This is a genomic window from Metabacillus rhizolycopersici (assembly GCF_020075705.1).
The window spans coordinates 1-57,671 of the sequence record NZ_JAIQUM010000028.1; the positions used below are offsets into that span (position 1 = coordinate 1).

The 57,671-nt window shown below is 37.2% G+C and carries 51 protein-coding genes and 5 pseudogenes (1 of these 56 running past the window's edge); 22 read left to right on the forward strand and 34 right to left on the reverse strand.

Annotation, left to right across the window (positions count from 1 at the left end; all coding sequences use genetic code 11):
* The 4 genes and pseudogenes from K9V48_RS13315 to K9V48_RS13330 all read left to right on the forward strand — a co-directional run.
* Positions 1-327 (forward strand): annotated as a pseudogene (locus K9V48_RS13315) (RNA-guided endonuclease TnpB family protein); the annotation flags it as partial.
* Complete coding sequence (locus tag K9V48_RS13320; RefSeq protein ID WP_224139470.1) at positions 308-1,060, forward strand: RNA-guided endonuclease InsQ/TnpB family protein; 753 nt, start codon at positions 308-310, stop codon at positions 1,058-1,060. The pseudogene K9V48_RS13315 and the gene K9V48_RS13320, both read left to right, overlap by 20 nt.
* Before the next feature lie 245 nt (positions 1,061-1,305).
* Entirely contained in the window at positions 1,306-2,598 is a 1,293-nt protein-coding gene (locus K9V48_RS13325; protein ID WP_224139471.1) for a glutamate-1-semialdehyde 2,1-aminomutase, read from the forward strand.
* A 436-nt stretch (positions 2,599-3,034) separates the two neighbouring features.
* Positions 3,035-4,102 carry an FUSC family protein gene (locus K9V48_RS13330; protein WP_224139472.1) on the forward strand — a complete coding sequence of 356 codons (1,068 nt, stop codon included), beginning with the start codon at positions 3,035-3,037 and terminating at the stop codon, positions 4,100-4,102.
* 243 nt (positions 4,103-4,345) lie between these two features.
* Here K9V48_RS13330 and K9V48_RS13335 read toward each other — a convergent pair whose 3' ends face one another.
* From K9V48_RS13335 to fabL, 5 genes are all read right to left on the reverse strand, one after another.
* On the reverse strand, positions 4,346-6,088 hold the full coding sequence (locus tag K9V48_RS13335; RefSeq protein ID WP_224139473.1) for an ABC transporter ATP-binding protein: 1,743 nt from the start codon (positions 6,086-6,088) through the stop codon (positions 4,346-4,348).
* Positions 6,089-6,547: 459 nt separating this feature from the next.
* On the reverse strand, positions 6,548-7,078 hold the full coding sequence (gene ntdP, locus K9V48_RS13340; protein ID WP_111617910.1) for a nucleoside tri-diphosphate phosphatase: 531 nt from the start codon (positions 7,076-7,078) through the stop codon (positions 6,548-6,550).
* Positions 7,079-7,228: 150 nt separating this feature from the next.
* Positions 7,229-7,483 (reverse strand): YgaB family protein, encoded by a 255-nt coding sequence (locus K9V48_RS13345; protein ID WP_224139474.1) that lies wholly within the window; start codon positions 7,481-7,483, stop codon positions 7,229-7,231.
* 406 nt (positions 7,484-7,889) lie between these two features.
* Positions 7,890-8,093, reverse strand: a complete 204-nt coding sequence (locus K9V48_RS13350; RefSeq protein ID WP_224139475.1) for a gamma-type small acid-soluble spore protein — start codon at positions 8,091-8,093, stop codon at positions 7,890-7,892.
* Positions 8,094-8,169: 76 nt separating this feature from the next.
* The gene (fabL, locus tag K9V48_RS13355; protein ID WP_224139476.1) at positions 8,170-8,925 is read right to left on the reverse strand and encodes an enoyl-[acyl-carrier-protein] reductase FabL; all 756 of its coding nucleotides are present in this window, start codon (positions 8,923-8,925) and stop codon (positions 8,170-8,172) included.
* Positions 8,926-9,350: 425 nt separating this feature from the next.
* Between fabL and yfhS the strand changes: the two genes are divergently transcribed.
* Positions 9,351-9,542, forward strand: coding sequence for a mother cell protein YfhS (yfhS, locus tag K9V48_RS13360; RefSeq protein WP_224139477.1), 192 nt, complete (start codon positions 9,351-9,353; stop codon positions 9,540-9,542).
* Positions 9,543-9,590: 48 nt separating this feature from the next.
* On the opposite strand, the gene mutY is transcribed toward yfhS, so the two are convergent.
* The gene (gene mutY, locus K9V48_RS13365) at positions 9,591-10,694 is read right to left on the reverse strand and encodes an A/G-specific adenine glycosylase (RefSeq protein WP_224139478.1); all 1,104 of its coding nucleotides are present in this window, start codon (positions 10,692-10,694) and stop codon (positions 9,591-9,593) included.
* A 299-nt stretch (positions 10,695-10,993) separates the two neighbouring features.
* On the opposite strand from mutY, the gene K9V48_RS13370 reads away from it, so the two are divergent.
* Entirely contained in the window at positions 10,994-11,974 is a 981-nt protein-coding gene (locus K9V48_RS13370) for a metal-dependent hydrolase (RefSeq protein WP_224139479.1), read from the forward strand.
* Positions 11,975-12,135: 161 nt separating this feature from the next.
* Here K9V48_RS13370 and K9V48_RS13375 read toward each other — a convergent pair whose 3' ends face one another.
* The gene (locus K9V48_RS13375) at positions 12,136-12,405 is read right to left on the reverse strand and encodes a YfhJ family protein (protein WP_224139480.1); all 270 of its coding nucleotides are present in this window, start codon (positions 12,403-12,405) and stop codon (positions 12,136-12,138) included.
* A 103-nt stretch (positions 12,406-12,508) separates the two neighbouring features.
* On the opposite strand from K9V48_RS13375, the gene K9V48_RS13380 reads away from it, so the two are divergent.
* Both K9V48_RS13380 and K9V48_RS13385 read left to right on the forward strand, forming a co-directional pair.
* Positions 12,509-12,676 (forward strand): small, acid-soluble spore protein K, encoded by a 168-nt coding sequence (locus tag K9V48_RS13380; RefSeq protein ID WP_224139481.1) that lies wholly within the window; start codon positions 12,509-12,511, stop codon positions 12,674-12,676.
* Positions 12,677-12,711: 35 nt separating this feature from the next.
* Complete coding sequence (locus K9V48_RS13385) at positions 12,712-12,873, forward strand: YpzG family protein (RefSeq protein WP_224139482.1); 162 nt, start codon at positions 12,712-12,714, stop codon at positions 12,871-12,873.
* Between the two features lie 32 nt (positions 12,874-12,905).
* Here the strand turns inward: K9V48_RS13385 and K9V48_RS13390 are convergent, their stop codons facing one another.
* Positions 12,906-13,223, reverse strand: a complete 318-nt coding sequence (locus K9V48_RS13390; RefSeq protein ID WP_224139483.1) for a YfhH family protein — start codon at positions 13,221-13,223, stop codon at positions 12,906-12,908.
* A gap of 23 nt (positions 13,224-13,246) precedes the next feature.
* Positions 13,247-14,050, reverse strand: a complete 804-nt coding sequence (gene recX, locus K9V48_RS13395; RefSeq protein ID WP_224139484.1) for a recombination regulator RecX — start codon at positions 14,048-14,050, stop codon at positions 13,247-13,249.
* A 386-nt stretch (positions 14,051-14,436) separates the two neighbouring features.
* On the opposite strand from recX, the gene K9V48_RS13400 reads away from it, so the two are divergent.
* From K9V48_RS13400 to K9V48_RS13420, 5 genes are all read left to right on the forward strand, one after another.
* Complete coding sequence (locus K9V48_RS13400) at positions 14,437-15,351, forward strand: TIGR01777 family oxidoreductase (RefSeq protein WP_224139485.1); 915 nt, start codon at positions 14,437-14,439, stop codon at positions 15,349-15,351.
* Between the two features lie 226 nt (positions 15,352-15,577).
* Positions 15,578-16,702 (forward strand): amidohydrolase, encoded by a 1,125-nt coding sequence (locus K9V48_RS13405; RefSeq protein WP_224139486.1) that lies wholly within the window; start codon positions 15,578-15,580, stop codon positions 16,700-16,702.
* A gap of 452 nt (positions 16,703-17,154) precedes the next feature.
* A complete protein-coding gene (locus K9V48_RS13410) occupies positions 17,155-17,712 on the forward strand; it encodes a GNAT family N-acetyltransferase (protein WP_224139487.1) in 558 nt (185 codons plus the stop codon).
* 159 nt (positions 17,713-17,871) lie between these two features.
* Entirely contained in the window at positions 17,872-18,000 is a 129-nt protein-coding gene (locus tag K9V48_RS13415) for a YfhE family protein (RefSeq protein ID WP_224139488.1), read from the forward strand.
* A gap of 249 nt (positions 18,001-18,249) precedes the next feature.
* Complete coding sequence (locus K9V48_RS13420; RefSeq protein WP_224139489.1) at positions 18,250-18,426, forward strand: YfhD family protein; 177 nt, start codon at positions 18,250-18,252, stop codon at positions 18,424-18,426.
* A 338-nt stretch (positions 18,427-18,764) separates the two neighbouring features.
* Here K9V48_RS13420 and K9V48_RS13425 read toward each other — a convergent pair whose 3' ends face one another.
* From K9V48_RS13425 to K9V48_RS13450, 6 genes are all read right to left on the reverse strand, one after another.
* Positions 18,765-19,898 carry a DEAD/DEAH box helicase gene (locus tag K9V48_RS13425; RefSeq protein WP_224139490.1) on the reverse strand — a complete coding sequence of 378 codons (1,134 nt, stop codon included), beginning with the start codon at positions 19,896-19,898 and terminating at the stop codon, positions 18,765-18,767.
* Between the two features lie 654 nt (positions 19,899-20,552).
* Entirely contained in the window at positions 20,553-21,272 is a 720-nt protein-coding gene (locus K9V48_RS13430; RefSeq protein WP_224139491.1) for a YebC/PmpR family DNA-binding transcriptional regulator, read from the reverse strand.
* A gap of 233 nt (positions 21,273-21,505) precedes the next feature.
* On the reverse strand, positions 21,506-22,702 hold the full coding sequence (locus tag K9V48_RS13435; RefSeq protein ID WP_224139492.1) for a class I SAM-dependent rRNA methyltransferase: 1,197 nt from the start codon (positions 22,700-22,702) through the stop codon (positions 21,506-21,508).
* A 245-nt stretch (positions 22,703-22,947) separates the two neighbouring features.
* Positions 22,948-23,916, reverse strand: coding sequence for a sugar phosphate isomerase/epimerase family protein (locus K9V48_RS13440; RefSeq protein ID WP_224139493.1), 969 nt, complete (start codon positions 23,914-23,916; stop codon positions 22,948-22,950).
* A 22-nt stretch (positions 23,917-23,938) separates the two neighbouring features.
* On the reverse strand, positions 23,939-24,955 hold the full coding sequence (locus K9V48_RS13445; RefSeq protein ID WP_224139494.1) for a Gfo/Idh/MocA family protein: 1,017 nt from the start codon (positions 24,953-24,955) through the stop codon (positions 23,939-23,941).
* 2 nt (positions 24,956-24,957) lie between these two features.
* Positions 24,958-25,998, reverse strand: a complete 1,041-nt coding sequence (locus tag K9V48_RS13450) for a Gfo/Idh/MocA family protein (protein ID WP_224139495.1) — start codon at positions 25,996-25,998, stop codon at positions 24,958-24,960.
* A gap of 1,116 nt (positions 25,999-27,114) precedes the next feature.
* Between K9V48_RS13450 and K9V48_RS13455 the strand changes: the two genes are divergently transcribed.
* The gene (locus tag K9V48_RS13455) at positions 27,115-27,309 is read left to right on the forward strand and encodes a YwbE family protein (protein WP_224139496.1); all 195 of its coding nucleotides are present in this window, start codon (positions 27,115-27,117) and stop codon (positions 27,307-27,309) included.
* Positions 27,310-27,499: 190 nt separating this feature from the next.
* On the opposite strand, the gene K9V48_RS13460 is transcribed toward K9V48_RS13455, so the two are convergent.
* From K9V48_RS13460 to K9V48_RS13495, 8 genes are all read right to left on the reverse strand, one after another.
* Positions 27,500-28,618: an NAD(P)/FAD-dependent oxidoreductase gene (locus K9V48_RS13460; protein ID WP_224139497.1), complete on the reverse strand. Its 1,119-nt coding sequence runs from the start codon at positions 28,616-28,618 to the stop codon at positions 27,500-27,502.
* Positions 28,619-28,814: 196 nt separating this feature from the next.
* The gene (locus tag K9V48_RS13465; protein WP_224139498.1) at positions 28,815-29,768 is read right to left on the reverse strand and encodes a sugar ABC transporter substrate-binding protein; all 954 of its coding nucleotides are present in this window, start codon (positions 29,766-29,768) and stop codon (positions 28,815-28,817) included.
* 72 nt (positions 29,769-29,840) lie between these two features.
* Complete coding sequence (locus K9V48_RS13470; protein WP_224139499.1) at positions 29,841-31,871, reverse strand: PAS domain S-box protein; 2,031 nt, start codon at positions 31,869-31,871, stop codon at positions 29,841-29,843.
* The gene (locus K9V48_RS13475) at positions 31,837-32,655 is read right to left on the reverse strand and encodes a CheR family methyltransferase (RefSeq protein ID WP_224139517.1); all 819 of its coding nucleotides are present in this window, start codon (positions 32,653-32,655) and stop codon (positions 31,837-31,839) included. The genes K9V48_RS13470 and K9V48_RS13475 overlap by 35 nt, the downstream gene beginning before the upstream one ends.
* A 48-nt stretch (positions 32,656-32,703) precedes the next feature.
* On the reverse strand, positions 32,704-35,466 hold the full coding sequence (locus K9V48_RS13480) for a response regulator (protein WP_224139500.1): 2,763 nt from the start codon (positions 35,464-35,466) through the stop codon (positions 32,704-32,706).
* Between the two features lie 374 nt (positions 35,467-35,840).
* Entirely contained in the window at positions 35,841-36,122 is a 282-nt protein-coding gene (locus K9V48_RS13485; RefSeq protein ID WP_224139501.1) for a putative quinol monooxygenase, read from the reverse strand.
* A gap of 124 nt (positions 36,123-36,246) precedes the next feature.
* Complete coding sequence (locus tag K9V48_RS13490; RefSeq protein WP_224139502.1) at positions 36,247-37,182, reverse strand: FkbM family methyltransferase; 936 nt, start codon at positions 37,180-37,182, stop codon at positions 36,247-36,249.
* Between the two features lie 531 nt (positions 37,183-37,713).
* On the reverse strand, positions 37,714-39,234 hold the full coding sequence (locus tag K9V48_RS13495; protein ID WP_224139503.1) for a DHA2 family efflux MFS transporter permease subunit: 1,521 nt from the start codon (positions 39,232-39,234) through the stop codon (positions 37,714-37,716).
* Positions 39,235-39,420: 186 nt separating this feature from the next.
* On the opposite strand from K9V48_RS13495, the gene K9V48_RS13500 reads away from it, so the two are divergent.
* Complete coding sequence (locus K9V48_RS13500; protein ID WP_224139504.1) at positions 39,421-40,305, forward strand: TetR/AcrR family transcriptional regulator; 885 nt, start codon at positions 39,421-39,423, stop codon at positions 40,303-40,305.
* A 379-nt stretch (positions 40,306-40,684) separates the two neighbouring features.
* Here the strand turns inward: K9V48_RS13500 and K9V48_RS13505 are convergent, their stop codons facing one another.
* Positions 40,685-41,875 carry an MFS transporter gene (locus K9V48_RS13505; protein WP_224139505.1) on the reverse strand — a complete coding sequence of 397 codons (1,191 nt, stop codon included), beginning with the start codon at positions 41,873-41,875 and terminating at the stop codon, positions 40,685-40,687.
* A gap of 493 nt (positions 41,876-42,368) precedes the next feature.
* On the opposite strand from K9V48_RS13505, the pseudogene K9V48_RS13510 reads away from it, so the two are divergent.
* Together K9V48_RS13510 and K9V48_RS13515 are read left to right on the forward strand one after the other, a co-directional pair.
* Positions 42,369-42,677, forward strand: a pseudogene (locus K9V48_RS13510) (IS4 family transposase); the annotation flags it as partial.
* A 586-nt stretch (positions 42,678-43,263) separates the two neighbouring features.
* On the forward strand, positions 43,264-44,409 hold the full coding sequence (locus tag K9V48_RS13515) for a YsnF/AvaK domain-containing protein (protein WP_224139506.1): 1,146 nt from the start codon (positions 43,264-43,266) through the stop codon (positions 44,407-44,409).
* 403 nt (positions 44,410-44,812) lie between these two features.
* On the opposite strand, the pseudogene K9V48_RS29980 reads toward K9V48_RS13515, so the two are convergent.
* Together K9V48_RS29980 and K9V48_RS13520 are read right to left on the reverse strand one after the other, a co-directional pair.
* Positions 44,813-45,197 (reverse strand): annotated as a pseudogene (locus tag K9V48_RS29980) (IS110 family transposase); the annotation flags it as partial.
* A gap of 442 nt (positions 45,198-45,639) precedes the next feature.
* Positions 45,640-45,960 carry a YflT domain-containing protein gene (locus K9V48_RS13520; RefSeq protein WP_224139507.1) on the reverse strand — a complete coding sequence of 107 codons (321 nt, stop codon included), beginning with the start codon at positions 45,958-45,960 and terminating at the stop codon, positions 45,640-45,642.
* 232 nt (positions 45,961-46,192) lie between these two features.
* On the opposite strand from K9V48_RS13520, the gene K9V48_RS13525 reads away from it, so the two are divergent.
* Positions 46,193-46,546, forward strand: coding sequence for an IDEAL domain-containing protein (locus K9V48_RS13525; RefSeq protein WP_224139508.1), 354 nt, complete (start codon positions 46,193-46,195; stop codon positions 46,544-46,546).
* A gap of 84 nt (positions 46,547-46,630) precedes the next feature.
* Entirely contained in the window at positions 46,631-46,885 is a 255-nt protein-coding gene (locus K9V48_RS13530) for a GlsB/YeaQ/YmgE family stress response membrane protein (protein ID WP_224139509.1), read from the forward strand.
* Between the two features lie 392 nt (positions 46,886-47,277).
* On the opposite strand, the gene K9V48_RS13535 is transcribed toward K9V48_RS13530, so the two are convergent.
* Together K9V48_RS13535 and K9V48_RS13540 are read right to left on the reverse strand one after the other, a co-directional pair.
* Positions 47,278-48,153 (reverse strand): CheR family methyltransferase, encoded by an 876-nt coding sequence (locus tag K9V48_RS13535; RefSeq protein ID WP_438803894.1) that lies wholly within the window; start codon positions 48,151-48,153, stop codon positions 47,278-47,280.
* Positions 48,150-50,822: a CHASE3 domain-containing protein gene (locus K9V48_RS13540; RefSeq protein ID WP_224139510.1), complete on the reverse strand. Its 2,673-nt coding sequence runs from the start codon at positions 50,820-50,822 to the stop codon at positions 48,150-48,152. The genes K9V48_RS13535 and K9V48_RS13540 overlap by 4 nt, the downstream gene beginning before the upstream one ends.
* 358 nt (positions 50,823-51,180) lie before the next feature.
* Between K9V48_RS13540 and K9V48_RS13545 the strand changes: the two genes are divergently transcribed.
* Entirely contained in the window at positions 51,181-51,639 is a 459-nt protein-coding gene (locus K9V48_RS13545) for a Dps family protein (RefSeq protein ID WP_224139511.1), read from the forward strand.
* Between the two features lie 275 nt (positions 51,640-51,914).
* On the opposite strand, the gene K9V48_RS13550 is transcribed toward K9V48_RS13545, so the two are convergent.
* Complete coding sequence (locus tag K9V48_RS13550; protein ID WP_224139519.1) at positions 51,915-53,057, reverse strand: PP2C family protein-serine/threonine phosphatase; 1,143 nt, start codon at positions 53,055-53,057, stop codon at positions 51,915-51,917.
* 53 nt (positions 53,058-53,110) lie between these two features.
* Positions 53,111-53,518: pseudogene (locus K9V48_RS13555) on the reverse strand (sigma-70 family RNA polymerase sigma factor); the annotation flags it as partial.
* Positions 53,519-53,535: 17 nt separating this feature from the next.
* Here K9V48_RS13555 and K9V48_RS30180 point away from each other — a divergent pair.
* Complete coding sequence (locus tag K9V48_RS30180) at positions 53,536-53,592, forward strand: hypothetical protein (protein WP_498043125.1); 57 nt, start codon at positions 53,536-53,538, stop codon at positions 53,590-53,592.
* An 89-nt stretch (positions 53,593-53,681) separates the two neighbouring features.
* Here the strand turns inward: K9V48_RS30180 and K9V48_RS13560 are convergent, their stop codons facing one another.
* The 4 genes and pseudogenes from K9V48_RS13560 to K9V48_RS13575 all read right to left on the reverse strand — a co-directional run bounded on the left by K9V48_RS13560 (position 53,682) and on the right by K9V48_RS13575 (position 57,244).
* Positions 53,682-54,350 carry a hypothetical protein gene (locus K9V48_RS13560; protein WP_224139512.1) on the reverse strand — a complete coding sequence of 223 codons (669 nt, stop codon included), beginning with the start codon at positions 54,348-54,350 and terminating at the stop codon, positions 53,682-53,684.
* 42 nt (positions 54,351-54,392) lie between these two features.
* The gene (locus tag K9V48_RS13565) at positions 54,393-55,301 is read right to left on the reverse strand and encodes a hypothetical protein (RefSeq protein ID WP_224139513.1); all 909 of its coding nucleotides are present in this window, start codon (positions 55,299-55,301) and stop codon (positions 54,393-54,395) included.
* A 144-nt stretch (positions 55,302-55,445) separates the two neighbouring features.
* A pseudogene (locus tag K9V48_RS13570) lies at positions 55,446-55,646 on the reverse strand (CNNM domain-containing protein); the annotation flags it as partial.
* An 89-nt stretch (positions 55,647-55,735) separates the two neighbouring features.
* On the reverse strand, positions 55,736-57,244 hold the full coding sequence (locus tag K9V48_RS13575) for a mechanosensitive ion channel (RefSeq protein ID WP_224139514.1): 1,509 nt from the start codon (positions 57,242-57,244) through the stop codon (positions 55,736-55,738).
* A gap of 385 nt (positions 57,245-57,629) precedes the next feature.
* Here K9V48_RS13575 and K9V48_RS13580 point away from each other — a divergent pair, with 385 nt between their 5' ends.
* Positions 57,630-57,671: the 5' end (the start) of a hypothetical protein gene (locus K9V48_RS13580; protein ID WP_224139515.1), read on the forward strand. Its footprint extends 117 nt past the window's final position; the window shows 42 of its 159 coding nt (coding positions 1-42); its start codon is at positions 57,630-57,632; the stop codon falls past the right edge of the window.

The following is a 57,671-nucleotide window of genomic DNA, read 5'->3' on the forward strand; positions in this document are numbered from 1 at the left end:
GATCGTTGGCTGCAATATTGTCGCCAAACCTATAATTCTGCTCTTTTAGATAAACAACGTAAATATAATAGGTCAAATGAATCTTATACTCGTTACGATATGCAAACACAACTTAAATTGGATAAAAGGAAATATTCGTTCCTAAAAGAAGTACCATCTCAGCCATTGCAGGAAGTCTTTCTACGTCTAACAAAGGCTTTTGATAACTTCTTTCGAAAGGATGCAAAATATCCTAAACTGAAAAAATACAAGGACTATAATAGTATGACTTTTCCTCAGTTTGGCTTCAATCATAAAGGAAACCGATATGCTATGTCTTTTTTTTGAAAATGGAAAATTATTCAATAAGAAATTAGGGGAAATCGATATTAAGCTGCATCGTCCATTAGAAGGAACCATGAAACAACTGATTATCAAGCGTCAAGGTGAAAAGTGGTATGCTATTTTTTGTGTCGAAAGACAGGCGGTTCCACGAACAATTGATAGCCATAATGCGATTGGGATAAATGTGGGACTAAATAAGTATGCCGTTCTTTCGAATGGAATGGAATATGAAAATCCAACATTTCTATGTGAAAAAGAAAAGCAATTAAAAAAAGCACAACGCAAACTATCTAAGAGGAAAAAAGGTTCAGCCAACTACATAAAACAAGTACATCGCGTTCGTCATCTTCATGAGAAAGTGGCAAACCAACGCCGGGATTTTCTCCATAAACTAAGTTATCGTTTATCAAAAGATTATTGCGTTATCGTTGTAGAAAAATTAAACATTCGTAACATGGTGAAAAACAGAAAGTTATCTAAATCAATCTCAGATGCTGGATGGGGAATGTTTCGAAATATGCTAGATTATAAGTGCCAGAAAAATGGTGGTATACTTATCAAGGTAGAACCACACTTTACCTCGCAAGATTGTTCCTCTTGCGGAGAACGTGTAAAAAAATCACTTTCGATTCGTACTCATATCTGTACAAAGTGCGGTACAGTATTAGATCGTGATTACAATGCAAGTTTAAATATTCTGTACAAAGGATTAGAACAACTACTTGTAATGAACTAAATCACTCAAACTGTAGGGCAAGGTTATGTCCGAACAGTATAATCTACGCCTGTGGAGACTGTGTAAGACATAGTGGGACCCCTATTATGCAACGGTCTAAGAAGCAGGAAGCCCCTTCTTCAATCTAATCGCAAGGTTGATAAGAAGGGGTTATTCACGAATGGGCTAAAATGAAGGTTAACTGGAATTAGTGATAATCTCTAAATTAAAGGATTATCTTACATGATATATAGTAGGAGGCAATTATGGAATTTACAAAATCAAATGAATTACACAAAGAAGCATTAGAGCATATTGTCGGGGGAGTAAATTCTCCTTCACGATCCTATAAAGCTGTTGGTGGAGGCTCACCAGTCGTGATGGAAAAGGCAAATGGAGCTTACTTTTGGGATGTTGACGGCAATAAATATATTGATTATTTAGCTGCGTACGGTCCAATCATTACAGGACATGCACATCCACATATTACGAAGGCAATTACAAAAGCCGCTGAAACAGGAGTTCTCTACGGTACTCCCACTCCACATGAAATAACGTTCGCAAAAATGCTGAAAGAAGCAATGCCAGCTCTAGACAAGGTTCGTTTCGTCAATTCTGGAACAGAAGCTGTCATGACGACAATTCGTGTAGCACGAGCTTATACAGGACGTGACAAAATCATTAAGTTTGCTGGCTGCTATCACGGGCATTCAGACCTTGTACTTGTCGCAGCTGGCTCTGGTCCGTCAACCTTAGGCACACCAGATTCTGCCGGTGTACCTAAAAGTATTGCCCAAGAGGTCATAACTGTACCTTTTAACGAAATCGAACCATTACAAGAAGCATTAGCAAAATGGGGAGATGAAGTAGCCGCGATTTTAGTGGAGCCAATCGTTGGTAACTTTGGTATCGTTGAACCACAACCCGGATTTTTAGAAAAGGTCAATGAATTAGTCCATGCTGCAGGCGCTCTGGTTATTTATGATGAGGTCATAACTGCTTTCCGCTTTATGTATGGTGGTGCCCAGGACCTATTAGGAGTATATCCTGATCTCACTGCATTGGGTAAAATTATTGGCGGCGGACTTCCAATTGGCGCTTACGGTGGCAAAAAAGAAATAATGGAACAGGTCGCACCACTAGGACCTGCCTATCAAGCAGGGACAATGGCAGGAAACCCAGCATCAATGCTATCCGGAATTGCATGCTTAGAGGTTCTTAAACAAGAAAATGTGTATGATAACCTTGATGAGATAGGGGCCATTCTTGAAAAGGGGATATTAGAACATGCTTCTACATATAATATCCAGATAACCATAAATCGTTTAAAAGGCGCGCTAACCATTTATTTTACTAATGAAAAAATTGTTAATTATGAACAAGCTGAAAACACAGATGGGGAGATGTTCGCCAAGTTCTTTAAACTAATGCTCCATCAAGGCATTAATCTAGCTCCGTCTAAATACGAAGCTTGGTTCTTAACAACTGCCCATACAAAAGAAGATATCGCAATCACATTAAAAGCGGTTGAATATGCCTTTAGTAAATTAAAATCATAAACTTAGAAAAGCGCAAGCGCCTTGTTCAGCCTAAGGCAGGCATAAGACGCACATGAATAGAAGGCGTTCTTTGCCTTCAATTCATGTGTGGCTAGACCTTAGAGGGGCTAGGCGCTTGCGCTGGACAGTTCTCGAAGCCAAAACTTATAAATTCTGATATCATAAAAAAAGACAAGTGTACAGTAGGTACCTTGTCTTCATTTTTCTTTATTTCTAAGGAAGCTAGTGTAAGAAAACGAAAACTTTCATTATAAGTACCCGAAGACACGGAAATTTCTTCTTAAAAAAGGGCAATTGTATCTTGTATATATCATTTAAAGCATGTATAGTACGATATTGGTCTGTCAGGTAGAAACCTATTAATAGTGTTTAATAACGAAATACTACTAGACAAAATGGAAAAATGCTTTCGAGAAGGGAATGTCAATAAACGATCATGAAATTTGGTGCTCGCATCCTTAAAACGGGGATTGCCATTACATTAGCCTTATTTTTAGCTACTGCATTTCAGTTGCCTACTGCCTTTGCTGCAATTTCAGCTATTTTTGCGATTCAGCCGACAATTTACCGTTCTTATTTATCCATTATCGAACAAATACAAGCAAATGTGATTGGTGCCGTGTTTGCTATTGGAGCAGGTTTAGCTTTTGGCTACCATCCAATTATCATCGGATTAACCGCGATTATTGTAATTGCAATTAACATAAAGCTGAAAGCGGTAAGTACCATTCCAGTAGCCCTTGTTACGGTCATTGCAATACTAGATAGTCCTGGTGAAAACTTTATTGATGTAGCACTTATTCGTTTCTTTACAATTTTACTTGGTGTTTTGGCTGCTTTTATCGTAAATCTAGTGTTTCTCCCACCAAAATATGAAACAAAGCTATACATGCGAATAACGGAAAATACGGAGGAAATCACTAAGTGGATTCGAATTAATCTTCGTCAGACATCCGAACATACTATTTTAAAAGCAGAAATAGATAAACTAAAAGAGAGTATGATTAAGCTTGATCAGCTCTACTTAAATTATAAAGAGGAACGAAATTATTTTAAGCGTGAATCATTCGCTAAATCTAGAAAGCTCGTTCTCTTTAGGCAAATGATTGTGACAACGAATCATGCACTTGATACACTAAAAAAGCTTCACAGATTAGAAAATGAACTCAATCAAATGCCGGAGAACTTTCATAAGCTGTTAATTAATGAACTAGACTACTTACTTTATACTCATGAAGAGTCGTTATTAAAATTTATCGGAAAAATAAAAACACATCCAACAAACGAGCATATTCATGATGAAAAGTTTGATAAACAAAAACTTACTGAAGCACTTATGGCATACCATAATGAGCATCATTCATCATGCTTTTATCCATTGCTACCGATTATAGCAACAATCATTGATTATAATGAACAGCTAGAGCATTTAAATCTGTTAATTAACAGCTTCCATAGCTTCCATAAAGAAGACAATGAAATAAAACTTTCTGAAGACGAATAAGTCTATGCATGTTACTAAAGAACAAAAGCGCAAGCGCCTTGATCAGCCTCAGGCATAGCATAAGACGCTTTTGAATAGAAGGTGTTTTTTTACCTTCAATTCAAAAGTGGCTTAGACCCAAGAGGGGCTAGGCGCTGGAGCTGGATGCTGCGCACTTATCCACATAGTACAAGAATTTCATAGTTTTCTTATAACACAAGAAAAAAGCCACATTTTCGCAAATATCGGAAAATGTGGCTTTTTTTAGTCTAACTGTTGAATTTGAAACAATTTATGATAATGCCCCTTTTTCTCCATTAGTTCTTGGTGTGTTCCTTGTTCAACAACATTCCCATCCTCAATCAGCACGATTTTGTTAGCATGTGTAATGGTTGAAAGTCGATGTGCAACAATGAAGGTTGTACGATCCTTTGCCAGATTTTCAAGAGCTTCTTGTATGAAATGCTCGCTCTCTAAATCCAGTGCAGAAGTTGCCTCATCTAAAATAAGAATAGGTGGATTTTTCAAGAAGACCCTCGCAATTGAAACTCTTTGCTTCTGTCCCCCGGAAAGCTTTACTCCACGCTCTCCAACCTTTGTATCATAACCATTTGGTAATTTTGAAATAAAATCATGAGCGTTTGCAGCCTTTGCAGCTTGAATTACTTCTTCCTCAGTTGCATCAGGCTTACCAATTAAGATGTTTTCTCGAACTGTATTACTGAATAAAAATGTATCCTGAAGCACCATCCCAATTTGTTCACGTAAACTTTGTGCCTGGTAATCACGTATATCGATATGATCAAGTAGTATTCTACCATCTGTCACATCGTAAAATCGTGGTAGTAAGCTGACAAGTGTTGATTTCCCACCACCACTCATTCCTACGAGTGCCACTGTTTCTCCTTTTTTCACTTGAAGAGAAAGACCTTCAATAATCAGAGCTTCATTTTCTTGATAACGAAATGAGATGTTTTGAAATTCAACTTCTCCTCTTACGTCATTTGCAACTTTTGCATTTGGTTTATCTACAACCTCATATGGAACATCAATAAATTCAAATACACGATCCATCGAAGCAAATGCTTGAGTAAGTGTTGTCGACGAATTAATTAATCTTCGAAGTGGATTATAAAGTTGCTCGATATAAGCAATAAACGCAACCATTGTTCCGATTGTAAGCTGTCCTTGAATGACTTGATAGCCTGCATAGCTTATGACAATAAGTGGTGATATATCTGTCAAAGTGTTAACGATAGCGAATGTACGTGCATTCCAACTCGTATGATCTAACGCCTTATCAAGGAAATTTGAATTCTCCTTCGCAAACTGTTCCTGCTCAAATTCTTCTGTAGCAAAACTTCGAATAACAGGCATACCTTGAACACGTTCATGTAAATGACCTTGAACCTCTGCAAGCGCTTGTGAACGGACCCTAGTTAAATCTCGAAGCTTTCCATAAAAATACTTTACTGATAATCCATAGAAAGGAAAAAGAATAATTGACACAAGTGCTAGCTTAACATCCATCGTCATCATTATACATATTGCGATGATGATCGTAATAACATCAAGCCATACATTCATCAAGCCAGTTATTACAAAATTCTTCGTTTGCTCCACATCATTAATCACACGTGAGATAATTTCACCAGCACGTGTATTCGCATAATAACGTAAGCTTAATTTTTGCAAATGAGTAAACAACTGATCCCGAATATCATATAAAATTTTACTGCCTACCCATTGCGCAAAATATTGACGATAATATTCAACCGGCGGACGTACAACCAAAAATAAGGCAAACATAATCCCCATAATAATGAGTAAGCTTCGTGTCTTCTCATCGGCTGTACCTGTCCCTCCAATGATGTCATCAACTACATGCCTAATAAGTAATGGCAAAAGAAGTGGGATCGAAAATTTTATAACTCCAATGATAATTGTCCCTGCAATTTGAACCCGATAAGGCTTAACGAATGCCATATACCGCTTTACAGCTCCCAAGAAAATCCCTCGTTTCTAAAATATACCTATGCACCTTGGTTAGCCAAAAGCAAGACCATTCATGAAAAATAAGTGTTCTTTCTCTTCAACATGAGTGGTTAGACTCTAATGTCAGTTACCTGCGACATCATGTCTTCGCAACTACACTAGTACGTCAAGTGCTTCGCTGCTGGACTTAGGTGCGAAAAATGTATTACCTTACAATTTTTAAACATGATAGTAAAACAAAAGCGCAAACGCCTTGATCAGCCTCAGGCATAGCATAAGACGCTTTTGAATAGAAGGCATACATTTACCTTCAATTCAAAAGTGCCTGTAGACCCAAGAGGGGCCGGGCGCTTATCCACAGTAAAAGAATTTCATTGTTTCCTATAACACGAAAAAAAGGCTGACTCTTAATTCGTCCCCAACTATTTTGATAGTTGTAGCACCATCTGAGCCACCCGGAATTCCCTATTCTTATGTTACATATGTTAAATATTGTTCATACCATTGATCAATAAATTCAGGTGCAAATGGCCCCTTTTTTTGACGGATCCATCGGAGTAATGTTTCAAGATTCTTTTTTAAAATAAGATCTATCACTTCTGGATAATTCATTAGCTTACTATGCAGCTCGTACTCGTCTTCATCCAATATCGTATAAGTCATATCTGGATATACCTTCACATCAAGATCATAGTCGATATATTTCAGAGCCTCATCATCCCAAACGAATGGTGAACTAATATTACAGTAATAATAAACACCATCTTCTCTGAGCATACCAATAATATTAAACCAATGTCTTGCATGGAAATAGCATATAGCAGGCTCTCTTGTTACCCACGTTCTACCGTCAGATTCTGTTACAATTGTACGATCATTGCCAATAATAATACAATGCTGAGAACCCTTTAAAACGGTCGATTCCGCCCAAACTCTGTGGATAAAGCCATTATGCTTATAACTATGAATTTGGATTTTGTCTCCTTCCTTGGGAATGCCCATTATTCTCCCCTTCTTTCAAATGGTCGCTTCGCGTAGTCACTTCTCTAACAAATATCGTCTCAAAAATTAATTATTCTCTCATTATACCTTTTGTGAATAAAAAAGGAAAATAAAAGAGTCATTCCTGAATGAAATGACTCTTTGATCAAATTACGAGACAGTTTCAAAACGTTGATTTTCGTAAGAGCGAATGACCTCTTCTGTTTGTTGCTCAAATACTTGTTGAATACGATTCAATTCTAGCTTCATTTGTTCGATCTCCTCTTGGATTTCTCCAATCTCCGCTTCATCCTGTAATTCACCTAGCTGCTTTTTTACCTCCTGACATCTTTCAATTTCCGTCTGCAAATATACTAGTTTATCCATTGTTTTTAACTGCTCACCTACTAGTTGATCAAAATTCATAGCTTCCTCCCCTTTCTATTAAAACGAATCCATTAAAGTGATACTTCCCCATTCTTGGAATTCTCTTTCCCCTTAATGAGTTAGTAAGACTTACCTTAGCTCTTAAAGGCAGTTATCCCCAATCTTAGCTTCGTTTATTCTTTAAAGCCCAGAGGTTTTAGGGGATTACTATCCGTTATTGCGGAATAAAAATGTGATATTGATTAATTCTCCATATCCTAGTTCTAACCTTTGACTACTTATGTAGATGCAACAGAAGTTTTGTCGTTTACATGTTATTTTTTTAGAAAAGCGCAAGGCGCCCGTCTAGCGCTGGACAATTCTCGAAGCCAAAACTTATAAATTCTGATCTGCCGAAATAAAAAGACACCTCTCTACGATGTAAGAGAGGTGCCCTTTTATTCAATTAAGAATTTTGGTTCTTTTTAGCTTCTGCCTTTTGGTTTTGTTGTCTTACTGCTTGTGCACTAGTTTCACTACCAAATTCAGCACCAAATTCAGTACCAAATTGGCCTGCACCAGCTTGAGCTGATTGAGCGTTTTGTTGTCTTACTTCTTGAATGTTTGTACCTGCTGATGTTTTACCAGCTTGTTTGTTGAATTGTTTCATTCGATATCACCTCCACAAAATATAGAATGTCCTGAAGGTAATTTAATATCCAACAATCAAAAAAAAATTTTAAAAATTAAACGAGTAAGGAACGACCACCGTCTACTATTAACGTTTGCCCTCGTACCATGGATGCTTTCTCTGTCAATAGGAATTCAATTGCATTTACCATATCATCAATCTCCACCATTCTACCAGCAGGAGTATTCTTTCTTGCATCCTCTAACATTTCATCCCGATTAGGAAAATGCTTAAGCGCATCCGTATCAACAGCTCCACCTGAAACTGCATTGACGATAATATTTTTCGGTGACAATTCCACAGCTAAATATCTTGTAAGTGCCTCAAGCGCAGCCTTTGAAACACCAACAGACGTGTAATTTTCAAGATATCGAATAGAGCCAAGTGAGCTTGTACTAACGATAAATCCCCCACCATTTCTCTCCATAAGCTTTGCAGCTTCCTGTGCACAAAAAAGAAGTGCTTTACTGTTAATATTCATTGTCCAATCCCAATGATTTTCCTCAAGTTCCATCGCAGGTTTTTGCACACCAGATGCTGCATTATTCACAAAAACATCCAGTCTACCGAAATGTTCGTCAATTTGAGCAAAAAGCTCTTTAATTTTCTCCGGTTTTCCTACGTTTGCTTTTACAACAATTACTTTAACTCCAAGCTTTTCAACTTGTTCAGCTACTTCTAATGCTGCGGATTTACTACGTGCATAATTGATCACGATATCGTAGCCTTTCTCCGCTAATCGAATAGCCACCGCTTTCCCAATTCCACGACTACTTCCTGTAATGAGTGCAACTTTATTTTCCTGGCTCATTTTGTCAGCTCCTTTTATGTAAACAATCGAATAGATGAATTTATTGTATCAGATAATATAGTGAAACTTCTAGATGAGGGGAGTGGGGTTCTCTCCTCAGCTAGTTAGTTGAACTTAATCGGACCTTTACGGGCAGTTTTAACCTTTGCTTATCCTTATTTTCACGCAATCTGTTTACTGCCCGTTAAGGTGGGGCATAGTGAAACTTCTAGCTAAGGAGAGCGGGGTTCTCTCCTTAGCTAGTTAGTTGAACTTAATCGGACCTTTACGAGCAGTTTTAACCTTTTGCTTGTTCTTATTGCACGCACTCTGTTTACTGCCCGTTAAGGTGGGGCATAGTGAAACTTCTAGCTATGGTGAGCAGGGTTCTCTCCCAAATAGTAATTTTTAAATTAATCAAGCTTTTTCTAGATAGGAGGATTTCTATGTATTCAGGTCGTGATATGACTGAATTATCAATGATGTCAAAGGGAGCGTGGAAAGATTCTGAGTTAGCCTTTTTCCATCACTCGCTTCAGCAAGTTGTCCCTTATTTAAATGTAGAAGGACAAGCGATTCATCGAGAAATCGTTCAAGAGATTGAATCCCGTGGCGGTCTTAAGCGGGATGAAACCTAAGTTTATTCTAAGCAAGAGAATTCATCTTTATTGAACTACTGTCTAGGGTCAGACATTGAAGTCTGACTCTTTAAATATTTGATATATTTTCTGGTGGGATACCGGAAAAGCATATTTACTTAATTCAGTTTCCGTAACAGGTACTAAGTCTCCATTTGGTGTATTTTTTACCTTACCAAAATATATGGAGATGTTCCAGATTAAATGGGAAAAAATATGTTCAACAGTTCCAGCTAATTCAGACAGCTCAACTTTTACATCGTATTCATCTTGTAAGTAATCTACTAGCTGTTCACGGTATGTTTTCCCTGTTGTAACATCTAATTCAACATTTGGATACTCCCATAGCTTTGCAAGCAAGCCTGAAGAAGGCCGTTTATGAATATAAAGATTGCTATTTTGATCATACAAAACAGCTGCTGCCATTTGCAGAGGTTTTGGTTTCTTCTTTTTACTTTTAATTGGCAATTCAGTTTGAACACCTTCCTCAAAAGCGGAACAGTGTTCTCTTACCGGGCATAATAGGCAAGATGGTGAGGTTGGAGTACAAATTAATGCTCCAAGCTCCATTAGTGCTTGGTTAAATGAAGATGGATCTTCTTTCGAAATGAGCTCATAGGTTGCAGCTTCAAAAGTTTTACGAGCTTTCGGCTTGGCGATATCCTCCCAAATCGATAGTATTCTCGATAGAACCCTCATGACGTTACCATCAACTGCAGGTTCAGGAATATTGTAAGCAATACTTAAAATTGCCCCTTTCGTATATGGTCCAACCCCTTTTAACTTTGATATTTCATTGGGAGTATTAGGAACAACACCACCATAGCTTTCCTTTACCTCTTTTACAGCAGATTGAAGATTACGGACTCGAGAATAGTAACCAAGTCCTTCCCACGCTTTTAGTACTTCTTCCTCATTTGCATCTGCTAATGATTCTATCGTAGGAAACTTAGTTATAAATGAAGTAAAATAGGGTATAACTGTATCGACTCGAGTTTGCTGGAGCATGATTTCTGAAACCCATACTTTGTAAGGATCTTGATCCCTGCGCCATGGCAAATCTCTTTTTTCAGTTAAATACCAATTAATTAAATCATGTTGAAATGACTCAATTGGAAAGTTTTCGAGCTTGTTTTGTAAATCCTTATCCATGTTCGAATCCTCCAGATGTTAGTAAAAATATATAAAACGAATAATACAAGACCTCCACCAGTGATTTTTTTCTTATCCCCACTAATGGACAGCGCGAATTTCCTTAGCTATTACAGGTAGTTTTCCTCCATCTTCACTTCTTCGATTCCCCCAAAGTTTTAGAGGTGTGAGAATTACTGCCAGTTAATACGGGATAAATTTGAACACATTGGACAATATTATCTCATATAAATTCTATTGAACAGAAAAACGCTAAAAAGATTTAACTCCCTTCGAGTAAAAACAAGGAGGATTAAATATTGGATACTGGAACACATGTCGTGATGGGAATTGCTTTAGGTGGAATAGCTACACTTGATCCAGTTGTAGGTGTGGATCATTCAACTGCATATGCTGTTATGCTAGGAACAATTATTGGCTCTCAAGCACCCGATCTTGATACAATTTTAAAACTTCGGAATAATGCTAAATATATACGAAATCACCGCGGAATTACTCATTCTATACCTGCAGTGTTTATTTGGTCATTTTTAATTACTGGTCTGATTATGTTATTTGTTCCTGAAAGCAATTTGCTTCATTTATGGCTTTGGACTTTTTTTGCTATCGCTCTTCATGTATTTGTTGATATTTTTAATGCTTACGGAACTCAGGCTTTAAGGCCCTTCACAAAAAAATGGATTGCCTTAGGAATCATTAATACGTTTGACCCGTTTATCTTTATCGCTCATCTTATTGGAATTGCAATTTGGGTTTTAGGCGCCCACCCTGGCTATACGTTCTTAACTGTATACATCATCTTAATGGCCTACTACATTATTAGATTTTCTATGCAAAGAAGGATCATTCACCGTTTGCATAAATTATTACCCGATATTGAACAAGTTATTATCTCACCTACAATGAGGTTCCGCCATTGGCATATTGCGATTATGACCAACACACGTTTCCATGTAGCAAGGTCTATTAATGGAGAAATTATTCTCCAAGATGAATTTGAGCGCATACCTGTTCCACAAACAAATGTGATCAGAGCAGCAGAGGAAGATGATAACATTTCTGCATTTTTATCCTTTTCACCTGTCTATCGCTGGGAGGTCGATGAGTTTACAGACCATTATGAGGTTCGATTTATTGACTTACGATATCGAAGCAAAGGGTACTATCCTTTCGTTGCTATTGTCCAGCTTGACTATGATTTAAATATTGTTAGTTCCTATACAGGTTGGATTTTCAGCGAAGAAAAACTTCGCAAAAAGCTCGAGTTAATACCGGATTAAATATCATTCAAAAGACTGACTAATAGGATTAGTCAGTCTTTTAAGTACCATTTTGACTTAGTTTTCGTGTCTTTCTCAAGACCAGTTATTATGCTATCAACAGTCCTTTGGAATCACTTTATTATGATTATCCAATTTGGCTAAGGATTTCCTCTTATACATTAATGCAATAGGTAATCATCGCTATTTAATAAATGACTATATTTTGGATTTGTTGCAATAAATTCGTGCAATGTTTCTCCATAATTGGTAATTAATTGTCTAACGACCTGCTCAGTCACCTTTTTACCTTGATATTGTCCCCCTGCTTTCGCTTGAGTAGATTCAAAATCTTCCCAAAATAATTCTACCCATGTTCTTGCTTGTGCATATGAAAGACTTGTGTTTTTGCTTAATAATTCATTCGTTAATCGTTCAAAGTATATTTCCAATTTTCTCACCTCTAGGAAGAATTCTCTACTAATACATTTGCGTTAAATACCTATACTATTAATACGCTTCTTTTATAGAAGCTAATGATGACTTGGAGGGATTGTGTTGCGCAATAAAGCCAAGGGATTTCCCAATCTGAATAATAACAAGTTTGAAGGCGAACCAAGAGCAAAAGCAGAATATGCTTCAAAAAGGGCAAATGGTACCATTAACACTCATCCACAAGAACGGATGAGAGCTTCTGGTAATCGCGAAAATCCTTACTCTTAATACGCACTTAACCAAACTTGCGGAGGTGCTTTCGAATGGGTACAAATGAGAAGAAAAAATTCTATGATAATTTGTATTCTAATGCATTTAGTCAGCCATGGGCTAATCCCAAGCATGCGTTCGCTCAAGTAAATGGTCAAACACAACAAACTCAAAATCTCATCATCCTTGAGGCACAAACTAGGAAGCGCTCTTAATTCTACTAGGGCTGACAGCTATTTACAGCTTGTCAGTCCTTTATTAACATTGAAATGGGCAGTGCCTCTTCATTATTAGGTGTCGTTAGACGATATCCCCAAGCAAAGATTCCATTCATATAATTAATTTTAAACGACTCCCCTGGTGCGCCTTCAATTTCATATACTTCTTCAGGTTTAAAATGATCCGGATTCAATAAATAGGATCTTGCCATCGATATTTTTCGCTCTAATACTGCATATTCATTTATAATACCCAATTGCTCAGCTTTTCGAGCCTTTTCCTTCAGGGTAGCAATTTCATTTTTCAATTCAAACTCAGACATTTCACTATACCGCTTATCATTCATTTCCCTATCCCCTTGTCGTAAAGTTATTCATCCTCGTCTAAATATTGTTCAATTAATTCAATTGCAAATCCTTTTCGATATAAAAATTGTTTCATCTTCATTTTATATTGATAAGGTTCTTCATTTTGATACCGTCTTTTTACCTTGTCAGCATGCTTCCTGAGTGCTGCCCATTCTTCTGATTCATCTTGTTCAAATTTAACTTCTTCTAATGCAATTGAAATGATATCATAACTAAAACCTTTCCTCATTAAATGTTGCTCCAATTTTTGTTTTAGCAGCACGGTTGAGAGCTTATTATTTTTTTTCAGTACCTTTTCAACATGATTGATTGCCTGTTCAATTTGTGAGGAATGATCGTATTGAAGAAGGGCTTGTTCAATAAATGCCGGTTCAATTCCCTTTCCAACAAGCTCCATTTGAATCACACTTGGTCCCTTCCCATTTGTTTGCCACTGTGTTCGAACATAGGCGTTAGCAAATTCTAAATTATCCACATATCGATATTGCTTAAGCTTATGTATAACTTCCTGAATAACCGGATCATTACACTCCTTTTTTCGTAAATGTTCTTCAACTTCCTTGATAGAACGCATACGATAACTCAGAAATTCTAAAGCTCTATTATATGCCTTTTTAACTTCATCACCATATTGAATTTCAATAATTTCAAATTCATCAAGCTCTTTTCCTTTTTGCAGATTAAAGCGAATAAAAACATCCTGATCTACACTAAAGGCGAATCTCTCACCCTTGCCATCATCTAAAAATATATTAAGGCGATCATCGCTGTGCTTTTGTGCAGTAATTTTCGTAATAATAGCCATTTTCTCACCTACTTTCTAAGTAAAAATTTACAAAGAACAAAAGCGTAAGCGCCTTGATCAGCCCCGACAAGCATAAGACGCTTTTGAATAGAAGGCGTACTTTGCCTTCAATTCAAAAGTGGCTTATGACCTCGAGGGGCTAGGCGCTGGAGCTGGACAGTTCTCGAAGCCAAAACTTATAAATTCTGATATTAGAACAAAAGCGCAAGCGCCTTGTTCAGCCTCAGGCTTACCCAAGAGGGGCCGGACGCTTACGCTGGATATCGTGCGCTTATCCACAGTACTAAAATTTTATAATTTCCTAAACGTCCAAAAAGAGGAAATTCCCATTAAACACAGTATATTTGAAGTAGTATTCATTTTCATTTTAAAGGAAGTGATCGTCTATGAAAGTTGCCATAGCTGGTGGGTCAGGATTTATTGGAAAACATTTAACTCGTTATTTTTTAAATAAAGGACATGATGTATTTATTTTAACACGAAGTGAAAAAACATCTTCAGAAAAAAGACTCCATTATGTAAAATGGCTTTCTGATTCCGCTACTCCACTCGCTTCGTTAGAAGGAATCGATGCTGTCATTAATTTGGCTGGAAAATCAATAAATAGTCTTTGGACTGAAAAAACAAAGATGGATATCTTCTCAAGTAGAATTAGTTCCACGAAAGCGATTTATTCTATAATCGATGGTTTGCAGAAAAAACCCTCCGTATTCATTAATGCAAGTGCAGTAGGTTTTTATGGTACTTCAATTGATCAAACATTTACCGAAGATTCAATCGAAGCAGGGAAGGATTTCCTCGCTAAAACAGTAGATGCATGGGAGAAAGAAGCAGCTAAAATTGGTGAGTTACACGTTCGAACGGTAATCATTAGGATTGGGATTGTGTTTGGTCATGAAGGTGCTCTTCCTTCACTCGCTCTACCTTACAAATTATTTGCAGGCGGAAAGCTCGGAACTGGTCAACAATGGGTATCATGGATTCATGTAAAAGATCTCATTGCACTAATTGACCATACCATTCATACATCCGAAATTTCAGGACCGATTAACGCCACCGCACCTTCCCCAGTGAAGATGAATCAATTAGGAAAAACAATTGGAAAAATAATTCACCGCCCACATTGGTTACCCGCACCATCTTTTGCATTAAAAACATTATTAGGTGAAATGAGTATAATGGTTTTAGAAGGGCAAAAAGTCATACCTATGAAAGCCCTACAACATCATTTTCATTTCGTATATCCAACATTAGATGAAGCATTGTCTGACATTTTAAAAAAACAAATGAAAAGTAGCTAGTTTGCGTTATATCCCCCATTTAAAAGGGACGATTTCTGCTTAGAAATTAAGAAAAGCGCCTTGTTCAGACTCGGGCAAATAAGACGCTCAGGAATAGAAGGTGTTTTTTACCTTCAATTCCTGAGTGGCTTAGACCCAAGAGGGACCGGACGCTTGCGCTGAACACGAAAACTAAGTCAAAACTTTATACTTTCTTTAAAAAAACTAATTTTGATTGGAGTAAGCCATGAGTTTAGTACTTTTTAAACAAGCAACCGTTTACCCCATTACTTCAACTGTTAGGTACGAAACAGACGTACTCGTTGAAAATGGGAAAATCGCTGCAATTGGAAAAAACTTAGAAGTTTCTGAAAACACGACCATTATTCCTTGTAAAGACCAGCTATTATTTCCGGGTTTTATTGATGTTCATACACATTTAGGTTTATATGACGAAGGTACTGGCTGGGCTGGAAACGACGCGAATGAAACGATCGAACCATTAACTTCACATATTCGAGCGATAGATGGCGTAAACCTACTTGATCCAGCTTTTAAAGATGCCGTCAAATATGGAATAACGACTGTCCATGTTATGCCGGGAAGTGCAAATGTTATTGGTGGGACAACATCTGTAATTAAAACGTATGGAACAAACGTATTAAATGCGATTGTTCAGGAAACAGCCGGATTAAAGATTGCTTTAGGAGAAAATCCAAAACGGATGCACAGCCATGGAAATAAAGAATCCATTACAAGAATGGGGATTATGGGGATGCTTCGTGAAGCCTTCTATAAAGCAAAATACAGTGACGATCTAGATGATTTTCGCTTGATCTCCATCAAAATGGCACTCCGTCGTGAAATACCAGTTCGAATTCATGCCCACCGCGCAGATGATATTATGAGCGCAATTCGTTTCGCCGAAGAGTTCGACCTTGATTATCGAATTGAACATTGTACAGAAGGTCACTTAATTGCAGAGGAATTTGTAGGCAAGCAAGCTAGAGTATGTGTTGGACCAACTTTAACTAGAAGGTCAAAGATTGAGCTGAAAAATAAAAGTTGGTCTACCTATCAAGCCTTATCTGAAAAGGGTGTTGAGGTCTCTATTACAACAGATCACCCCTACACACCAATTCAGTATTTAAATGTATGTGCATCGATTGCAGTTAGAGAAGGATTTGATGAACAAAAAGCGATTGAAGGAATAACGATAGCTGCGGCGCGAAATTTAAGAGTCGATGATCGCATTGGTAGCATTGAGGTTGGAAAAGATGCTGATTTAGTCATTTGGAATTTCCACCCCTTTCATTATCTCGCAAAACCTCATTTGACAATGATAGACGGGAAAATAGTGCATAAAATTTGAGATATACATTCCAATTAAATATATTAATATAATTTAAATCAACTATTAATCAATCCTCGGTTAAAAGGACAGTTAGATTCAAAAATCATTTACTATCATTGATTAAAGCGTTAAAATGGCAGATTGGTTTCTAACACACTAAAAGAAAGCGCGTTCAAATTAGGCGATTCTTAATCATGTCAACTGCTATATTATGATAAGTATTTTTTTATTATTCGACAAAAAAAGTAGTATCTTTTTTATAAAAATTGACGTATTATACTTCATGGAGCAAGTTAATTATACAATTTAATCTAGTAATGGGAAGGCAAATGGTGCGCCACCAGCTTTACTGGTTCTAGTGGGTTCGATTCCCACCCCGAAATTTTTTTACGTTAAGCTATAATAAAAAATTTCGAGGGTGGAGATTGGCCATATCACATGGAGTCTGCCCTCTAATTGGAGGGATCCAGATGCTAAAAAAACGTGATATTTATGACAGTCATGCACTTTATGAACACATGATTCACCCTGATGTTTTCCCATTTGTACGTCATAAAGCTAAGTCGTTGGAAGAATACCTATTTATAACGAAACAAACAATTGAGGCTGAAGAACGGGGTGAAGTGATATCACGAACCATTTTAGACGAATGGGGCTCTCCGATTGGCACAATCAGTTTGTTTGATTTACAAGAAAATGCAGGCTTTTTAGGGACTTGGATCGGCAAACCCTATCATGGAAAAGGCTATAACCAGCGTGCAAAAAATGCGTTTTTTAATGAATTATTTTATGAATTAAATATTGAAACAGTCTTCTTGAGAATACGTAAACAAAACATTCGTTCAACAAAAGCAGCTGAAAAACTACCTTATGTTGTTAACGCTAATGAAACAAGAGCAGGCTTACTAAGACAAATGAACAACGGTGAAGATCTATTTAACCTCTTTGAAATTACAAAAGATCTTTATACTTTCAACACATATCACAATTCTTCTGAGGCTGATGATAACCAGCTTAAGGAAGCTTAAATTTGTTCGAGCAGGTAGGATTCTTTGATCCCACCTGCTTTTTATTTTCCAGAGCTACTTTTCCCACCACATTCAGCATTAATTCCTCCCTCTGTGTATGAATCCAAATAGCTTTGTTAACACTACTACTGAATACTATTTATTGGAAGGATGATTACAGTGGGAGCAGATAAAAGAAAGCGGGATAAGACGAAGAGGACTCTTTCTACTATGCAAGAAGTCAACTATTCTAGAGAATTCAGACATGCTGACCGTGCTGGTGGATACATAAGTAAATCAAGACACTAACTTCCAACATGAATTCAGAACAAAAGCGCAAGCGCCTTGATCAGCCTAGGGCAAGCATAAGATGATTAGGAATAGAAGGTGTTCTTTACCTTCAATTCCTGATTGGCTGTAGACCCAAGAGGGGCTAGGCGTTGGAGCTGGATGCAGTGCGCTTATCCACATTACAAGAATTTTACAGCTTTCTATAAGACGAAAAATGGTCATCCTAATCTTGAACAACAAGTTCAAGATTAAAGGAGGGCTTTTTTCATGGGTCGTGCACATAAAAATAAAGCATCACTTCCCCAAGTACCTAAAAACCTAAAAAGAGACGGTGTTGACGAGGAATTCTCACGCGAGATTGCGGATCAAGCAGATTTGGAAGCACAAGCGCGAGCAAACGCTGCAAATCAGCGTCAACAAACGAACAGAAAACAGAAAAAATAAAGTGAGAAATTGCCTCTATATGCAATAAAGATTCAATTTTTAACATTTGTGGATAAGTATCCAATAAACCACTATCCAGATTTGAATACTGTGAATATTGTTAATAAAATGTGGATATCTTCTGAAATACACATAAATATGAATAACATGTGGGCAAGCAACATACATTAGTATTACAACAGTGAATTGACACCATGATTAAGAAAGCACGCCGCTCATATAGAGTGGCGTGTTTTAAGGTCCTCATCTCAATGGATTAAAAACCAATTCAAACTGATTACTTCCATAAAAGGAATTTTAAAAAAGAGTCTGACACATAGATGTCAGACTCTCCTCGTTTACGCTTCAACTAATTCACCTTTATATAATTGATTCTTAATTAATGTTATGTTTAGTTCCTTTGCTAATTTCTTTAATTCTCTTTCTTCTCGCTCCGTTACAATTGATACAACTGTTCCTGAAGCACCTTGTCTTCCTGTTCTTCCTGAACGATGAACATATTGTGAAATATTTGCAGGAAGATCAAAATGGATAACATGTGTAAGTCCTACGATGTCCAATCCGCGAGCAGCTACATCTGTAGCAAGTAATAGACCTTGGCTATCATTTCTCAAGCTTTTTAGCGCAGCCTCACGCTCTTCCTTTCTTGTATCGCTGTGTAAAAGATGTAAATCCACACCTTTAAACTCCAACTTTTCTGCCAGGACATTGAGATTGCCAATATCTTTAACAAATCCTAAGGCCTTCATTCGGACTGTTTTTGCCATTCTTTCAAGTAGCGTTACCTTTTCTCTTTGTTCACAAACAAGATAGACATGTTTAACGTCACCTACAGGTATTTCATCTAAGCCTACTTTCAGAACCTCTGGATCCTTTTTCATGAGATCTCGCGCTTTTGATTCTGTGCTAACATTTAGGGTTGCTGAAAACAGTACAACCTGGCGTTCATTTAATGTTGTTTTAATAATATCTTGGATTGTATTTTTATGTTCAGGAGTAAGTAATTGATCTCCTTCATCTAATACAATTGATTTTACTGCATGCATTTTTAATTTCTTCAATTTGATTAATTCCTGAATTCTACCTGGAGTTCCGACAATTACTTGTGGACTCTTTTTTAACTTTTCAACTTGGCGTTTAATATTTGCGCCACCAATAAAAGAAGCACTTGTTATACCACTACCCTCAGACCATTTCTTTATTTCCTCAAAAATTTGCATTACAAGCTCTCTTGATGGTGCTAAAATAACGACTTGGGCATTTTTCTTATTTGGATCAAGATTATTTAGTAATGGTAGCACGTATGCGAGTGTTTTACCTGTTCCAGTCGGAGACTCAGCGATAACATCCTTCCCTTCTAAAATATGCGGAATCGATTTAAGTTGAATCGCAGTCGGTTCTTGAAAATTCGCCTTCTCCCAATTCGCTTGGATGAATGGTTTTACATCTGCTAAAAAATTCGGTTGTGTCATGAATTGCATTCTCCTTTAACTTACAAAATTCTTAGTTGAAGCAATAGCAATGCCAGTTTACTTTTGCACTAACTGGATAAAAATAATGTAGTTTTATGTATTCATTTTCATTTAGTCAATCTATATAAAATATTTGCTTTCTCTAGCAAAACTCAATTTTAAACTCGCTAGTCTCTCCTATTTTTTTAAAAGAAGCAGTAAAAGTCAACCATTATACTACAGCTAAATTGGAATAAAAGCAAAGACATTCTTAATGGCTATACCAGATTGTTTTTCGCCACTACTCATTCTTCATTAGTTAATATCGTACTCGGAAATCCATTCTTCACCTTAAGATAGCATGCTAACCTATTTTTTCACACACCACCCAATCGATCTTTCGCCATATTTCCCCAGAAATAATGATGATTCTCCATTAAACAAAAAAATAATTGACATATTTCTCCCTGTTTTAGGCTGAGTAGAAAGAGATCCTACCTTTATACTTTTAATCAAACGTTTGTTTAAAATATCATTCCTCTGTATTGCAGTAATCTAAATTTCTTTGATTGTTGTGATTTATATTGCGGATAGGAGAAAATGATGAAGAAGGAAAAGCTATAAAAAACAAAATAAGCAGACCTTTAATTACATAATAAAGGTCTACTTCATGTATTATTCACCAAGGTCAACATTGTGATAAACTTGCTGCACGTCTTCTAAATCTTCTAATGCATCAATCATTTTTTCAAATTGTGCTTGCGCGTCTTCTGCGAGTGTTACGTCATTTTGTGCAAGCATTGTTAGCTCTGCAACTGTAAATTCTGTTATCCCCGCATTTTTGAAAGCTTCTTGCACAGCATGGAACTGGTCAGGCTCGGAATAAACGATAACCGATTCATCTTCTTCGATAATGTCTCGTACTTCTACATCTGCTTCCATTAATAATTCAAGCACTTCATCTTCTGTTTTGCCTTCAATACCGATGACTGCAGTTGCATCAAACATATAGGAAACAGAACCACTTACTCCCATGTTTCCACCATTTTTACCAAATGCAGCACGTACTTCAGATGCAGTACGATTCACATTATTTGTTAACGCATCGACGATGACCATTGATCCGCTTGGTCCGAAGCCTTCATAACGAAGTTCGTCAAAGTTTTCTTCTGAACCACCCTTTGCTTTTTCGATTGCTCGATCAATAATATGTTTTGGCACACTATACGTTTTCGCGCGCTCAAGAACAATTTTTAAAGCTTGATTTGATTCTGGATCTGGTTCGCCTTGCTTAGCTGCTACATAAATTTCTCGACCAAATTTTGCATAGATACGACTAGTGTTTGCATCTTTTGACGCTTTTTTTTCTTTGATATTGTTCCATTTACGGCCCATAATGTCCCACTCTCTTTCAACTTTGAATCTATAAAAATTCGTAATATGAAATATGCTGCTTTCTTCAACCCTTTTCAAAAATTACAATTAACCATTCATTCAAAAGCCTTGTTGAAGATCTTGCATCATCCACTTGATTATTATACATCAATTGCATCCATTGAAAAAGATAGGGGCTCTTATCATTATGAAATGAAACGATATAAATATTTCACCACTATCTTCCATAAGTGTTACGTCAATTTTTTAATAAAAACGACTTTTAAGTAATCGCCTTCTTTAAATTCCTTAATTGTTTTAAAATCTTGTGGCAGGCTAAATTCCTCCAAAAGTTTATATTTATCTCCAGTCGATTGAAACGCCTTCTCGATAAATCCTTTAAATTTATTCATCCCGAATGTACTACAATTCGAGGATGCCACGATGATACCATTTTCCTTCGTAATTGTAATTGCTTGTTTTAATAAGTCAGGATAATCTTTCCCTGCACTAAATGTATGTTTTTTTGAACGTGCAAAGCTTGGTGGATCCAATATGACCATATCGAATACTAGCTTCTTTCTCACAGCATATTTAAAATAATTAAATACATCTTCGACGATAATATCCTGTGATTCATAATCAAGTCCATTTACACTAAATTGTTCGATCGTCTTTGACTTGCTGCGATTTGCAAGGTCAACACTCGTTGTTTTTGCTGCACCACCTAAGGCTGCTGCAACAGAAAATGCACCCGTATATGAAAATGTATTGAGAACATGTTTGCCTGCTGCATATTTATCACGAATTGTTTTACGAACATCTCTTTGATCAAGAAATACGCCAACCATTGCACCATCATTTAAATAAATCGCAAAATGAATGCCATTTTCTTTCACAATCAACGGGAAATTTGCCCTCTCCCCCGCTACAAAATCATCATCTTCAATATACGTTCCTTTAGCATCGAATCTTTTCTTTTCATATAGACCTTTTACATCTATTAAATTCGTTAAGGACTGGATGACATGTTCTTTAAATTGATAGATTCCTTCACTATACCAACTCATAACAAAATAGCCGTCATAATAATCAATCGTTAACCCACCGATTCCATCACCTTCGCCGTTGAAGACCCGAAATGCAGTTGTTTCTGCATCCTCAAATAATGATTTTCGGTTATCCAATGCCTTTTTTATTTTAGCTTCAAAAAAAGCTTGGTCTATCACTTCTTGTTGGTTTCTAGTTAACACCCAACCTCTTCCTTTATTCTGCTTACCATAATATCCTTTTGCGAGAAACCGATTATTCTCATCATATAAATCAATAATTGTTCCCTCTATTTTTAACACGTCACTATTTTTAATGGCATCCTTGTTAATAAGAGGATAACCAGCTTTAAACTCCTTTACAAAATCTGCCTTCACTTGTACTCGTACTGCTTTAGTCATTTATTCACCCAATCATTCTTATATAAATTTTTAAAAATTAATCTATACCATCATACCCATTTTCGAACGAAAAATAAAACCTATCTTACTACACCATTTTCGAGAAAGAAAAACGGGATTCTCACTCCAAAACGATATCTATTTTAATTAGGCAATCGTTCACAATGATATAAGCGAAATTGCGTCCTAAAAGGTGTAACGATTGAATGAGCGAAAGTAACGTGAAAAGCTTGAAGCACTAACTCTTACACCCACCAAATTTGTGATGGAGTATCATTTATGAGGACAGATTTAAGATTTGTTACAGCTCGCTCAAAGCCTTCGTCAATCGACATGATTGGATCCTCGTGCTCAATGCTAACAACATAATCATAGTTATAAGTACGAAGGGCACTCATCATCTCATTCCACTCTGTTAAGCTATGACCACAACCAACTGATCTAAATGTCCAAGCTCTCGTTTGCACCTCTCCGTATGGCTGCATATCCGTTAGGCCATACATATTGACATTGTCCTGATCAATATACGTGTCTTTTGCATGAAAATGGTGGATCGCATTCGCTTTACCTAATATTTTAATTGCGGCAACAGGATCAATCCCTTGCCACCAAAGATGACTTGGATCTAAGTTGGCACCGATTGCATCACAGGTTGCCCCGCGTAGTTTAAGCAAGGTATATGGGGTATGAACTAGAAATCCACCGTGTAATTCTAAGCCAATTTTCACATTATGCTCTTGTGCATATTGACCAACTTCTTGCCAATAAGGAATTAACTTTTCTTCCCATTGCCACTTTAATACATCACCATATTCGTTTGGCCATGCTGTAACAGGCCAGTTAGGATATTTTGCGCCTTCATGATCACCAGCTGTTCCAGAAAAGCAATTTACGACAGGAACATTTAATAAGGAAGCAAGTTTAATTGTTTTTAAAAGAGTTTCGTGCGAATCTTTTGAAAATACTTCATCAGGTGAAATGGGATTACCGTGACAGCTGAACGCGCTAATGGTTAAGTTACGTTCTTCTACTTTGCTTCTATATTCATTTCTCCTTTCTTCACTTTCTAATAAGGCATCCAAGTCACAGTGAGCATTACCAGGATATCCGCCTGTTCCAATTTCTATTGCGTGTAGTCCTGAAGCCTTCACTCGATCTAACATTTCTTCAAAAGATTTATCATTAAAAAGAACTGTAAATACGCCTAATTTCATTGTCGCTCCTCCTAATTTTCGTTTATCTATTTCCAGCTGATTGATAAATTTCATCGATAATCTGTGATACTTGTAATGCTTCTTCGGGCTGGACTACAAGTTCAGCTTTACCAAGACAAGCATCGATAAAGTTTTTAGCTTGTACGATACTAGGGTCCTCTTCACCCGCTATCCAAGCTGGTTGACTATTTATAAGCATGCCATTTTTGGCGGTATAGAGTTCTAGTGGGAATACACTTATCCCCCCTTCGGCTCCAGAAATACTTACATGTTCGATGTCATCTAAAATATTAGCAGCCCAGGACGTTTCTAATAAAAGAGAGGCACCATTTTCAAATTTAATATATGCGGTCACATGATCGTCAACATCAAATGTTTCATGTTCAAATGCCCCCCATTGATTCACAGAATTTGGTTCTTTGCTTAATACGTTATACATACTACCATTTACAGAAATATGCTTCGGATTCCCCATTAGCCAAAGCGATAAGTCTAGTAAATGGCAGCCGTAATCTATTAAACTACCACCACCTTGAAGATCTTTGTTTGTAAACACACCCCAACCAGGTACTTTTCGACGTCGTAATGCTTGAGCTCTCGTTACGAGTGGCGCTCCAACCTCTTTCATCAATTGCTTCGCAGCTTGAGCATTTTTCATGAAGCGATAGTGATAAGCAATAGCAAGAACCTTCTTTGTACGCTTAGATGCCGCTAGCATTTTCTTGCCTTCTTCTGAAGTAAGAGCCATCGGTTTTTCACAAAGAACGTTAACACCTGCCGCTAATGCAGCAATCGTTATTTCAGCATGAAACTTGTTTGGTGTACAAATACATACCGCATCTACTTCTTGGAACATATCATGATAATCTTTATACACCTTTTCAATGTCATACTTAACGGCAACTTCTTTTGCCCTTGCCTCATTTACATCACTGACCGCTAAAATCACACATTCATCATGCAATGTTTGAAAGGCTGGGATATGACGACCTTGGGCAATTCCTCCTACACCGATTATGCCAATTTGTAATTTACTCATAGTTAGCCCTCAAATACTTTAACAATCGTTTTCGTTTCGTTTGATTTAATTGCTGCGAGAATAACTGCTAATGACTTCATCCCCTCTTCACCATTGATAAGTGGCTCCGTATTATCATTAATTGAGGCGATAAAGTGATCAATAACATGTGTTGTATGTTGATTTTGGCCGCCTTCATCATTTGATTGGATTTTACCAAGTTCATAGTTTACTATCTCACCATTTGTATATTGAACAATAAGTGAATATGTAGGATTGTCTTCCAAACGAATAATTGCTTTTTCACCATAGATAATTGTTGAATTATCTTCTTTTGCTGTATAGGACCAACTAGCCGCAAGTGTACCAATGATACCGCTCTCTGTTTTCAAAACACAAACAGCTGTGTCATCTACATCCGCAAAGTCCTTCGCAGTCGTTTCGATAAATGCACCAACCTCAACAATTTCTTCGCCAAGTAAGTAACGGATTAAATCTGTTTTATGAACACCTAGATCACCCATTGCACCGATATATGCTTTCTCTTTTTCAAAGAACCAGCTATCTTTTCCGTCAATGCTCCACCCTTCTGGACCCGGGTGACCAAACGCTGTTCTAAAACTATAGATTTTCCCAATTGAACCGCTTTCGATTAGTTGCCGTGCAAGCTGATGTGAACGGACAAAACGTTGGTTATGCGCAATCATTAATTTTTTACCGTTAGTAGTTGCAGCTTCGATCATCGCAGCTGCTTCTTCCCTTGAGGTTGCCATTGGTTTTTCACATAAAACATGTAGACCATTGTTTAGAGCTGCGATTGAAATCGGAGCATGCAAATAGTTTGGTGTACACACGCTAATTGCATCTACCTCACCACTTTGAATGAGTTCTTGATAATCCATATAAGGCTTTGCATTATATTGTTTAGCTACTTCATTTACACGATCCTCAACAATATCGCATACTGCCACTAACTCAACTTCTTTATTTGCTGCATATTCTGGCAGATGACGATATTGTGCAATACTCCCACACCCGATAACACCAATTCTTACTTTACCCATTTTCATTCCTCCCGTTTTCACCAGTCTTTTTTTAACAGTTTTCCGAAAGAAGTCCCCTTCCTCAAGCGTGTGAAGGGCACAGCCCAACGGTAGGGAGGGGATGAATTTCGGTTGGCGGTAGCCAAAGGCTTTTCTCCCCCCTAAATCTTGGTATAATAGAATCAAACATGCTCTTTGAAAACTGAAGATATGAGGTTGTGACAGGAAGAAAGCTCTGTCACGTAAAATCTTCAAGCCACCAAAGAACTAGCCAACGTACTACTTTTTGTAGGGCAAGGTCGTGTCCAAACTTAAGCCTGTGGAGATCATGTAAGACCTATTAGGTATCCTACTAGGCTACGATCATTGAAGCAGAAAGCCCCTTCTTCAACTTCGAAGAAGTAAGGAGGGGTCGTTCACCGTTTATTCCTTATTTCTCTAAAATTGGTTGGAAAAGCTGTAGATTTCCATTAATGCTTGTAGTAGAGCCTCGGATAATCGAAAACGATCAAACAAATCTATAAAGACAATTGAAATAGAGAACGTTTTCATTTTAAAAAAAGGTTATTTTCGCAAACTTTGTTGCTTTTGTCATATAAAGTACTACCAACAGTGACCGGTTCGTCTCCATATTTCAGGAATTGGGTAAGTAACTCCACTAAAGTTGCCCGCCTAGGCTCCAAAATTCAGAAATTGGTCACGAAACTCCATTAAAGTTGCCCGCTTAGGCTCTTTTTCCTTGATTCGGGCTTCTACCCCATCAAAAAACAACAATCATTTAGAAAACAGTCTAAAAAAAAGAATTGTTAGCTGCAACCTACCTAAAATAAGAGGTGCACCTAAATTGCATTTCATTACCCAGTTTTTACATTCCCCTGCTATATCTTAGACATTCTTATAACACACTAGCACGCTTAGCTACGTTTCGTATCGTTACTTTTTGCTTCATATTGCCTCCAGTTAAACGGTTGCCTAACTTTATCATTATTATATAATGGGCAGTGTGGAAGCCTCAATGAGGGATTTTGTTGAATTACGCCGCTTTGTTTACAACTGGTAATGATTTACGTTACTCTTACTAAGAGAAACAATTTCATTTATAAAGAATGCTAACAATAACAGAACGGAGACAATATATTGAACGGACAAGAACGAAAGAATCTTTCAGCAGGTACACATGTAAAAATTGTATTAAAACACCATCAACGAACTGGTACTTTAACCGAAGGAATTGTAAAGGATATACTTACTAAATCCAGTACTCATCCTCATGGCATTAAAGTGAGATTGGAAGATGGACAAGTAGGCAGAGTAAAGGAGATCCTAAAGTAGGTCGCTTTTGCAACGAGGCTCTAATTGGAGAACTTAATTCAAATCCTCAAGTTCATTTGAATAATGGTTTTTGCACTTTAGGGACAATCTATCAGTTACTTCCCAAGTGTACCTCCGAATTCTCTTGCAATCAGACGAAAGGAAGTCCCATCATATTTAATGATGGGACTTCCTTTTGTTCTTTCAAGTACTAATCTTTAATTGCACCAGCAACATCATAAAGACTAACATCAATCTCAGTCTGCTTCCCTAGTGCAAGCTTCGCAAGCTCTGCACCGAGATATGGGCCACTCGTTAAGCCCGATGCACCTAATCCATTAGCAAGTAATATTCCTTCAAATTTAGGTAAAGCTCCGATAACAGGAAGAAAACCAGGTGTGAACGGTCGAAAGCCTACTCTTGTCTCAATCATGGTACCATTTGCTAAACCTGGGGCAACTGTCAGAGCCTTTCCGAAAATTTCGTTAAGTCCTCCTGCTGTTACCCGATAATCTAGTCCGGCCTCATCTTCATGTGTAGCCCCAATAACAACTCGACCGTCTCCAAATGTAAGTATATACTGGTCATTCGGTGGCATAACAACTGGCCAATTACTTGTATCTATATTTGGCATTTCAAGGTGAACAATTTGTGCTTTCTGTGATGTCACTTCAAAATTGACTCCTAACGGTTGCAATAACTCTTTAGCCCAAACGCCACCTGTGACAATAACTTTGTCAACCATTAATGTACGTTCCTTCAATTTGATGCCAATGACTCGATTATCTTGATGAACAATGCTAGCCTCACCTTGAAGATAAGTAGCTCCGTTCTTTATCGCAGCGCGGACGAGAGCATTCCGTAGATCTCTCCCGTTCACACGCGCTCCACCGCTTACATAAACAGAACCATATTCCTCAGATAACAGTGGAAACAATTCCTTCGTTTCAGCAGGTGATAAAATTGTAATTTCACCAATTTCCGGTGCATCTTTGCGCCGGCTTCGCGCTCGCTCAGCCATTTTTTCTAACTTTTCCTCATCTGTATGCAGACAAATTGTTCCAACACGCTTATAACCTGTTTCTGTTTCACCATCTGCTTCCAATTGATCAATTAATGTAGGATAATATCGTGCTCCGCCTTTGACAAGCTGATACCATGCTTTGTTACGTCGTTGTGACAGCCAAGGACAGACAATACCGGCTGCTGCATCTGTCGCCTGTCCGTTGTCATGACGGTCAACTAACGTTACGTCAGCACCTGCTTTTGCAAGATGATATGCGGTAGATGCACCGAGAATTCCCGCTCCTATTACAAGATACTTTTGCATTCAAAACACCTTTTTCGTTTAATTTCTTTCATTTATCTTTCTATTTTACAAGACATATAGGGTGTACTCAATTTAAAGAAGTGTTTAATTTTTTAGAATCATTTTCCTATACAAAAAAGATCCTTGGCCATTGGACAAGGATTTATTGTTATTTGTTAGTCTTTGTGAAGGTATTCAGAAAACCAGCACTATTACATCACTTCAATATTCCATTCAGAAAGTCTAACCTCTCTTCTGCATTACCTTTAATAATAATATCTACTCCAGCATCAATAAATTTTTCAACACTTTCTCCCTTTATCACTTTCAATGCAGTTTCAACACTTAAATATCCCATATCATAAGGATTTTGGGCAACTGTTCCTGGAATAGTATCTGCTTCTATTAATTCAATTAAATCGGTCGTTCCGTCTGCGCCGGTGACTGGCATGTTAAGTCCCTGCTCCTCAATAGCATTTATTACATTTAATGCCATTGTATCATGTGTGGCAATAACGCCCTTAAGATCAGGATAATCACGCAATACCTTTGTCATAGTTTTATTAACAGTTTTAGCGTCGTCTAATAGCACTCTTTCTTCTACCACTACATCGATTCCAGCATTCTCCAACTTAACTTTAGCTCCGCTTATTCGGTCATTAAAAACAGTATGAGCTGCATCTCCACCAATAATGGCGACTTTATCTCCAGGCTGAAGCTGAGATGCTAAAAATACCCCTGCCTTCTCACCTAAATCTACGTTATCAGTACCAACATATGACACTTTATTTTTCAGATCAAGATTTGCAGATATAAGTATTAACGGAATCTCTTTACTAAACCTCTCTAATGTAGGTATGAGATCAGGTAAGTCCTCCGGGGCAACAATTAATACATCTGGATTTTTTTCTTTGTATACTTTCTCTAATAATTTAATTTGTCCTTCCTTTGTTCCATCAGGTGAGGTGATAACCTCACCATCTATACCAAAGTCGCGAAACCCTTTTTCGACACCTGCTTTAATCGTTTCCCAATATTCATGGTCTAATGTTCTTAAAACAACGACCACTCTTGGCTTTTCACCCATCAATGATTTCGCGATAAATCCACCAATAATAACAACAACAAAAATAGACACTACAATAAGAAAAGGTATCTTGCCCTTTTTCAACACAAATATCCTCCTCCCATCTTTATTTCTGATTAAAGACTTCGCTAATCAAGCTCAAAACGATTTAAGCATCTACCTTTGGTCTTGCTTAAATTGAATGGAGAAAGTTGTTCCTTCGTTCCCAGTCGCTATATCAATTTCTGCATGATGACGTTCTGCTATACTATAGCAAATAGCTAAACCTAAACCAGTTCCCTTCTCCTTCGTCGTAAAGAAAGGCGTCCCTAATTTTTCCAACACCTCGGGACCCATACCTCTTCCTTGATCTTTTATTTCTAAAACAACTGTTTGTCCATTTTGATATGTTTTTATCATAAGCTTGCCACCGGAAGACATAGCATCAAGACCATTTAGTACAATATTTAAGATAAGCTGACGAATTTCTTTTTGATCTATGAATAAATCAGGGCAATTACCTAAATCAAGAATGATATGCTTACTTGATCGCAGTGCTTCCGCTTGAATCAGTGGAGATAATGCTTCAATAACTGTGTTTAAGTTTTGCTTTACCTTAACGCTGACCTTATTTTTTGCTAAATTCAGAAATTCAGTAATAATCGAATTAGCTCTGTTTAATTCTTCTAACATTAAATCAATGATCTCTTCTGATAGATTATCAGAGTTATGCCTTGATAATTGTAAAAAGCCGTGAACCGTTGTCATTGGGTTTCTAATTTCATGGGCAATTCCCGCAGCCATTTCACCAATTAAATTCAGCCTATCTAAGCGGTACATCTCTTTCTGCAAGTACGTACTTTCCGTAATATCCGTTATAACTAGAAGAGTACATGGTTCAGAATGGATATCAATGATTTCGGTTGACAATAATCCATCGCGAATTTCCTCATTCTTCGTATTATAAGTAATTCTTTTGTTTCGCACTGTCTGCCCAATATCAACCGGTTCCCCAGTTGATTCATCAATCAAATTCTCAAAATTGATTTTTTGGTTTTTAAAATCATCATGGTTATAACCAGTAAAGTTTAACCAACTAGAATTAACTTCGATAAATGTTCCATCATCTAGAGAATAAATAGCCATTAAACAAGGACTAGATTCAAATATCGTCCGAAATCTTTCTTGGGAACGATACAGATGATCTGCTATTTTATTTCGTTCTTCAATCTCATTTTGTAGCTTTTCATTAGCATTGAGAAGCTCCAGCGTTCGTTCTTTTACAATGTTCTCCAAATTATTAAACTTTTGTTTTTTAATTTCGTCAATTTGCTTTCTTTCAGTAACATCACGGATTGTACAAACAAAAATCTGTTGATCTTCTATTGTCGTTTCTCCAATTTGAATATCGGCATGAAAATGACTTTCGTCCTTTCGTAAAGCAACTGATTCTACCAACTTTCCTGTAGCTAGTTTGAGCGTAGAAAGGATAGAGGCAGAAGCGTCCATTTCATTATCGTCTTTAATGTTTAGAAAAAGCATAATGACATGTTTACCAACTAAATCCTCAGCTTGATAACCAAACATGTTTGTTACAGCAGGATTCACAGATAAAATATAGCCTTGGTCATCCAATGTCACAATCGTATCAATCAGAGTCTCACCAATAACTTTGGCCAATGCCTCAGACCTGCGTAAATTAATTTTTGCTACGTCAAGTTTTTTATTAACTTCATTAAGTTCAAAGGTTCTTTCTCTATCACTCTGAATGATATTCTCTTCATGATTTCGATGAATTTTTACAAATTGTTCAATTTTTTGTTTTAATGTTTCAGGATGAAATGGTTTAAAAATATAATCAATCGCCCCAACAGAATAGCCTTGATGGACATGCTCTATATCTTGGCTAATTGCTGTGATAAAAATGATGGGAATATATCTTGTTTTTTCTCTCGCTTTTATAAGCTTTGCTGTCTCAAATCCGTTCAAACCAGGCATTTGCACATCCAGTAAAATGACAGCAAAGTCTTGTTTAAGCATGCATTTTAAAGCTTCTTTTCCTGAATTTGCACTAACTAAGTTATAGTTTGGAGAGATGAGTACAGCTTCCAATGCTAATAAATTTTCAGGGTGATCATCCACCATTAAAATATTAACCTTTTTTTTAGGTGTATTATTTAAATTTGCGGAATAATTTTTCCGTTGCATCAAATTCTCCGTAACAGTTTTCATAACTTGTAAATTTAATCCCCTCTCTGTTCCCTAAACCAAGAAAGCCTGATACGCTTAGACTATCATAAAATAGCTTATGGACATCATTTTGAAGACGCTTATTAAAATAGATTAGGACATTACGACAAATAATAATATCAAACTCGTTAAATGAATGATCTGTCACTAAATTATGCTGTGCAAACACAACATTTTTTTGCAGATAAGAATGGAAAAAGACCTGATCATCCACTGCCTTATAATACTCTGAAAAGGCCCTTTTTCCACCTGCTTCAATATAATTTTTAGTATAGCGCTGCATCCCATCCAATGGGAAATTACCTTGTTTCGCCTTTTCTAGCATCGTCGCGTTTAAATCCGTTGCAAAAATTCTCGTTTTTTCGTAAAGTCCTTCTTCATGTAAAAGAATCGCCATTGAATAAACTTCCTCACCCGAAGAACAACCAACATGCCAAATTCGAATTTCCGGATAATCCCTTATTACCGGGATGACCTTTGTCCGAAAAGACTTAAAGAAGGTGGGATCACGGAACATCTCGGTAACATTTATCGAAAAGTCAGAAATTAAATCCCTCATGACCATAGGATCACGTAGAATCACTTCCTGTAAAGCTGATATACTCTTTAGATTCTCTTTACGAACACGATGGCTTATTCTTCTTTGAACAAATGGAAGAGCATAATTTCTAAAATCATATCCGTAATAACGATAAACAGCTTCAAGTAGTAAATCTATTTCAATTTTTTCAATTTCATCCATTTGTTCTTGATTATGTGTTTGTAATTTTAGTTTGTTAGAAATCTCCAATCACTCCTTGCTATACAGCCAAACTTGCATGAGCGAGAATAACTGATCTAAATTAATCGGCTTACTTATATAATCCGATGCACCTGCCACCAAACACTCTTCTCTGCTATGTTTCATCGCCTTTGCAGTGAGTGCAATAATTGGTAGGGATTTATACTCTGGCATAGTACGAATTCTCCTCGTCGCCTCAAAGCCATCAATTTCGGGCATCATAATGTCCATTAGTATCAGGTCTGTATCAGGGTTTTCTTGTAACACCTCGATCGCTTCACGGCCATTTTCTGCTACGATTATATCCATTTCATACGCTTCAAGAGCAATCGTTAATGCGTATACATTTCGTATATCATCGTCAACAATGAGTATCTTCTTATCTTTTAGCGACGTTTTCCCATTTTGCTTAATACTGTAATCCTCACTCACGGCACCATTTACATTTAGTGAAAATTCTTCGACCTCAAGTCCTACAGCTACTTCTTGAATTGGAGAGGGCTCTGCTATCTCTTCGTTTTCCTGTGAATTTGGTAAATATAAAGTAAAGGTACTTCCTTTTCCCTTTTCACTGCTTACTTCAATAAACCCTCCTAATAAATAAGCATATTCACGACTAATCGATAAACCTAATCCAGTACCTCCATATTGACGACTAGTCGTTCCATCAGCTTGTTTAAAGGCATCAAATATCGTTTCTTGTTTTTCTTTTGCAATACCAATCCCTGTATCGGTAACGGAGAAAGCGATCATACATTTCTCTTGAGATTTCTCATCAAAAAGCTGTCTCCCTTTCCCTTCTTTTATTACCTGGCGAACAGAGTAAGACACACTACCGCTTTCAGTGAATTTAAATGCATTTGAAAGTAGATTTTTTAATATTTGTTGCAGACGTTGTTCATCCGTATAGAAATACTCTGGTATACCTTCTTCCAGTTCAATCGTAAACTGAACCTCTTTCTGTTTAGCGATATGAGAAAATTGACCAGTGATAAAATCATTCAATTCATTAAATTTCACTTCATTTTGAATCACTTCTAGTTTCCCTGACTCTACTTTCGCTAAATCCAATATATCATTAATTAAATGGAGTAAATCATTTCCTGACGTGTAAATTGTGCGAATATATTCCGCTTGCTTAGCCGTAAGATTGCCGTCCCCATTTTCAGAGAGAATTTGCGCTAATATTAGTAAACTATTTAATGGCGTTCTAAGTTCGTGAGACATATTTGCTAAAAACTCAGATTTATATTGCGAACTAATCTCTAGTTGCTGAGCTTTTTCCTCAAGTGCTTCCCTAACCTTTTCTAGCTCTTTTTTCTTTTGTTCTGAGTTTCCATACTGTTCCTCAAGTTTTTCATTCGTCGTTCTAAGCTCCTCTTGTTGTAACTGGAGTTCTTCAGATTGGACCTGTAGCTCTTCTGTTAGCGCCTGTGATTCCTGTAATAACCTCTCTGCCCTCATACGATTTGAAATACTATTTATTGTCATACCAATATTATTATTAACTTCCTTAAGAAGCTTTACTTGAGAAGTGGTAAATGACTCAAAAGTAGCAATTTCAATCACTGCAAGGACATCATCTTCAAAACGAACAGGAAAAATAATAATATTATTCGGTGTTCCAACACCTATACCAGATCCAACCTTTATGTAGTCATCTGGTACATGATTTAATAAAATGGAGCGGTTTTCAATTGCGCATTGACCAACAAGACCCTCTCCTAAATTAAATCGCTCAAATCTATTATCTTCATCTAAAACGGCATAGGAGGACATTCTTCGTAAATATTGTTTGCCATCTTCAACTTCCTTAATATAGAAAACGCCATAGCACCCTCCCACCATTGGGACAAGATTTGTAATTAACAAGTCTGCTAGCATCTCCACATTTTCTACTTCTGGATACATTGTTGCTATATCGGCAATCTTTGTATTAAGCCAGCTATGCTCTTCTGCTTCGTCTACTAATTTCTTTTCTAGTTTACTATGATCCTCGAGTGCCTTTGCCATCGTGTTGAATGCAACAGCAATTGCTCCTATTTCCCCTTTTTGGTTTATCTCAATCCTCGGAAGTCTACTGAAATCACTATTAGGAACACTTGTCATGACAGATGTAACGTCGTTAAGATTATTTGTCAATCGTTTAATAATCCATATCGTTACTCCAATTCCCACAGATATAATAATAGCTAAATAAATATAAATAGTGGTGGCAGCCCAATTGTATGTTTCTCTTGACCGTAATAGTTCGTTTTTCATCTCTTGTTCTTGCAATCCATGGAGAACATCTACAATTTGGAGCATTCTTTGCCTAGTAAGCTCAGCTTCATTCCATTGTGAAGATTGAAGTTCACCATCACCGTTCATTTGTTTTGTTGCAACCAATTGCCGTGCTATATTTTGATACGAATCATGCAATATTTTAAACTTTGAAATTAATTCCTGAGATTCATCTTGAGTGTCCACTTTTTCAAGTGAATAAATCGCATTGTTAATATTTATTTGCGATTCTTCCCAAGCATTCAAAGGATCTTGAGCTACACCTGACTCATCTGAATAACTAATAGAGGCCTCTCTTAGTACTCTACCAATATTAGAAGTCTCATATTTTATAGTTGACGCCATCTCAATCCGCTCATATAATTCATTAACTACGACATTCATATTTACGGTTGCTTGTTCAAGCATATTCATTAAGATAACTACGCTAATTGAAATTAACAAAAGCAATGATCCAATACTCATATAAAGCTTTGTTCTAAATTTCATACGCCCCCCACATTTCTCTGTTTGTTTTCTTAAGATAGTCCATTTTTACTATTTACTTCCAGTTCTAATATTCCGAAAATTAAAATGATCAATTGGAATTTCGAACGACGCATCTCTTACATATTTTGTTTATAATGATACTTTATATCCTTTATTTTCGTCTACATAATATTTTTTACAGTTATCAAATTCTTTCAATAAAATTCCACTAGACTTAGTTTTTCCCTCAATCTTGAGGTAAGAGGATTATTCCGTGGTTAGAATAAGAAAGACATAAAAAAACATCCTGGGACATAAATATTCTATAATTTCCCAGAATGGCTTTTTCTATTTATTTAATTAACTGTACTACAGATTCTTTTGATCACTCGTTATCAAACCTCTTTATAGAGATTGATTTCTACGCTTTCTCGTCGCTTTCTAAGCTCAGGGACAATTTTCAAGACATGTTCACTATTATTATGTTGTTTGATCGCCTCTTCATCTACCCATTCTTCAAGCATTGTTAAAATAGAAGCATCATTTATATCTTCATAAATTGAGTATGAAATGCATCCCTTTTCTTTTCTAGTTTCAGTAACAAGTTCTTTGGCAAATTTTAAATATTCTTCCTTTGCACCTGGTTTTAGTATACCTTTAGCAACAATTTTAATCATGGTATTAACTCCCACCCTAGTCATTATCATACGTTTCTACCTTTTAGTTATATCCTACTCGCTTGCTTATTACCATATTTTTGTTAACTAGTATACCATTTTAGGACTCTTTTTTACCATATTATTATTCTACGGTTAAACCCAGTGAATCAATCAACTTTTCATCCGTTGCCAGAATAAGATCTGTGTGAATATAATTTGACCCAAACATGTTTTGTAAATCCTCATATTTGGAATGGCTTGCTTTTACGATACGATCATTCTTATTATAAATGTAGATAGTAAAATAGTTGGTTAAAAACGCCATAAAGTCGTTGATACCTATCCCTGTTTTTTCAATATACTCACTGTTAAATTCGATAAAGCCTAGCATTGAAGCACTCTTTTCAAACAAGCCTTTCATGCCCTTTAAAACGAAAGCCTCGTAGCCCTCTACATCGACTTTAAATAGGATTGTTTTATCAATAACATTCTCCTTAATGACCGAATCAATCGTTATTGATTTAACTTGTACCTTTTCAACCATATTATGAGCAGGCACATAGGATGCAGAGGATGTACCTGACCAATGTTTATCAACATAAAAGGATTTTTCTTCTCCATCTTTGTCTGCTGCGAAGATATTGAAAATTGTTATTTGAGATTTATTCGGATGGGCTTCTTTCGATTTCTTTATATATGGTAACAAATTCCGATTGGCTTCAACTCCGTAGATCTTCGTATGTTTAGGATAGATGGTAGAAAAGATGCATTCCCCATAGTTCACACCTACATCTATTGTTAGGTCCGGCCTCATCACTTCAACAGCATTACACCAAAATTGTGTCAATCGCTTCTGTGTCATACCATCGCTAATCAACAAAGCTCTTCCACGATTTTCTTCCGAATTAACATAAAGAATATTAGAGGATGGTAGAACAATTCTATTTGGTATTTTATTAATGTTTAAGGTTTTATATTTAAGTAAAATTCCGAAATTAATTAGAAACTTCCAAGCCCTTGGATAATCCTCCCACATTTTTAATAGGAAAGTCTTTCTCGTAGATACCTTAGTTGTCATGATTCTTCCTCCTAAAATTCCAACAAATTAGTGTTCATAAAGCGAGACTTCTATCAGTGGGGGTTTTCCTTATCCCCCACTGATAGATAGCGAGACTTACCTTAACCTATACGGGTGGTTATCCACGATCTTCGCTTTAACTAGCCTTAGATAGATGGATTTACAATTGGATAATCTCCGATGAATTCATATATATATTTCTTACAATTTGTTGAAAGTCCTGCCTACACGAACTTAGTTTACAAATAATTTACATTAAGAAAAGCGCAAGCGCCTTGTTCAGCCTCAGGCATAGCATAAGACGCACATGAATAGAAGGCCTTCTTTGCCTTCAATTCATGTGTGACTAGACCTGAGAGGGGCTAGTCCGCTTGCGCTAGACACCAAAACTACGTACAAAACATATAAATTCTGATCGTATAAAAAAAGAGGCAGAAATCATTGTCTGATGATTTCTGCTCTCCTATTGTTATGAAATTCCTTACTAATGTTTCATTCACTCTGACAAAAGTCAAAACTGGTTAGCGAAGCTTAATTGTCCACTATTAATTTTGTGGCTTTCTCCTTTTCAGGTCGCTTAACTTCAATTATATCTTCCGCTTGTTTTGCTCGTTTGATAAAGAATGCAAGAATAAGAGCAATAAGCGCAAAAAGAGTAGCGACTAGGAAAGCATCATTTATTCCTTCTAACATTGCCCTCATAGCAATTTGTTGTTGCATTTCTGCTGTTGGTTGCCCTACCGCATTTTTCATGGCAGTCGCAGCAAATTCAGATGCATATGATTCTGTACGATTTGACATGATCGTAACCAAAAATGCCGTACCAATGGCACCGGATACTTGCTGTGTTGTATTGTTCATTGCAGTACCATGTGGATAATAGCGTGCTGGCAACTGATTTAAGCCATTTGTCGATACTGGCATCATCACCATGGACATCCCAAACATCCGCACAGTGTTTAAAATAACTAAATGTGTATAACTTGTATCTAATGTTAATTTGCTAAAATAATACGTTGTTACTGTTGTAATGACCAAGCCAACAATTGCTAAAATTCGTCCTCCATATTTGTCAAATATCTTTCCTGTAATTGGAGACATGAGAGCCATCAAAACAGCTCCTGGCAACATCATTAATCCTGCATCTAGTGGAGAAATTCCGCGAATCGTTTGAACATAAATAGGTAGAAGTAGCATACCAGAAAACATAGCCATCGTAATCACCATGGAAATAACCGATGACAGGGCAAACATTGGGTATTTATAAATTCCAAAGTTAAGCATTGGTCGTTCTTGCTTAATTTGACGTAAGATAAACGATACCAATGATATGATCCCAATGATAATTGTTCCATATACTTGTGGGCTATCCCAGCCTTTACTACCAGCAGAACTAAATCCATATAGCAAGCCACCAAATCCTACGCTTGATAAAAGAAGCGAGAATAAATCAAGACGGATATCTACCTTTTCCTTTTTATCTTTGAGTAAGAAAAAGCCAATCAATAGAACAGCAATTGCAATTGGTGTGACAAAATGGAAAAGCATTCTCCAGTCATAATGTTCAACAATCCAGCCCGATAAAGTTGGACCAATTGCTGGTGCACCCATTAAAACTAAACCAAAGACACCCATTGCTGCTCCCCTTTTTTCAACCGGAAAGCTTACTAACATAACATTCATTAATAATGGCATCATAATCGCTGATCCTGACGCTTGAACCATACGTGCTATTAATAAGACAGGGAATGAATGGGCAATACCAGCGATAATTGTCCCAGCCGCAAATAGCCCCATAGCGGTTAAAAATAACCGACGAACAGAATATTTTTGAATTAAAAATGCAGTTGTTGGAATCATAATTCCGTTTATTAACATAAATCCTGTTGTCAACCATTGTACAGTTGACGCCTCAACATCCAAATCCACCATAATCGACGGTAGTGCAATATTTAATAACGTATTATTTAAAAATGTAATAAATGCTCCGATCATCAGGACAGCAAGAATCCCATATGGTGGACGATTAATCTTTTTAATCGATTGTTCCATTGTGTTTCCCCCTATATACATTAGGTTCAATATTTTGTACTGTTATTCCACAACACTTATCATATACCATGAGTTCAAATTTTTCAATCAAAAAATATCCTTTTATTTTATACATTTGTCTAATTATTAAAAATAATGTACCATCAATACTATACAAGCAGTCCAAATAAAACTAAAGGTGATTATATGAACGATAGGAAACAACATGTGGTGAAAATGGCCCACCAATTATTCATTGATAAAGGTTTCCAATCCACATCTATTCAAGATATATTGGATTGTAGCGGAATTTCTAAAGGGACATTTTATAATTATTTTTCATCTAAAAACGAGTTATTAATCGCTCTTTTAAAATCTCTATACCAGCAAGTAGAAAAAGAGAGAAAAGAATTACTGGTTGGTCAAGACCCGTCTGATATTGAAACCTTCATTAAGCAAATTGTATTGCAGATGGAAATGAGTCGAACCAATAAGTTAAGTATCCTTTTTGAAGAAGTAAATTTTTCAAATGATGTAGAACTTAAACAATTTATTAAAAGAGGTCAATTGAAGGCACTTCATTGGCTATTTCAGAGGTTCATAGACATTTTTACCGAAAGTAAGAGGCCTTATTTATTAGATTGTGCCATTATGTTCATGGGAATTTTACATCATAACCATAAATATTATAATTATGCATATGAATCAAATACTAGCACCCACCATATCGTACGCTATAGTATCGAGCGAGTCGTTAAAATGGTAGAAGAAGTTGCAGAAGCTGACGATCAATTAATACCACCTGAACATATAGAGCACTGGTTACCCGAAAATAAGAATCGTAACCGTACTTTTCACCAGAATCTTTATCATACGGTATTAAATTTAAAAAATTCCCTAGCTACCGTAGAACAATCAAAATACAATGAGTTGTTGGATTTTATTCAAGATGAACTTCTTCACTCAAAGACACCACGTAAATTTTTGATTGAATGTGCCCTTTCATCTTTGAAAATGAATCAAGATCAAGCTTCATTTGAGAAAATAGAATTGGAAAAACTTGATCAACTGATTTCAGCTTATTTTATTTAAATAGAAGAAACAGACTAATTGTTGAAAAAATACTTCTGTTTAAGAGAAAAGGAAGCATACTAAACAAAAAATATGCATTTTATACAAAAACTATTTCTTGAAAAACAAGGCTGTTTTCGCAAACTTTGTTGCTATTGTCATATAGAGTGCCATCAACAGCGACCGATTTGGCTCCATTTTTCTCGAAACGGGCACATAACACCTTTATTCGTGACCACTTTGGCTCTTTTTCTTGATTCGGGCTTCTATCTCATCAAAAAACAACATTCATGTAGAAAACAGCAAAAAATAAAAAGGCAGAACGCCCCTCCATAAAGTAAGGGGCGTTCTGCCTTTAATCGTAAATTCATTTAGTAAAATACTGTTAGCAAATTGTGTATTAAAAAGCTGCCTTTTTCTTAAGACTAAGCATCACAATAAAGGAAATACAATATAAGATAGTCAAGTAGGTCATAGCTATTGTAATATTATAATTTTGCAGAATATAGCCAACAAAGATTGGAGATAATCCCCCTATAGCTCTACCAAAGTTAAATATTGTGTTCGTAGCAGTACTTCGAACTTGCACTGGATAATAACTGCTTATCAACGCACCATACCCGGCAAACATTCCATTTGAAAAGAAACCGACAACCGCACCACCAATTAATAAACCTGCACTGCCAGTTGCATACGAGTATAAAAATACAGCACATGCGGAGGCTAGTAGGAAGATCCCAAAGGAACGTTTTGCCCCGAATCGATCCATGAATTGTCCAAAAGTCAACATCCCCACAATCATTCCAATAGCCGTACTGATTGTCCAAAGTGCTGAACTCGAAACAGATAATCCTTGTGATTGTTGCAGCATAGATGGCAGCCATATCATCAATCCATTGTAGCCTGCAATTTGCACAGTTGCCATAATAGCTAAAGAAATCGTCGTCAAAGTCGTTCTTGGCGTATCAAACAATTGAAGCAACTTGCCCTTCTCTTGTTTGTTGTCCACCTTTTTCTCCTTTTGTGCAGCTAGCCATTCTGGTGATTCATCAAGGTTCTTCCGAACAATAAAAGCAAAAATAACTGGAAGCACTCCAACGAAAAACAAAGCTCTCCATCCTAAAGTAGGAAGGATCATCGCGCTTAGTAGTGCCGCTAAAATAACACCGTATTGAGCACCAACACTTACATAAGAGGAAGCTCTCCCTTGTTTCTTCTTTGGCCAAGCCTCAGCAACTAGAGCCATACCAATACCATACTCTCCACCAGCACCTAGTCCTGCGATAAATCTAAATAAATAAACCTGTTCGATATTTGTCGCTAATCCCGTTAATGCTGTCCCAATTGCAAACAAAATGATTGTATAAGTAAAAATTCGCACTCGGCCAAACTTATCTGCCAAAATCCCAAAGATAATTCCTCCGAGTAACATGCCAATATTCGTAATTGAAGAAATAAGCCCGCCAGTTGTGAAATCAATGTTAAACTCGGCAATGATCATCGACATCGCAAATGAGATAAACATGATGTCCATGCCTTCTAATGTTAAACCTGCTACTGACGCTACGACTGTTTTTTTACGGTAATTCAATTTCTTCCACCCTCCAGTATTTTTCTTGTTGTAAAAATGCTCTTTAAACTTTGAAGGAATGGAAATGCCAGGAATTCCTTCTCTTTTCAAGCCTCACAGGACTTTGTTTAAAAGAGGTAACTAAGAAAAGCGCAAGCGCCTTGTTCAGCCTCGGGCAAATAAGACGCTCAGGAATAGAAGGTGTTCTTTGCCTTCAATTCCTGAGTGGCTTATGGCCTCGAGGGGCTAGGCGCTGGAGCTAGACACAAAAACTACGTCAAAAGATTTATACTTTCTTATCTTCTAAATGAAAGCATAAAGAAATACCCTTCCATCACAGAGGATAAAAGGGCATGGATATACAAAGATATCTGCATAAATACTTATCTAGCCACCCTTTTCAGCCTCTCTGGACTGTATTAAAGGTAAAATTATATCGATATATTACCATGTTCGAAAGTAAGATTCAATAAGAAAAGTTATTTAATTCAAAAGTGATCCTTCACAATTGCGCCATTTATATGGACAACTCATTGGCATTCTCCTCTGTTCTTCTACAATGTTTCAAATGCGACAGTTTCTGCTTGAAAGGAAAAAACAGGAGTTGAGTGAATACAAAGCGATTTATATGATTAAAGATTACTTTCCGTTATTGTTTCAAGCAATAGCAGTTGGCACAGAAGAACTTTTGGAAATTCTGCATCGTCTTTATCAGCAGCTCAAAAAGAACGGTCGTAAATGTCATCGGTATAAGAGGAAAACCGTCTTTGATATTCTAGTGATTGTATATGAAACGACAGTAAAGCATAGACAAGCTGCCTAGTAAAAAAATCGTATTTTAATAGGCTTCTTTGACATGCCTACTTTTCCATCACTCGCTAGTTTTGAAACAAGGATCAATTTCGTACCTAGTCATTTGCGTCGTTAGCTTGATGGACATGTGGCGGTACCCTTAAATGGATTATTTATTAAAGAATGAATAAGCAGCGGTCTATGGTTCAATAACAAGAACATTCAAGTAGTTCCAATAAAGTGAGACTTCCATCAGTGGGGGTTTTCTACATCCCCCACTGATGGTTAGCGAGACTTATCGGATCTTTACGGGCAGTTATCTCCCACTTATCTTCTTTGCTTCTCTCGAATCTTGAAGTCGGAGTTTTACTGCCCGTTAAGGTGGGATAAATGGTTTTAAGGAAGTTATGAAAAATATGTAAATAGTTTTCATTTCAAGTTTAGCTCTAGAAATGTGCATATTTGACTTGTTTTTCCGGTAAACTTTCATTTTTTTAGCGAAATATTATAAATTATTCAATTTTAAATGTTTCAAGTAAAGACCTCTCGGGTAGATATCTAATACATGTGGATGTAATTTAATTTCCATATGCAGTATATTTTAGGAGGGTGATAGAATGAGTATGGAAAAAAGAATCGTCGGGAGCTTTAATTCAGAGCAAGAAGTCTTGTATGCGATTGAAGGATTGAAACGTCAGGGGCATCGTGAAACAGATATGATGGTGGTGGCAGAAAATAGAAGTGCCATTCCATTGGTCACTTCTCGCACGGGAGTCATGGTAGAAGCGGATTTACAAATGAGTACCTTAGCAGGTGCTATGATGGACAGCTTTGTTACCATGGTGACAGCAGGAATGGGTGGAATACAGACAAATACTCTGTCCAGCAGCCTTATTGAAAGGGGCCTACCAGAATTCACGGCAAAACAGTGTGAAGAGGAAATAAATAAGGGGAAAATAATTTTGCTGGTTGATATGAATAGAACTTACGACAGCCCTGTCTATAAAGCACAATATGAAACTGAAAACTCAAGAGCAGTCCGACTCCATGAAGAACAGCTTGATATTACAAAAGAGCGTGTCCAAGTCGGAGAATTACAGCTCCATAAAGAAGTAGTTGAAGAACATCGAACCGTTCATGTTCCACTCATTCGAGAAGAAGTATATGTAGAGCGTCGTCCTGTCATAGATGGAAAGTATGATGGTAGCCCATTTACAGAGGATGAAATTATTCGTATCCCCATTACGGAAGAAAGAATAGAAGTAACGAAAAGACCGGTAGTCGTTGAAGAAGTGATTATAGATAAGCGAAAAGTTCAAGAAACAAAGCAGGTACAGGATATTATTAGAAAAGAAGAAGCGCGGATTGAGCGTTCTGTCCCTTCGGCAATGGAAGCAGGGACACCGGTCACCCACTTCACCGATGTAGAGCAAGAAGAAGTTATTACGGAAAGCCCAAATATTTTGATCGTGGAAGGAAATCCCGATATTGCAACCATAATGGCAGAGGATAAAAAGGAAGAAACCCGCGAAAAACGCACAGGTTCCATCACTAAAAACAGACCAGAATCATCTGTCAGTAAAAAGGACAATCCGAGTGGGACGCTAACAGATTCTCCTGTTCGTAAGGAAAACGAAAGTTCGGTTGCAACAGCTGCTATAAAAGCAGAAGCAATCAAAAGCAACGAAAGTTCTTCCACAGATGAGGAAAATAAAAATAATAAAAATCAAATGAAAAAAAGAAAAAATAATAATTCTCAATAAATAAGATTGGATAGACTATGAGACTCTTAAATACTATACAAAAAAGGCTGATTTCAAAGATCACTAGAATGTGACCTGTTGAAGTCAGCCTTTTTCAGAGGATTTAACTATAAAGTGAGACTTCCATCAGTGGGGGGGTCTTCATCCCCCACTGATGGTTAGCGAGACTTATCGGATCTTTACGGGCAGTTATCTCCCTCTTATCCTCTTCTCTTCTCTCGAATCTTGAAGTGCGAGTTTTACTGCCCGTTAAGGTGGGATAAAACTGTAAGATTCTATTTTAAAAGATGTTGTTACGGAACTCTCTCAGTTGATGGATATATTTCCCAAATACTTACTTGTTCGCAGGATTTCAGGACCCTTACTATCATAATAGCGGTTATGAAATGAGTTTAGATCATTAACCATTCTTCACCATACCAGCGATAACTAGTGCATCTTTTTTATCGCTTTTCAAATGAGTATTATCTCAATTTTCTTTTTACTAGGTGTAGATTTACTGTTACTACATCAATCTTCTGTTTGAATAACCGTTTTAGAAGATAAATTCAGTTATGTTCAGCAAGTTCCATGCCTACTATAGCTAAATCTAAGTTATTTGTCCTTTTTAGTTTGTTAACCCATTGCACTAAAATAGTGAATCCCTCTTCAACATTTTCAAATGTGAGAGGATCTCCGACTACAATTCCACAGAAATTCACAGCTCGTGCCACGTGTAATTATTGAACGATTCCCACACCGACAACGAGATGTCGATCGGAAATTCTTTGAATTAAAAGTCGGCCTATATCCTCTAATTAGTTTCAGCATTTATTGACTTTTGCTTTAGCTTTGGCGATACCATGCTTTTTTTCGTACCAAATGAAAATATAGCCACTTTCTAAACATTAACTGCCTAAACACGGTTTATAAATAATTAAACCTTGTTTAGGCAGTTAATATCGAAATATTATATTTTATTCCAAATTCTATTTAAATTTAATGGGACATATACTCTGTCTCCTTGTATCTCCCTGTGGATAATCGGTTCCTCAGTATATTGCTCCGAATATATTTTACGTCTTGCTCTTTTGCGGGTTCCTACTATTTTATCTAAGCTTTGATTAGAAAATTTCATGTCGATTCTCCTCTTATTTTTAATATGACACTGCTATACCATAGAAAAAACTTTAAAAAATCTATAGGAAACAAAAGGCAGATCGCTTTTTGTTTCCTATCTCATTTACCATTTTAATTTATTGCCACTACGACGCATCGTCCATGATCCAATTCTTCTTCGTAACGCTCGGCTTCTGCAGTAGATATCCCCAGTGACTCTAACTTCGAGCGAAGTTCATCTCCCCGAGTTCGAAAAACGTTTGTGATCGAATCAAAGATACCTTGTTCTTCAACGCCAACATCGTTAATATCCAGATAGTCCGTCAGATTTTCAGAGCGGCTTTTATCATGAGCGAATAAATAAATATCATCCTTTTTGGAGCCTTGCATGATTAATTGTTCAATTGCCTGTTTTGCTTGTACACCATTTTCTACAATTTTCACATTTTCCATTTCCCATTCCTCCTAAAGTATAAATTAGTCATGTGCTTTCAGTAAGATAACTGTCAGCTTGACTTTCTATTAGATATGTAACCGCTTCTTGAGAAATTGAAACCTATTTTTCTGAAATTCTACTAAAGATAATATTTACGTTACTAACGAACGAATCCTGGGTATATAAGATAATATTAATCACTATTTTCAACAAGACGTATCAACTGTAATTTATTTGGAGGTGTTATATATGAGGAAACTGTCATGTAAAGTTTGTGGAAACAATGAATTTCAAGTGTTAAATGTAAACGAGACGCTGTGCAAGTGCGGCTTGCGATTAACCAAACTTAGCGATTATCGCAGCGAAGAGCCAAAAATACGGACAGAGCATTTTTATCCAGATCAAAAGAAGCAGGCTGAAGTGATATCAAAAATCAGTTTGTTAAAACGGGCAATTGATAAATGTCTTGATGAACAAGATAAAGAAACGTTTAAAAAGTTAACTTCTGAATTAAGAGTTTGCCAACATGTTTTACAAAAAGGGGTGAACGATCCCCTAGTTCATTCCAAAGAGGGATTGAAACAGAAACAAGATAAAATGTAATCACTTTATTAACCAATATGTTTATGTTTTGACGATGTGGGTACTTAAATAACATACTCATTGAAATAGAAAGGAGAGAACTTTATGGAATTAATTTGGTCATTAATTATCGGAGGAATTATCGGCTGGTTAGCAGGATTCATTCTTGGACGTGACGTACCAGGAGGAGTAGTTGGAAATATTATTGCAGGATTTATCGGTGCATGGCTTGGTTCATTACTATTAGGAGGCTGGGGACCTATTATCGGAGGATTTTACTTTATTCCGGCACTCATCGGTGCAATTGCCCTAGTATTCATCATAAGCCTCATCTTTAGAAGTGTAAAACGCACCTCATAGTACCCATATGAAGAGGAGATTGCAAATACCTGCAGTCTCTTTTTTTACTGGATTAACTGTTTTTTAAAAATTTCGTCATGGTGTTCTAATTTTGGTGAGTTAAGGTCACCCGTTCCAAATAGCCGGCAAAATAGCGCTGATGGTCAGTGAAATTACGAAACTTAAAAAACAAAAGCTCAGGGCGCCTTGATCAGCCTCAGGCATAGTATAAGACGCTTTTGAATAGAAGGTGTTTTTTGCCTTCAATTCAAAAGTGGCTTATACCCAAGAGGGGCTAGGCGCTGAAGCTGAATGCAGTGTGCTTATCCACAGTACAAGCATTTTATAGTTTCCTAAACGATGAAAAAAAGATGCCTGGGCCCCGATGCAATAACACATCATGGCTCAGGCATCTACACCTTTCGATAGATTCGTTCATGTGAATTAAATTCCTCATATTGCATACCCTTAGGCAAACATAGAAGCGATTCTTTACTTCCGAGTCCAATAAATCCTCCGTTAACCAAACTATTGTATATTAAATTATGCACTTTCTGCTGTAAGTCGTTATCAAAATAAATCATAACATTTCGGCATAAGACCACATGAAACTCATTAAACGAGCTGTCCGTCACCAAATTATGTTGGCCGAAGATGAGGTTCTCATTCAAGGTTGGATAAAAATAAGCAAGCTGATGATCTGTCGTATAGTACTCTGAAAAGGCCTTTTTCCCACCGGCTTTCAAGTAATTTTTCGTATATTGCTGCATTTTCTTAAGTGGAAATGCTCCCTTTTTAGCAGCATTCAAGCCCTTTTCATTCATATCTGTTGCATAGATTCTTGTCTTCTCCGCTAGTCCTTCCTCCAGCATAAGAATGGCCATAGAATAGACCTCCTCTCCTGTTGCACAACCAGCATGCCAAATTCGAATTTCAGGAAGATTTCTAAGTAATGGCACCACTTCGCTACGAAAAGCTGCAAAAAAACCGGGATCTCGATACATTTCCGTCATCTGGATTGACAGATCATTCAATAATCGCTCTAAGAAGTCTTGCTTATGAAGCACCTGCTCCAATAGAGCTGTAATCGTCGGAAGTCTCTCTGCTCTCATGCGATGCAAAATCCTCCTACTCAAGGATGACCACACATAGCCCCGAAAGTCATATCCATACATCTGATATAAGCCCTCGAGAAGCAAATTGATTTCTATTTTTTGAAGCTCGTTTGGCTCTGTTTCCTCTTTATCTGTGAATAAAAGGGATGAAGGATCGATCTTTTTATTTTTCAATTAGGATTCACCTGCTCCGTCATCCATACCCGCATCAACGAGAATAGCTGATTAATATTTAATGGCTTCATAATATAATCTGAAGCGCCTGCTTCCATACATTTGTCTCGTTCTCCTTTCATTGCCTTAGCCGTTAACGCAATAATCGGGAGGTTTTCCATTTTCAGATCGTGTCGTATGATCTTCATGGCCTCATAGCCACCCATCACCGGCATCATAATATCCATGAAAATCAGGTCAAAATCAGCTTCTTCTTGCAAAATATCTATTGCTTGTTTACCGTTCTCAGCTACTTGAACCTTAACTCCCTTTTTCTCAAGAGCCGTTACAAGCGCGAATACATTTCGACCATCGTCCTCTACTAGAAGTACTTTCTTTCCTTTAAACAATTGTGCATCTGAACTTCCAGCTTCGTTTCGTTCGACCCATTTCGATTCTGTATCTTCCTTTGTACTTTCAGATTCCTCATGTATCTCACTAACGCTTGCTGCCACTTCTGCAAGTGCCGGATGGTCCACTTGATCTTGATAATCCGATTCTGACCTGCTTGGTATATATAAGGTAAACGTACTTCCCTTATGTGGTTCGCTTTGAACATCAATAGCGCCGCCAAGCAAGTGTGTAAATTCCCGGCAAATCGATAACCCTAGTCCAGTCCCGCCATATTGCCGGTTAGTGGTACCGTCGACTTGTTGAAATGCCTCGAAAACAATTTGCTGCTTATCGAGTGGAATTCCGATTCCTGTATCGGTTACAGATATCGACAGTACAGGCCCCCCTACTTCTAAACCAAACAGCCCTTCAACATTTTCAGGATGAGCAAGTGCAATTCGTACGGTGACAGAGCCCTCTTCGGTAAATTTGAAGGCATTTGATAAAAGATTCTTCCAAATTTGCTGCAATCTTTGTCCGTCCGTCGAGATGATAGGAGGTACGTCTGAATCTGTATGCACTTCAAACGTCAAATTCTTTTTAGCAGCAACCGGGTTGAACATATTCTTCATCGTCTGTGGAATTTCTGTCACATTGACTTCATCTGTTAAAATTTCAATTTTACCCGCTTCAATTTTAGATAAATCAAGGATATCATCAATCAGCCGCAACAAATCTCCGCCGGCACTATGAACCATGCTCGTAAATTCTCTCACTTCTGACATATCCATTCCATCTTTATTCTCCATAATCATTTGTGACAAAATGAGAATACTGTTCAAAGGCGTGCGAAGCTCATGAGACATATTTGCCAAGAAATCCGTTTTGTATTGCGAACTCATTTCTAGTTGCAATGAATAGCTTTCCAGTTCATCTTTCGCTATCTTGAGCTCCAACGCTCGTTGTTCAGCAGTATGCTTCTGCTCTTCCAAGAATTCATTCGCACTTAGCAGTTGTTCTTGCTGCATTTGCAATTCTTCTGATTGTGCTTGGAGTTCTTCTGATTGCGTCTGTAATTCTTCTGTTAATATTTGAGATTCCCCTAGCAGCCTTTCCACTTCCATCTGTCTGGCTACATTTGTAATGGCCGAACCAAACTTGTCTTGAAGCTGATCCAGTAAAGTAATATGCTGTGATAAAAGCGGCTGAAGCGTCGCGAACTCGACCACCGCTTCTACCCTATCTTCAACGAGAATTGGGGCAATTAATAAATTTCGAGGAGAAGAAGCCCCTAAGCCTGAAGTCACTTTGATATGCTCTTCCGGCAGCTTATCAATGAGAAATACTCTTTTATCAAGGGCTGCTTGGCCGATCAACCCTTCTCCCAATCGAAAGCTGACTGAGGCTCGTTCCTCATCTGCTATGGCATAGCCAGCTACTTTGACGTAGTGAATTTCACCCTCATGACTTCTACGAAGATAAATAACCCCGTAAGTAGCTTGAAGCAAAGGAGCAAGCTTTGAAATAAAGGCTTGCGTCAATTCTGTAATATCAGTAATCCCCTGATACATAGTTGAAATTTCTGCTACACTTTTCTGTACCCAACTTTGTTTCTCGAGACTATAAAGAAGATCGTTCATCGCTTCAGCCAGCTCCCGGGTCTCGTCCTTCGTCTTCACTTCTATGCGTGTAGTCAAGTCAATCTCTGAATCTGTAATACTCTTAATTGTTTTTACAACTTGTCTAATGGTATTCACAATCGAATTAGACAAGAAAAAGGCTGTAGCTATCGTAATCGCAGTCACTAAAATGATGATTGCATACAACGTAATTTTTAAATTCGTATTGCCCTGATTGAGCTGATCAATACGTTCAGCCGTCAATTTTTTTTCTTCTGCAAGAAATGAATCCAACTGTGTTCGCAGCTGATCCGTAACTTCCTTTCCCGTGTTACTCTCGAAATGCTCATTCAAAGCAGATATGTTATTTTCCTTTTTGTGATTAATGACATATTCTCCGGAATTTGATATCCAGCTGATAATCAGCGGTTTAATTCCCTCTAAATTCCGCTGCTGCTCCCCGTTATCAGCTACCAAAGAATGAAGCTTATTGTAGTTGTCCAGCCAGCTTCTACTCGCTAAATTATAAGGCTCAAGATAATCCTCATCTCCCGTTATTGCATATCCCCTTATGCCGGTTTCCATGTCTAGTACATTTTTTTGAATCTGATTCGCCAGCTCTTGTACTTCAATATCGTGTTGGGATAAGAATTTCACCTCATTTTGCAGAACTGTCATCCTATTAATCATGATAAGTAAGGATAGGACCAAGCAAATTAAGATGGTTAAATAACCGGTAAAGATTTTAGCTTTTATATTGTAATTTAAGCCTTTTATTGTAACCGCCTCCTAGTAAAGTTGGTCTATCAAACCTACTTTACTCTATCATAACGTCTATGAGAGAACCATTCAAATTGAGTGATAAATTCATCCTCAAACTTATTTTTTATTCTATACCTATACCTATACCTATACCTATACCTATTTTTATCCCTTTTGATACTTTCTAGCAAACTTTTAATTTATGGTTTCAATAGTTTAATTGGAGGGTAAAGAATAGGTATCAACATTATTACAATAAACGGAGGGTTAAAATATGGTAAAGACAAAGAAAAAAAATGAGGGATTAACAGAGAGACTCAACACCCAAGTGGCTAATTTTTCAGTTCTATATATGAAGCTGCACAATTACCATTGGTATGTGAAAGGAGAGAACTTTTTCACCTTGCATGTAAAATTTGAGGAGTTATACACAGAAGTTGCCCTACATCTAGATACAATCGCAGAAAGAATGCTGTCACTGCGCTCTGCACCAACAGCAACATTAGAAGAGCAATTACAACTTTCTTCCATAAAAGAAGCGACAGGTGATGAAAATGCACAGGATATGGTCAAGATATTAGCTGATGATTTTAACACCATATGTTCTGAATTGACAGAGGGAATAACCTTAGCCGAGGACAATGATGATCAACCAACTGCTGATATGTTCATCGCCATCCGTAATTCATTAGAAAAACATAGATGGATGTTCGCAGCCTATCTAGCAGAGTGAATGACCCCGGTGCAAACCGACCTTCAGCAAAATTAAGGTGAATCAGAAAAGCACAAGCGCCTTGATCAGCCTCAGGCTTAGACCCAAGAGGGGCTAAGCTCTGGAGCTGGATGTCGTGCGCTTATCCACATTACAAGAATTTTATAAATTCCTAAACACAGAAAAAGGCCATAGAAGGATTCCCATCCTTCCATGGCCTTTTGGTACTTTTTTTCGTTTTAATCATTAGATCCTGTTCCATCCTAGAGAACCTTCTCCGGTGAATGTAATCAACGTCATGCGTGTGTTGTCATCATGACCAAACACATATCGTCCTTATGACCATTGAGCAGCTCTGAACTTGGCAGCAAATGATGAAGTAAGGTTTCAGGATTATCATTGTCCTGATCTTGTAAGCTGCTGATTAACTTAGAAATAGCATCCTCATGTTCCTCCTCCAACCATTCGGACAGGCCATCTGTAAATAGTAGAATACGAGCTTCTTGCTTGTAAGGAATAATGCATTTGGTTACTTCAATATTTTCAAAAAAACCAAGTGCACAACTGCCTTCCGTCAAAAGCTTTACTTCATCATCCACAATCGCAATACCTGCCGGATGCCCTGCATTCACGTACTCTATTGACTGTTTTTCCGTGTCTAGCACAAAGTAAATGGCAGTGAAATAATAGTTTATCAAACTATCAGGCATCTGTAGCTGATTCATCCGCCGATTTAGTTCTTTTATTACATCCACTGGATCACCCTTACCGGTAATCGTATCCTTTAAGGCGGAATATATGTACATAGACACCAGTGATGACGAAATACCATGCCCCATCACATCAAGTAAAATCACACCATAGCGATTTGGGCTAATCGGGTACCAGGCGTATAAGTCGCCAGCAAGCTCATACGTAGGCTTGTAAACAGCCGAAATCTTTACATTTCCTTCCTGAAATGGACCGATAAGCATACTTCGTTGCACTTGCTTCGCCAATTCCAAATCATTTTGAATTCGCCTATTATGTTCCTTCCGTAAGTCCTTTTCATACTTTAGTCGAAGTACTGAACGTATCCGAGCCAACAACTCAATTTTATTGATTGGTTTCATAACGTAATCAAGGGCACCCGCATCCATCGCCTTGGCCATTTGATTTGAATCCCCCACTGCCGTGACAAAAATAATAGGAAGGTCGTAGAACCGCTCATTCGAAAGGATTGTTTGGCAGGCTTCCATCCCATCAATTTCCGGCATCATCAGATCCATTAGAATTAAATCTAGGGGGACTTCAGCCGATTTAGGCGCATCAAATTGCAAATATTGATATAACTCCTTCGCAGATGACAGCAAAACCAGTCTATTATAGCCGGCTTTCCGCAAGATTTTCTCAATAATCATTAGATTTGTTGCATTATCATCTACAACGGCAATCTTCATAGGCATTTTTAGCCATCACCTCTTTTGTAAAAAGCTACCAGACTCCCATCTTTTCAAACATGATTTGTCCTTTGTTGGGTTTCGCTGCTGAGCGCCTTACGTAATTTTTCAATCGCCTTTCTTTGTAGTCGAGAAACATGCATCTGTGAAATCCCTAAAGATTCACCTGTTTCCTTTTGACTTTTATTCTCTACAAAAGTTCTATGGATAATTTCCCTCTCTCTTTTTGATAGAACATGAAGAACGCTCTCGAGGAAAATTTTTTGGTCGACTTTTTCGAAGCCTTCATCATGGGATCCCATATTTTCTAAGATCGTAACCTGACTTCCCTCGGAACCCGTTTCAATGGATTGATCCACAGAAGCGGCTTGATAACTTTTCCCCATTTCCATCGCTTCTAATACTTCCTCTTCTGAAATGTCCAAATACTCAGCGATTTCCTGAATCCTTGGTGACCGTTGATATTGAAGATAACAATATGGTCAGTGAGGGTGCAATGTATTCAGTAAAATTTTATAATGAAAAAATTCAATGATTAAAAAGCGGTTGGGGTACTTTTACCCCAACTATTTTCCTGTGAGGCGAAAAAATAATCTACTTTTTTATCTATTTATTTGGTCATCATTATAGGGAGGCTTTTTTGCTTTTCAATCGAATCCCTGAATTTAAAACGAACGTTTCTTGCTTTTCAATCCGTTCAATTTCTTTATCATGGAACGTTTTGAATGCTTCGAATGTTTTTTCGCAAAGCCTTTTGTTCGTTTTCGTTCCTACTCTATTTGAATTCCGTAACAAAAATGCTGAATATAAATCTCGTTGAATTTTTGTTCCATCATCAAAAACATGCCATCTTTCTCTCAATTCTTTCTTCTTATAATCATTCGCTTTATGGTCGTACTGACTAGCTTTGAATGTCTGAGTATTCACTTTTTTAAAGGTGCCACCATTGGTTTTAACTTTGCGTTCTAATATACTTAAAAACATGGCAGGGGCACGATGTCCAATGCTTTTTCCAAATCGCTTTTTACGTTTGAATTTGCCTGTTTTTTCGCTGATTTCTGTTTTCTTCGAACGTTTTTGTAAGCCTTTTATGTTCATTTCTTCCCAATAATGTTCATCTCCGAAGGTAAGAAGTTTATTGGTCAATCTATTATGAGATTGCTTTCTACTATCAGCTTGTTTTCTATGCAATTCTTTCAATTCAGACTTCAACTTCATATAACGTTTAGAGAAAATCCATGTCTTTTTCCCTTTTTTAATCGTTCTATTTTCATTGAAGTAATTCGGATTCATCGCACGTTTGGAACGGTCCATTTTCCGTTGAATGAGTCGAATTCATCTTGATCGATTCATGACATTCTCAGCTAAATTAGTTAGGAGAACTTCATTCTCACCAACTACCGCAATAGAAGAAGTCCCTAAGTCTCCACCCACACGTCCCGTACCTAGTTGATGCTTGAACGAGCCATCCTTATTACGTTTTGCTGGAGGAAATCCTTGAACTGTCAGCTGAGCAAAATAGCGAACGTTTCCACGAATAACACGCTTTAAAACACGAACATATTTTACTTTGTGCGAAGCATTTTTAAGTTCACCTTTTTTGGTTTTGTATTCAAATTCAAGATTGCTTTCAATTGCCAATAAAGCTTCCTGTATGTATACATCATTTTCTTTGATTTTTACATTTATTTTTGATTTTCCAAAAACAATTTGTTTCTTTCGATAAAACCAACCGGTACTATTTTTCTTCCCTTTGAAACTAACCATTTCTCCCTTCTTAAGAAATTTTACTTTTTTGGCTTCGCCTTTCAACTTCTTTTTGACTGTATTCCAAGAGCGAGTCGCCACTTTTTGAGCAATATCAGCGTTTAACGTATCACCGAAATGTTTACGAATGGGTTTAAGGTAATTATGTATGGAATATTCCGATAAATGAAACTGTTGTTGGATGTCAAATAATTCACTTACTAGTTGTTTTTTCTCAGCTTGATAGAATTTTATTTTCTCTTGGTTTTCTTGAGTTTCATAATAAGAGAGTTTTTTAGAAACAGCTCGAAGACATCTTCTTACCTTTTTATATTTCTTTGTCCGTTTCATTTGCTTTTCACGTTTTACTAATTCCCCAAGGCACGAATTATAAATGACACGACTTACTTCTAAATCGCTCCCAATGCTACTTATAATAGAAGGATTCGTCTCCATCTCCAACGTTAAAACAAATGAAGGTGCCGTTTCTTTCACCATTTCTAAAACTCCCTTTACGAACTAATGTTCCTATATTGATTATAACAAAATAACTTTATTAATTGTACCTTTTTAGGAGGAAAATATAAAAAAACGCAAATTCCTCCCACACCTAAAGGAATGGGCCTCCTTTGCTTTAAATTCCGTGATTCCGAGTTGACAGGCTGATAGATATTCATCAAGGTGGTTAACTACCTTGATCGCTGAGACATCGCCCTTTTTCCCTTCAGCCATCAATTGTTCAATGCGAGATGTCCGGACTTTTACGATGGCAAATTCGGTCGCGACAAAAAATCCAGTTAAGGCGATTAATAGTACAATTACTAATACGTTTATCAGCAACATTGGGCGCCAACACCTTCCTTGTATTCATCTTTCCTAGCTAAAAATAACAATCCGAAATCATTGAAGGTTTCGGATCGTTAAGGTCGAGCTTATAAATTATTATTTCCTTTGTCCACTTTGTCGTCTAGTTTACCTAAATATTTTGCCGCAAACTCTTTTCCTCCGAGGCCGAATGCCAGACCAAATGCCAGCGCCAAACCGCCTAAGATAAGAATAAAGGCAGCATTTACAATGGAATGGGCAACACCCAGTTGATCTAATGCCATAAACACAGTAATCGCAAAGATGGTATATTTTGCTATAGCTGCAAGGGTGCGGGAGTAGCTGTGTTTTACTATGTTTTGTAAAATACGCTCTACTAAATGACCTAAATATAAACCAATCCCTAAGATCATAAGTGCTGCTAACAGCATTGGCAGATAGGCAATTACCCCTGTTGCTAAGGTGACTAAGAAGTCTAAATGAACAATTTGTAAGGCTTCCACAGTAAATAATAAAACAACAACAATTTTGGCAAGCAAGCCCACCATTTGAGACAGGGTGTACTTCGGTTTTTCCGGAGTTAATGAGCCGATACCGATTTGGTTAAAGACACTATCAAACCTTAAACGCCAAAGCATTTGTGTGACCATTCTGTCCACCCATTTTCCAAGCCATATACCTACTAACAATAGCATGACAGCAACCGCAATGTTTGGGATCATTGTCAGAACATCCTGAAGCATCTCAATGGCTGGATCGGCAATTCCTTTCAGTTCCAATTTTTCCAAGGCTGTAATAATTGTTGGAATTAAGATGAAGATAAACACAATATTTCCGATCATACTTGATAGACCTGTTTCTTCTACATTTTTTGCCAATCCAAACCGCTGTCCGAGATTGTCTGTCCCTGTACTTTTTAAAAAGTTTGTTAAAATATCACGAACCATTTTTGCAATCAGCCAGCCGATCAATAGAATAAACGCAGCTGCAAATAACTTAGGAATAAAAGCAAGGATTGTGGAAAGAGCATTTGAGAATGGTTCTGAAATACCTTCCATTTGCAATGCTGCCAATACTCCTGGTAAAAACAGCAGGAGAACAAAGTAGAAGATTGCTTTAGCGATACTGTTCACTTTGTTGGAAGCTTCCTGCTCACTATTTGTCATTTTCCATTTTACTAGCTTGCGTTCTAAATGAAACATCGTTGCCACTTTTTTAAAGAGAAGACGAAGTACAATGGCAACCACCCAAGCAAATAGTAGAATCAGAGCCGCTTTTAATAGATGAGGAATAGCTGCTGTCATTGTAGAGACCATTTCTACGAGTGGTTCTGCAATCAGGCTTAGGTTAAGGATATTGAAAAAGATAATCCATACCACAATCAGTAAGGTATAGTAAATAATTTTCCCACTAATGAATTCAATTGAGTGTTTTCTTCTCCCAAAATCTGAAAACAATTTATTATCCAGACTTGTTTTCTTTAGTGCAGCTTCTACGACTTTTCCAATCCCTTTAGCAATCAGCCAGCCAATTAATAAAACAAGAAGCGCTAATAGTAGGTTAGGGATTTGGTCAGTGTATATGTACCAACCATCCATCATATCTCTTATGTTCATTTAACATCTCTCCTTTTCTCTATCTCTCATTTGGTTCGGTTAATGTAATACCCCGCCCACTTTATTTCAAAACATTATTAACTAGATAAAGTGAGACTTCCATCAGTGGGGTTTTCTTCATCCCCACTGATGGTTAGCGAGACTTATCACGCTCAAAACGCCACATCCTGTGGCTTCGCCTGACTTGGACGTCAATCGTTCGTCGGATCTTTACGGGCAGTTATCTCCCACTTATCTTTTTTGCTTCTCTCGAATCTTGAAGTCGGAGTTTTACTGCCCGTTAAGGTGGGATATTTTTTTTTGTCTGCCTTCAGAAAAAAAGATTTCACTTCCATTTTCAATGGGAATACAATCACCAGTTCGATTAACAAAAGGAGGAGAGAAAATGAATAAGAAAACATTTTTAACAGGTGGATTGGCTGTGTTA

Excerpts from the sequence above, each read along its gene's own strand:
- K9V48_RS13345 (WP_224139474.1), bottom strand. The coding sequence starts at position 7,483 with ATGAATTTTGATCAACTAGTAGGTGAGCAGTTAAAAACAATGGATAAA.
- K9V48_RS13575 (WP_224139514.1), bottom strand. The coding sequence starts at position 57,244 with ATGAACATAAGAGATATGATGGATGGTTGGTACATATACACTGACCAA.
- K9V48_RS13470 (WP_224139499.1), bottom strand. The coding sequence starts at position 31,871 with ATGCAACGGAAAAATTATTCCGCAAATTTAAATAATACACCTAAAAAA.
- K9V48_RS13460 (WP_224139497.1), bottom strand. The coding sequence starts at position 28,618 with ATGCAAAAGTATCTTGTAATAGGAGCGGGAATTCTCGGTGCATCTACC.
- mutY (WP_224139478.1), bottom strand. The coding sequence starts at position 10,694 with ATGGATAAGGATTTACAAAACAAGCTCGAAAACTTTCCAATTGAGTCA.
- K9V48_RS13450 (WP_224139495.1), bottom strand. The coding sequence starts at position 25,998 with ATGGGTAAAGTAAGAATTGGTGTTATCGGGTGTGGGAGTATTGCACAA.
- K9V48_RS13420 (WP_224139489.1), top strand. The coding sequence starts at position 18,250 with ATGGGTCGTGCACATAAAAATAAAGCATCACTTCCCCAAGTACCTAAA.
- K9V48_RS13325 (WP_224139471.1), top strand. The coding sequence starts at position 1,306 with ATGGAATTTACAAAATCAAATGAATTACACAAAGAAGCATTAGAGCAT.
- K9V48_RS13530 (WP_224139509.1), top strand. The coding sequence starts at position 46,631 with ATGGAATTAATTTGGTCATTAATTATCGGAGGAATTATCGGCTGGTTA.
- K9V48_RS13390 (WP_224139483.1), bottom strand. The coding sequence starts at position 13,223 with ATGAATGATAAGCGGTATAGTGAAATGTCTGAGTTTGAATTGAAAAAT.
- ntdP (WP_111617910.1), bottom strand. The coding sequence starts at position 7,078 with ATGGGCATTCCCAAGGAAGGAGACAAAATCCAAATTCATAGTTATAAG.
- K9V48_RS13320 (WP_224139470.1), top strand. The coding sequence starts at position 308 with ATGCTATGTCTTTTTTTTGAAAATGGAAAATTATTCAATAAGAAATTA.
- K9V48_RS13545 (WP_224139511.1), top strand. The coding sequence starts at position 51,181 with ATGGTAAAGACAAAGAAAAAAAATGAGGGATTAACAGAGAGACTCAAC.
- fabL (WP_224139476.1), bottom strand. The coding sequence starts at position 8,925 with ATGAGCCAGGAAAATAAAGTTGCACTCATTACAGGAAGTAGTCGTGGA.
- K9V48_RS13495 (WP_224139503.1), bottom strand. The coding sequence starts at position 39,234 with ATGGAACAATCGATTAAAAAGATTAATCGTCCACCATATGGGATTCTT.
- K9V48_RS13350 (WP_224139475.1), bottom strand. The coding sequence starts at position 8,093 with ATGAAACAATTCAACAAACAAGCTGGTAAAACATCAGCAGGTACAAAC.
- K9V48_RS13445 (WP_224139494.1), bottom strand. The coding sequence starts at position 24,955 with ATGAGTAAATTACAAATTGGCATAATCGGTGTAGGAGGAATTGCCCAA.
- K9V48_RS13485 (WP_224139501.1), bottom strand. The coding sequence starts at position 36,122 with ATGATTAAAATTGTTGCTAAAGGTATACTAAAACCAGGTGCAAAGGAA.
- K9V48_RS13480 (WP_224139500.1), bottom strand. The coding sequence starts at position 35,466 with ATGAAATTTAGAACAAAGCTTTATATGAGTATTGGATCATTGCTTTTG.
- K9V48_RS13540 (WP_224139510.1), bottom strand. The coding sequence starts at position 50,822 with ATGACAGTTCTGCAAAATGAGGTGAAATTCTTATCCCAACACGATATT.
- K9V48_RS13475 (WP_224139517.1), bottom strand. The coding sequence starts at position 32,655 with ATGGATGAAATTGAAAAAATTGAAATAGATTTACTACTTGAAGCTGTT.
- K9V48_RS13410 (WP_224139487.1), top strand. The coding sequence starts at position 17,155 with ATGCTAAAAAAACGTGATATTTATGACAGTCATGCACTTTATGAACAC.
- K9V48_RS13425 (WP_224139490.1), bottom strand. The coding sequence starts at position 19,898 with ATGACACAACCGAATTTTTTAGCAGATGTAAAACCATTCATCCAAGCG.
- K9V48_RS13500 (WP_224139504.1), top strand. The coding sequence starts at position 39,421 with ATGAACGATAGGAAACAACATGTGGTGAAAATGGCCCACCAATTATTC.
- K9V48_RS13515 (WP_224139506.1), top strand. The coding sequence starts at position 43,264 with ATGAGTATGGAAAAAAGAATCGTCGGGAGCTTTAATTCAGAGCAAGAA.
- K9V48_RS13330 (WP_224139472.1), top strand. The coding sequence starts at position 3,035 with ATGAAATTTGGTGCTCGCATCCTTAAAACGGGGATTGCCATTACATTA.
- yfhS (WP_224139477.1), top strand. The coding sequence starts at position 9,351 with ATGTATTCAGGTCGTGATATGACTGAATTATCAATGATGTCAAAGGGA.
- K9V48_RS13560 (WP_224139512.1), bottom strand. The coding sequence starts at position 54,350 with ATGAATCCGAATTACTTCAATGAAAATAGAACGATTAAAAAAGGGAAA.
- recX (WP_224139484.1), bottom strand. The coding sequence starts at position 14,050 with ATGGCTATTATTACGAAAATTACTGCACAAAAGCACAGCGATGATCGC.
- K9V48_RS13520 (WP_224139507.1), bottom strand. The coding sequence starts at position 45,960 with ATGGAAAATGTGAAAATTGTAGAAAATGGTGTACAAGCAAAACAGGCA.
- K9V48_RS13565 (WP_224139513.1), bottom strand. The coding sequence starts at position 55,301 with ATGGTGAAAGAAACGGCACCTTCATTTGTTTTAACGTTGGAGATGGAG.
- K9V48_RS13550 (WP_224139519.1), bottom strand. The coding sequence starts at position 53,057 with ATGAAGATTGCCGTTGTAGATGATAATGCAACAAATCTAATGATTATT.
- K9V48_RS13405 (WP_224139486.1), top strand. The coding sequence starts at position 15,578 with ATGAGTTTAGTACTTTTTAAACAAGCAACCGTTTACCCCATTACTTCA.
- K9V48_RS13400 (WP_224139485.1), top strand. The coding sequence starts at position 14,437 with ATGAAAGTTGCCATAGCTGGTGGGTCAGGATTTATTGGAAAACATTTA.
- K9V48_RS13430 (WP_224139491.1), bottom strand. The coding sequence starts at position 21,272 with ATGGGCCGTAAATGGAACAATATCAAAGAAAAAAAAGCGTCAAAAGAT.
- K9V48_RS13490 (WP_224139502.1), bottom strand. The coding sequence starts at position 37,182 with ATGACAACTAAGGTATCTACGAGAAAGACTTTCCTATTAAAAATGTGG.
- K9V48_RS13385 (WP_224139482.1), top strand. The coding sequence starts at position 12,712 with ATGGGTACAAATGAGAAGAAAAAATTCTATGATAATTTGTATTCTAAT.
- K9V48_RS13525 (WP_224139508.1), top strand. The coding sequence starts at position 46,193 with ATGAGGAAACTGTCATGTAAAGTTTGTGGAAACAATGAATTTCAAGTG.
- K9V48_RS13440 (WP_224139493.1), bottom strand. The coding sequence starts at position 23,916 with ATGAAATTAGGCGTATTTACAGTTCTTTTTAATGATAAATCTTTTGAA.
- K9V48_RS13435 (WP_224139492.1), bottom strand. The coding sequence starts at position 22,702 with ATGACTAAAGCAGTACGAGTACAAGTGAAGGCAGATTTTGTAAAGGAG.